Below are 54,688 nucleotides of genomic sequence, written 5' to 3'. Positions count from 1 at the left end.
CCACCTGACCCCATGCCGAACTCAGCAGTGAAACCGCTCAGCGCCGATGGTAGTGTGGGGCCTCCCCATGCGAGAGTAGGTCATCGTCAGGCACTTATTCAGAAACCCAGCTTCGCCAGAGGCTGGGTTTCGTCGTTTGGGGGCCTCCCATGGAGAGTAGCGGAGCGCCGCCCGAGTCATCGTCAGGCACTTACTTCAGACACCCCAGCTTCCAACGAAGCTGGGGTTTTTCGCTTGTGACGGACCCAGATTTCACCATGGGTTGATAATTATCATTCTCATATTCCAGGTGTGATGGATAACGTAGGGAAGTCTTGGACCGCTGACCTGGCACAGGAGAGCGAATTCATCCTGTGGCACAGCCCTGACCAGCTGCGTGCGCTGGTCATGTGCCGGATCAATCACGCCCTGCTGAGCGAGCCCGCGATCTCGATGGCCTTGCACAAGACCCGGTCCTTGCCTGTCTCGCTGGTTGCTCCGGAACTGCATCGCAGCGTCGATCTGCAGCGGCAGTGGGGCGAACCGACGGGTGGTGAGGTGCGCATACCCCAGGTAGGTCTGGCTGTACTGGGAGCAACCCGTGAGGATGCCGAGCTGGTGGCTCGCGTCGAGGCGGCCTATGAGAATTCGGCCTTTTCGTGCTTTGAGCAGCCCGTATCATGCGGGAAGATGGTCGCCCGTCGCATCGACTTGCTCGGCGCCGAGGCTGTCGCCGATTCCCTCCTGGTCTTATCCAGATACCATGCCAGCTCCGCCTGCTCCGCTGGGTCCGGCCGCGTCTGTGTCTGGGCGAGCCCCGGCGGAGCCAGCAGGTACAGGCTCGATATCAGCAGCACCAGTCTCTTTTTTCAGGCGTGTACGGCATTGCTTCCCCCCTTCCCCGAATGACTTCCAGTGCCGTGGGCGGTTCGTCCCGGCATGGGTAATGAGAGAGCGTCCGAGTTGCGGGGAGGTATGACAATTGTCAACGGCAGGAGAAGTTTGCGCCGCGAGGGCGTGTCACCGGGGGCGGGGAGCTGGCGGTGGGCAGGTAGAGGGAGGCGGGCGCCGTGCGGCACCCGCGGCAGAGCGTCAGCGGCAAAGCCCTTCCAGCGCCTCGATGAGGCTGTCCATTTCGTCGTCGGTGCCGATGGAGATGCGCAGGAAATCGCGCAGCGCTTCGGTATTGAAGTGGCGGACGAGGATGCCACGCTCGCGCAGGCCGACGAAGAGCTGCGCGATATCGAAGCCGGGATGCTGAACCAACACGAAGTTGGCCTGGGAGGGCAGCACCTCGAAGCCCAGTTCCTTAAGCCTCTTGGCGGTGCGTTCGCGAGTCGTGATCACCTTGCCTCGGCAGGCATCGAAATGTTCCCGGTCTTCCAGGGCGGCAATGCCGATGGCGCTGGCCAGGCTGTCGACGGGGTAGGAATTGAAGGAGTCTTTCACGCGCTCCAGCCCTTCGATGAGCTCCCGTGAGCCGATGGCGTAGCCCAGGCGCAGGCCGGCCAGGCTGCGCGACTTGGAGAAGGTGCCGGTCACCAGCAGGTTCGGGTGGTGCGCCACTAGCGGCACCGCACTTTCGCCACCGAAGTCGACATAGGCCTCGTCGATCAGCACGACGTGGTCGGTTATGCGCTCCAGCAGAGCAGAGATGGCATCACGTGAATGGCCATGGGCGGTAGGAGCGTTGGGGTTGGCAAAGATGGCGCCGGCACTGTTTCCCGTGAAGGCGTCGAGATCGACACGCCACTGGTCGTCAAGTGGCAGGGCGCGTCGCTCGATGCCATATAGCCGGCAATAGACCGGATAGAAGCTGTAGGTGATGGCCGGCATTTCAAGTGGGCGGTCGTGACAGAAGAAGGCCTGGAAGGCCAGCGCCAGGACTTCGTCCGAGCCATTGCCGACGAATACCTGCGACGCCTCCACGCCATACTCGCGGGCGAGGGCCTGGCGGAGAGCGTTGGATTCCGGATCGGGATAGAGCCTCAGATGATCGGCGGGAAACTCTCGCAGCACCGTCTCGACGCCGGGCGCCGGTGGGTAGGGGTTCTCGTTGGTATTCAGCTTGATCAGGCGCTCACGCGGCTGTTCACCCGGCACATAGGGGGTCAACTCGCGCACCGCCGGGCTCCAGAACTGGCTCATGGTTGCTCGCTTGGCTGCTGGACAGGGGGGAACTTTGGCCATGTTGACCCGAGAGACGTGACCACGCAAGCCGGTGGCGTGCTAGCCTAAGCGCTCTTCAGCGAACCTGCTCCCCGGACTCCTCGATGACCGCACAGATTCTCGCCACGCTGCTACCGGTATTCCTGATTGCCGGATGTGGCACGCTGTATGGGCGTTTCCGTACCCCCGATATCCGTAGCCTGAACACGCTCAACATGGAGATATTTGTTCCCATGCTGGTGTTTTCCGTGCTCGCCGATCGGCAGGCGCCGCTGGCGGACTATGCCGGCCTGGCCCTGGGTGCAACAGTCGTCGTGCTGGGTTCCGGCCTGATCTTGTGGCCGCTGGTGAAGGTATTGAAACTGGAGCCGAAGACATTTCTCCCGCCGATGATGTTCAATAATTCCGGCAACATGGGCATCCCGCTGTTGATACTGGCCTTCGGCGAGGCGGCCCTGCCGGCGGCGGTTGTCGTGTTCATCGTGGAAATGCTGCTGCACTTCTCGGTGGGGCTTTATATGCTCAGCCCGCGTACGCCACTGTGGCGACTGCTGCGTATGCCCATCGTGCTGGCAAGCATCGCCGGCCTGGGCGTGAACCTGGGGGGTGTCCCGCTTCCCGGCTGGCTGCTCGAGGCACTGCATATGCTGGGGGGCGTATGCATTCCCCTGATGCTCTTTGCCTTGGGCGTGCGCATGCTGGATATCGACTTCGGCGACTGGAAGACCGGCCTGCTGGGGGCTGTGCTCTGCCCCCTGTCCGGGCTGATCCTTGCGGCGCCGATGATCCTGTGGCTGGAGCTGGCCGGCTTGCAGGCGGCGGCACTCTGGGTATTTGCCGCATTGCCACCGGCTGTGCTCAACTACCTGGTAGCCGAACAGTATCGGCAGGAGCCGCACAAGGTTGCCTCACTGGTGCTGATTGGCAACCTGGGGAGCCTGGTGGTCATGCCTATCGTTTTGGCTCTGGTCTTTATGCATGTCTATCCTGGCGCCAGTTGAAGGCATCCCCGGGAACCCTATGAGTCGGAGGCTGTCTGCTTGAGCTGTGAGGGTTTATGCTGTGAGACAGGCTGCCGTAGTTCACGGCGACAAGCCCATAGTTAGGAGTAAGAAAATGCAAATCAGGACCCTGCTGGCTGGCACGGCCATGCTGGCCTTTCTGGCCGGTTGTGCAGCCGGCCCGACTGACGATCGTGTCGACCCGGCGATGGATGACGCCGAAGCGACCTATCAGGGCACGTTGCCCTGCCGAAACTGTGCGGGTATCGACCTGGACGTTCGCCTCATGGGCGAAGAGCAGAGCGCTGCCGACGAGCGCACTTTCACGCTGCATGCCAGCTATCGCGAGCATCCCCAGGAGCCACCAGAAGAGAACTATGCCGGTAACTGGGAAGTACTCAGCGGTACGGCTGCCGACCCCGATGCCACGGTGTATGAGCTGACGCCCGATGGCGAGGGACAGATCTACTACTTCCTGCGTGTCGACGACACCACTCTGGAGCTGATCGACCCCCAGAGGCGTCGTTTCCAGAACAATGAGGCCCTGCAGCTGCAACGTCAGTAAGACGACTTCGGTAATACGGAGGCGGCCATCGGGTCGCCTCCGTGCGTTTGGAGCGCTGCCCCCGTTTCGGGCCTGTTAGAATGATGGCGGACTTTCGGGGAGAGGGGCCTGCATGGCCAAAGCGAAGAGTGCCTTCGTCTGCACCGAGTGTGGTGCCGAGTACAGCAAGTGGCAAGGGCAGTGTTCGAGCTGCCAGGAATGGAACACGCTGAGTGAGGTGAGACTGTCCTCGGCCCGCCCGGGTGCTGGCACGTCGGGAGCCTCTGGCCGCAGCGGTTACGCCGGGAACCTCTCGCGTGAGGTGGTGGACCTGGCCAATGTCGACCTCTCCGAAGTCCCGCGGCTCTCCTCCACCTTCGGTGAGTTCGACCGCGTGCTGGGGGGCGGCCTGGTGCCTGGCTCCGCGGTGCTGCTGGGAGGCCACCCCGGTGCGGGCAAGTCGACCCTGCTGCTGCAGACCGCCTGCAAGCTGGCTCAGGCTCGGCGGGTCCTCTATGTGACCGGTGAGGAATCGCTTTCCCAGGTGGCGATGCGGGCCCACCGTCTGCAGCTGCCGACCCAGGGGCTGAAGATGCTCGCCGAGACCAGCGTCGAGACCGTGCTTGCCGTCGCCGAGCGCGAGCGCCCGGAAATTCTGGTGATCGATTCGATCCAGACCATGCACCTGGAAGATATCGCCTCGGCGCCTGGCGGGGTGGCGCAGGTGCGTGAGTCTGCCGCGGCCTTGACCCGTTTTGCCAAGCAGTCGAATACGGTGCTGCTGCTGGTGGGACATGTCACCAAGGATGGGTCTCTGGCGGGTCCAAAGGTGCTGGAGCACATGATCGATGCGTCACTGCTGCTCGAGGGTGGCGCCGATTCACGTTTTCGTACGCTGCGGGGCCAGAAGAACCGCTTCGGGGCGGTCAACGAGCTGGGGGTATTTGCCATGCTCGAGCACGGTCTGAAGGAGGTCAAGAACCCCAGTGCGATCTTTCTTTCCCGCGGTGAAGAGCTGGCTTCGGGCAGTCTGGTGATGGTGGTCTGGGAAGGCACCCGCCCTCTTCTGGTGGAGGTGCAGGCACTGCTTGACGACTCGGCGCTGGGCAATCCGCGGCGTGTCGCGGTGGGGCTCGACCAGAATCGGCTGGCAATGCTGCTGGCCGTGCTGCATCGGCATGGTGGCCTGTTCACCGGTGATCAGGATGTCTTCCTCAACGTGGTGGGTGGGGTCAAGGTGCTGGAAACCAGCGCCGACCTGGCCGTGCTGCTGGCGGTGGTCTCGAGCCTGCAGAATCGCCCTCTCCCCCGCGAACTGGTGGTGTTTGGCGAGGTGGGGCTATCCGGTGAGATTCGCCCGGTACCCAGCGGCCAGGAGCGGATCGTGGAGGCGGCCAAGCACGGCTTCACCCGGGCCATCGTGCCCAGGGGCAACGCGCCGAAGCGCGCCCCGGCCGGCATGGAGATCGTCGCCGTGGACAAGCTGGCCGATGCCCTGGAGGCGCTGTAAGGCAACGGTGTCTCCCTGATATAGAATGCCAACATGAGTTGCCAAGGAGAACGAGATGAGTGCGATCCGCCTGACGCAGTACAGCCATGGAGCGGGGTGCGGCTGCAAGATTGCCCCCGACGTACTTGACGGTATTCTGGCCAAGGCCGGTCCGGGTGCTCCCCATACCCGACTGATCGTGGGCAATCAGGGACGCGAGGATGCGGCCGTCTACGACCTGGGCGATGGCCGTGGCATGATTGCCACCACCGACTTCTTCATGCCGATCGTCGACGATCCCTTCGATTTCGGCCGCATCGCTGCCACCAACGCCATCAGCGACGTCTATGCCATGGGCGGCACGCCGGTTCTGGCCCTGGGCATCCTCGGCTGGCCGCTGGACAAGCTCGGCCCGGAGATTGCCGGGGATGTGGTGGCCGGTGCCCAGGCAGTCTGTCGCGAACTGGGCCTGGCCCTGGCCGGTGGCCATTCCATCGATGCGCCCGAGCCGATCTTCGGCCTGGCGGTGAATGGCCTGGTGGATCTGGATCACCTCAAACTCAACAAGGGCGCCCAGGTGGGTGACCTGCTGTTTCTCACCAAACCGCTGGGCGTGGGCATGCTCACAACGGCGGAAAAGCAGGGGCTGCTGGAAGCCGGACACCAGACCCTGGCCCGGGAGACCATGCTGAAGTCCAACCAGATCGGCATTGAACTGGCGAAGGTCAAGGGCGTGAACGCCATGACCGATGTGACCGGCTTCGGCCTGGCCGGCCACCTTTCCGAGGTTTGCGTTGCCAGTGGCGTGGCAGCCCGGATTGATTTTCGTCGCCTGCCGCGGCTGGCAGAAGCCGAAGCCTACCGTCGCAAGGGGGCCGTGCCGGGCGGAGCCCAGCGCAATCGCGACGCCCTGGGCGCTGCTCTCAAGGAGATGGACGAGCCGCACTGGCAGTGGCTCTGCGACCCACAGACCTCGGGTGGCCTGCTGATTTCGGTCCATCCCTCCTGGGAGGATGACGTGGAGCGCATCGGGCGTGCCCACGGCATCGAGCTGGAGCCCTTCGGTGAGATCATCAAGGCGAATGGTTCGGTATTGATCGAGGTCCGTGGATGACGTTACCGCTGGTCGAGCCCGATCCTGAGCTGCTGCGTGAAGCGCGCGTGCTGATCGATGTACGTGCACCGGTAGAGTTTGCCCAGGGTGCGTTGCCCGGTGCGGTCAACCTGCCGTTGTTGGACGACGAGGAGCGCCGCCTTGTCGGTATCGCGTACAAGGAGCGCGGTCAGCAGGCGGCTATCGAGCTTGGCCAGCGGTTGGTCAGTGGTGGCATCAAGGCCTCAAGAATGGCGGCCTGGCAGCGCCTGGTCGAGCAGCACCCCGATGCGCTTCTCTACTGTTACCGCGGTGGGTTGCGTTCGCAGATCGCGCAGCAGTGGCTAGGGGAGGCCGGTATAGAGCGCCCCCGTATCCGAGGTGGCTGGAAGGCGATGCGCCAGGGCGTCTGTGCACGAATCGATGCCGCCGCCGAGCAGCCATTACTGGTGATAGGCGGGCTCACAGGCTGTGCGAAGACCACACTGATACAGGCGCTTGAGAACGGCCTGGACCTGGAAGGGTGCGCTCGTCACAAGGGTTCTGCCTTCGGACGGCATCCGCTGCCGGCTCCCAGCCAGATCGACTTCGAACACGCCATGGGGCTGCGCCTGCTGTCGCTTGGCGGACCGCTGGTGGTGGAGGACGAGTCTCGCCAGATCGGTACGGCCAGTGTGCCGCTGGCTTTCTGGCGAGCCATGGAACAGGCGCCACGGCTGCGGGTGGAAATGCCACTGGATTGGCGGATCGGGCAAATCCAGAAGGACTACATCGACGATCTCTGGGCTATCTACCAGCAGCAGTTCGGGGAATGGCTTGGCTGGACCTTGATGCGCAAGCAGCTCACCACCGCCCTGCTTCGCTTGAAGAAGCGGCTGGGTAGCGCGCGCCAGGCGCGGATCGCAAGACTGCAGCAACTGGCCTTTCGCGAGCATGAGCGTGGCAACCGCCAGGCGCATGAAGCGTGGCTGGGCCCGCTGCTCACCGAGTACTATGATCCCATGTATCGCTACCAGCTGGAGAAGCGTGACCCTCGGCGCTTCCTGCATGTGGGGGATTGGGATAGCTGCCTGGCCGCGGCTCGGGCCTGGTCGGTCGAAGCGCCACGACTCGGGGCGGCTTCAGCCAGCCTGATTCCCGCTCAGGCAGGTGTGCTCCGCAACCATTGACTGAGCAGACGATCGAGCAGTGGCGCCAGCCGGTCGAAACGGGCCGTATCGGCCAGGATCGCCTCGCGAGCCTGCACGTGAGGGCTCGCGTCGCTGCCTTTCGGCCGCTCCTCGCGGTCCAGCAGCTCGGTCACGCCGGCTCGGGTCACCTCGATATGGCAGAGCAGGCCGAGGGCTCTACCCGCATCCCAGGCGAAGCCCTGGACGGGGCTGACCGGGCTGCCGCCCAGTGGCAGAGCGTCGTCGGGCAGGGCGAAGACATCGCCATGCCACATGAAAGCCGTGAACTGTTCCGGCAGATCGAAGGGGCTCTCGGGGGCCAGGGTCACCTCGTGCCAGCCAACCTCGGCAAAGGTGCCACGGCCCACCGTGGCGCCCAGTTCCGCGGCGATCAGCCTGGCTCCCATGCCGATGCCCAGGAGTGGCTTGTTGCCATCCAGTGCCCGGGCAATGAGTTTGCGCTCGCGCTTGAGCCAAGGGTGGGCCGCGACGTCCTCGATGTTCATGGCGCCATCGAGCGCGATCAGGGCATCGCAGTCGGCCAGGTCGGGGGGCGCCTCGCCGGCGTACAGATGAAACACTGTATGGCTGTGACCCATGCTGTCCAGCCAGTCGGCGATGCGGGCGGGGCCGTGGTGCGGGCTGTGTTGAAGCAGGTGCAGATGCATGGGAACCTCGCCATCGATGGAATACGAAACATGACAGGGGGCGCAAGAGTACATGAAGCCGGCGCTGCGAGAACAGATACTGACGATTATCGCCGAGATACCGGCAGGCCGTGTTACCACCTATGGCCGCATTGCTGCCATGACCGACGGTGGCACGCCACGGCTGGTGGCCAGGGCGCTGCGGGATCTTCCGGAAGGACACGACCTTCCCTGGTTTCGCGTGATCACGGCGTCGCGCCGTCTGGCGGACCACCCTGGCGCCGTCGAACAGCGTGCACGGCTGGTTTCCGAAGGCGTGCTGTTCGATGGCGGTGGGCGTGTCGCCAGCAAGGTCTTGTGGCCATGATCCCCCTGTCGCTCCTTGCGCTCACTCTCAGACCATCATTTTCCGGAGAGAATCCATGAGTCAGCCAACCGGTGGCTTCCACCAGCGCCTTCAGGGCCTGGCACCGCGTCAGCAGCAGGCCTTCATGGCCGCGCTGTGCGAACGGCTGCTGCCCAATTACGGGCTGTATGCGCAGACCACGGGAAACGGCAACCCCGCGGGACTCAGGGCGATCCTCGACCTGGTATGGGAGCAGTTGTCGGTCAGGGAGGCGCGTATCGATTTCGATCGTCAGGCTGAGAAGCTGGCGGAGCTGGAGCCACCGGGCAACGATGACAGCTTCGGTGCACGCCGTGCTCTGGAGGCCGTGGTGGCGCTTTCCGCGGTTCTGGATACGTTGCGCGGCGAGTCGCCGGATGCCGTGCTCGAGGTCAGCCGCACGTCGAAGGGCGGCGTGCGTGCCTTCATCGAGCTGACCGAAGGCGAGGAGGATGCCAGGCGACTGGCCGAGCGGATACGTGAACATCCACTGATGGAAGACGAGAACGATTTCCAGGATGCGGTGCTGGAGGCGGCCGAGGGCAACCTCGACCGCGATGCCCTCAAGGCGCTGCGCCAGCTGGGACGCAACGGGGGCGTGAGTAACCTGGGCCTGTCGCTGGACTGAGCTGACCTAGAAGCGGATGCCGCCAATGATCATGGCGCCAGCGGTGCCGAACACGATCAGGTCGGTCTCGAAGCGACCCCACTGGGCCCCGACGCTGGGCAGCGCCGCCGGTGCGGTGCCAAAATGGTTGAAGGGAATGTTGTCCCGGTACTCTCCGCGGTAGCCGTGCAGCAGGCCAGCGGTCAGCTTGGCACGCACGGTGATGTTCCCGGTCGGTTCCCAGAAGGGAAATTCACGGCCGGCATAGAGGTAGATCGCTTCCTGGTCGAAGGAATTCAGGAAGCGGGCGCCACCAGCCAGCCAGCGCTGCGGGTTGTGCAGCTCCAGACTGATCAGTTCCTGCTGGTTGGTATGATCGGGCTGCGGATCGAAATGGCGGGTATAGAGGCTGGTCTGCAGCAGCACATGGTGAATCTCCAGTTGCGGTGGCCAGGTCGGGCGCTGCTCGGCCATGGTTGTCGTCGACGGCAGCATCAGCCCCATGGCCAGGCTTACGGTGGCGAGCCGGATAGGTGTCGTCCATGGCAATATCACGGTTTGCTCTCCCGAGTGCCTCTGCTAGAGACGCACTTCGATCCCGCGTTCAGCCATGTAGCGCTTGGCCTCGGGAATGGTGTATTCGCCGAAGTGAAAAATACTGGCCGCCAGCACCGCATCGGCGCCACCTTCCAGTACCCCTTCGACCAGATGATCCAGCGTGCCGACGCCACCTGACGCAATGACAGGCACCGTCACGGCGTCGCTGATCGCCCGGGTCATACCCAGGTCGAAGCCAGCCTTGGTACCGTCGCGGTCCATGCTGGTCAGCAGCAGCTCGCCCGCTCCGTATTCGACCATCTTCCTGGCCCACTCCACGGCGTCCAGTCCGGTGGGGCGCCTGCCACCATGGGTGAAGATTTCCCAGCGTGGCGGCTCACCCGCGGCGGAGATCCGCTTGGCATCAATGGCCACCACGATGCACTGGCTGCCGAAGCGCTCGGCGGCCTCACGTACGAAATCGGGGTTCGTCACTGCGGCGGTATTGATCGACACCTTGTCGGCGCCGGCATTGAGCATGGTGCGGATGTCATCACAGGTGCGAATTCCGCCGCCAACGGTCAAGGGAATGAATACCTCTCCCGCAATGCGCTCGACCATCTCCACCGTGGTCTCGCGGTCCTCATGGCTTGCCGTGATGTCCAGGAAGGTGATCTCGTCGGCACCCTGGAGGTTGTAGCGCTGTGCGATCTCGACGGGGTCTCCCGCGTCGCGGATACCAATGAAATTGACGCCCTTGACCACGCGCCCGGCATCGACGTCCAGGCAGGGGATGATGCGCTTGGATAGTCCCATGGGTTCAGCTCCCGGCTCGGTCGAGCCCTGCAGTCAGTTCATCGCATAGCCGCTGGCCTTCGGCCACGTCCAGCGAGCCCTCGTAGATGGCGCGGCCCGTAATGGCGCCCAGGATGCCCGGCTCGCCCGCCGCTACCAAGGCTTTCAAGTCGTCGAGGTTGGTCACGCCGCCGGAGGCGATGACCGGCAGGCCACCTTCGCGGGCAAGCTGGGCAGTGGCTTCGACGTTGACGCCGTTCATCATGCCGTCACGTGCGATATCGGTGTAGACGATACTGGAAACGCCATCGTCGGCGAAGCGCTTGGCCAGGTCGGTTGCCTTGACCGTGGAGACCTCGGCCCAGCCATCGGTGGCCACGAAGCCGTCCCGGGCATCCAGCCCGACGATGACATGGCCGGGAAAGGCACGGCACATCTCGCCAACGAAGTCCGGCTCCTTCACCGCCTTGGTGCCGATGATCACGTAGGAGACCCCGGCCGACAGATAATGCTCGATGGTGTCGGCGGAGCGGATACCGCCGCCGATCTGGATCGGCAGGTCTGGCCACTGGCGAGCAATGGCGGTAACCGCCTCGCCATTGATCGGCTTGCCCTCGAAGGCACCATTGAGGTCGACCAGATGCAGGCGACGGGCACCGGCTTCGACCCAGCGTGCGGCCATGGCCACCGGGTCGTCCCCATAAGTGGTGGCATCGTCCATGCGGCCTTGCTTCAGCCGCACGCACTTGCCGTCCTTGAGATCGATGGCGGGAATTACCAGCATGTCATTATCCTTGGTTGGCATGGCCCCGGGCACCTGATAAAGGTGCGGCGTCGAGCGCCTTGAAAAGAGCGGTGCGGGCCTCAGGGTGCCCAGTTGATGAAGTTTTCCAGCAGCTTGAGCCCTGCCCGCGAGCTTTTCTCCGGATGAAACTGGACGGCGAAGGTGGCGTCGCGCCCAACCGCCACATGCGCGCTGATCCGGCCGTAATCGGTAGTGCCAAACACGCTGGCATCATCCGTTGCTTCGACATAGAAGCTGTGTACGAAATAGAAATGCTCATCCTGGTCGATACCTTTCCACAGGGGGTGGTCGTGGTGCTGGTGCACCAGGTTCCAGCCCATGTGGGGCACCTTGAGACGCTGCCCATGATCGTCGCGCATATCGACAGGGAACTGCATCACCTCACCGGGCAGGAATCCCAGGCAAGGAATGCCGCCGTTCTCTTCGCTGTGATCGAGCAGCATCTGTTGTCCGACGCAGATTCCCAGCAGCGGCTTGCTCTGGCTGGCCAGCAGCTCCTCGACCAGGCCGCGCAGCTCGGTCCTTTCCAGTTCACCCATGCAGTCGCGAATGGCGCCCTGGCCGGGCAAGACCAGGCGAGTGGCACCGCGGATGCAGCGGGGGTCCCGGGTGATGATGACATGTTCGTGAGTCACGTGCTCCAGGGCTTTGGCAACCGAATGCAGATTGCCCATCCCGTAGTCGATGACGGCAATGGTCATGGATGTTCCTCAGGTTTTCGGTCGTCGGTCCTACAGGCAGCCCTTGGTGGATGGCATCTGGCCGGCCATGCGCGGGTCCGGCTCCACGGCCATGCGCAGCGCCCGGCCAAAGGCCTTGAAGATGGTTTCCGCCTGATGGTGGGCATTGAAGCCCTTCAGGTTGTCGATATGCAACGTGACTCGGGCGTGGTTCACGAAGCCTTGGAAAAACTCCCAGAACAGCTGGGTGTCGAGACGGCCGATGGCGGCGCGGGTGAATTCGACATCCATGAACAGCCCCGGACGGCCGGAGAAGTCTACCACGACACGGGATAGCGCCTCGTCCAGCGGTACATAGGCATGGCCATAGCGCCGGATGCCTCGCTTGTCACCGATGGCCTGGTCGAAGGCCTGGCCGAGAGCGATGCCGAGATCCTCGACGGTGTGGTGGTCGTCGATGTGCAGATCCCCCACCGCCTTGATGTTCAGGTCGATCAGGCCATGACGCGCTACCTGATCGAGCATGTGGTCGAGAAAGGGAACGCCGGTCTCACAGGCCAGCCGGCCTTCGCCATCGAGATTAATGGTCACCGTGATCTGGGTTTCCTGGGTGTCACGGGTTACCGTGGCGATTCGCTCGGACATGTCGCACTCTCTCCCGCGCTGTCGCGCGTCGCATGGGGTGGGCCCGGAAGACTTGCGTCATCCTGGCCGGTTACCGGGCGGGCAAGTCGCTGTGCTTGCCGTCATGGGCCGTTCATTATAGAGAATCGACCCCCTCATCCGCTACAATGCGCCCATTACAGTGGCGGCGGCGATGCCGCAGCCCAGGGAGACCCACCATGCCGGTAACGCTTCATCATGTCGATCAGGCCGCCTGGGCGTCGGACATGCAGGTGCGGCACGATCTGCAGCGCATCTATGCCGATGCCCCAGTCGAGCGGCTCTCCGTTCCCGTGGATGAGTTCATTCGCAGCCACCTCGATGCCGGCGACTTCTTCAGCTGTGCTCGCTTCAATGACCGCTTGCTGGGTGCTGTCGCGGTACGGTCCGACGCCCAGGCCTGGTGGTTATTGGAACTTTGTGTGCGAAAGACCACGCGTCGACGCGGTGTTGGCTCCCGGTTGCTGGCACTGGTGAGCAGCTCGGCCCGCTCCCAGGGACTGGAACTGCGAGTGCCGGCTTCTCAACTACCCCTGCCCGACCAACTGCTTTTGTCCCGGCTGGGCTATCGGTTGCACGCAACCGGCGACTATTTCGAGCTTGCTCCACCGCTGCAAGGAGGCGGTAACCCATGAAGCGACTTTTCCAGACGCTGCTGGCGGCCATTGGTGTTCTGGCCGTCGTGGTGGTCGCAGCCGTGGTTTATGTCACCACGTTTCTCGATCCCGAGGACTTCAAGCCGCGCCTTATCGAGGTGGTGCGAGAGCACAGCGGGATGGAGCTGACCCTGGATGGCCCGTTCACCTGGTCCTTCTACCCGCGATTGGGCGTAAGTGTGGAGCGAGTGGAGAGCCGCCTGCCGGAGCAGTCGGAAGAGGCAGCTCCCTTCCTGGCCTTTGACAAGGCCGAGGTAAGCCTGGCCTTTGCGCCACTGCTGCGTGGTGAGATTGCCATCGAGGGATTGACCCTGGATGGCATGCGATTGCGCCTGGAACGTGACGAGGAGGGGCAGGGTAACTGGGAAACCCTGCTTCAGCGGCTGGACGAGCGACGTGAAGGCGCTGAATCGGCACTGGCGCCAGCCAGTGCCGGGCCCAGCCTGGAAGGCAGCAACCTGGGCGTGGCCCTCAATATCGCCAGCGTACAGGTACGCAACGGAGCCGTCCGGTTCCGGGACCTGGGGGCCGAGCGGGAATGGGTGCTCGAGGAAGTGGGCCTGTCGGGCACCAACGTCAACCCCGAGCGCGCCTTCCCCCTCAAGACTTCCTTTCGTCTGTCCACCTATGCGGCACTGGACTGGCGCGAGCTGGAGCGTCCCCCGGGGCTGGCCAGCGAGATCTCCCTGGAGGGGCGAGTACGCCTGGCCCTGGCCGAGCGTCGCTATGTGATGGAGAGCGTGCAACTGGGTACTTCGACTCGGTTGGGTGGCGTCGAGGGTAGACAACAGGTGGACCTGGCAGGCCAGCAACTGGTGCTGGACCTGTCGAGACAACGCTTGCATATGCAGGACGGTCGGCTCGATACGGTCCTGCAGCACCCGGGCCTGGGAGACAATCCCTTGCCCCTGACGCTGGCCTTCGTGCTGGATGCCGACCTGGTCGACTACACGGCACAGCTACGTGAGCTGCAGCTGACGGGGCCTGATAATCTGCGATTGAGCGGTAGCCTCAATCTCGCCAACCTCGACGAGGCGCCAAGCTACAGTGGTCAGGTCAGCCTGGCGCCGCTGTCGCTTCGCCCCTGGCTGACACGGTTGGGGCAGCTGCCGCAAATGGCGGGGCCTGGCGCTCTGTCCGACGTGGCATTGACCAGCCCGGTGCGTGGGGACCTGAGCCGCTTCGAGTTGTCCGGCCTGACCCTGGTGCTGGATGACAGCACCTTTACCGGCCGGTTCGCCTCGAGCTTCGATGGCAGTATGGTGGACGTCGCCCTGCAGGGTGACCGACTGGATCTGGACAATTACCTGCCGCCTCCCGATACCGCGGATCAGAGTGCATCGCGAGGCACCTTTCTCGGGGTCTCCCTTGCCCATGCTGCCGATGAGAGCGACGCAGCCCCGCTGTTGCCGACCGAATGGCTGGCCGATGTGGCACTTGATGGTGTCCTGGAGCTGGAGCGCCTGCGGTTGATGGGGCTCGACTTCTCCGACGTGGAGCTGGCGTTTTCCGGTAGTGAAGGGCAGCAGCGCCTGGAGCGCTTCGCCTCTCGGTTCTATGGCGGTGAGCTGGAGGTGAACGGCGGGCTGGACCTCACGCATGAACCGATCCAGTGGCGGTTGACGCCGAGCCTCTCCCGGGTTCGCCTGGAGCCGCTGCTGCAAGCCCTGAGCCGTGACGATAGCCCGGCACCGCTGCGAGGCCGGCTCACCCTGGGTGGTGAGCTGCAGTCGCGGGACAATACCTGGCCCGCGCTCAAGCGTAACCTGAACGGGCAACTGAGCGGGCATGTGGAAGAGGGGGCCGTCCTCGATGTGAATGTCTCTGAAGAACTGTGCACGGTGGCCGCCATGTTCGAAGGCAAGGAGATGACGAGCGATTGGAGTGACGACACGCGTTTCGAGCGCGCCGAGGCCAGCTTGAGAATCAGTGACGGCGTGAGCCGTAGTGATGACATCCTGATCGTTATTCCCGGCATCGAACTGGCTGGTACGGGGGAGCTGGATCTGGTCACCGAGCGTTTCGACCTGCGTGCCGCCGCCCGCTTCGTGGACGGTGCCGATGCGGCCTGCTCGGTCAACCCGCGACTCGAGCGTGTGCCGCTGCCGATGCGCTGCTCCGGCCACTATACCGGCGACAGCAGTGAGTGGTGTCGCTTTGACCGCGAGGCGTTTCAGGCCACCCTGATCGAGCTGGTGAGGGACGAAGTGTCGGGCCGGGCCGGGAGCGAGCTCGAGCGTCGCCTGGAAAGGCCGCTCGAAAGACTCGATGAACGACTGGGAGAAGAGACCGGCAAGGAACTTCGCGATGCCCTGCGTGGTCTGTTTAATTGAGTAGCAAGCAAGACAGTCATTGCGCCGACTTTCCCAGTCGGCGCTTTTTTTGGCGATGGATATTCAGGTGGTGAATGCTTTGGTGAAGGATGCCCCCGAGACAGCCATGCCGGCGCCGGTTCTCACACCCGAGGAGTTCCAGCGCCGCCTGTTGGCATGGTTCGAGCGCCACGGTCGTCACGATCTGCCCTGGCAGCAGGATCGATCGCCCTACCGGGTCTGGATTTCCGAAATCATGCTGCAGCAGACCCAGGTTGCCACCGTCATTCCCTATTTCGAGCGCTTCATGGCCCGCTTCCCGACCGTGCAGGCACTGGCCGATGCCGGACAGGATGAGGTCCTGCACCTCTGGACGGGGCTTGGCTACTACGCTCGGGGACGTAACCTGCACAAGGCGTCGCGTCAGGTGGTGAACGAGCATGGTGGGGAGCTGCCGGTGCACAGTCTCGACGCGCTGGCTGAACTGCCGGGCATCGGGCGCTCCACGGCCGGTGCCATCATCGCGCAGAGTCGTGGCCGGCGTGCGGTGATCCTCGATGGCAACGTCAAGCGCAGCCTGTCCCGGCTGCATGCCGTGGAAGGCTGGTCAGGGCGTTCGGCCGTGGCTCGTCGGCTGTGGGCGCTGGCCGAGTATTACACCCCCCACGAGTACGTGACCGATTACACTCAGGCGATGATGGATTTCGGAGCGACCCTGTGTCGGCGTGGCCAGCCGGACTGCCCATCCTGCCCCTTCGCCGATGTCTGTGTGGCCCGTGGGCGGGGGGAAGAGCGCCGTTTCCCTGAATCGAAACCCAGGAAAGTGCTGCCGACCCGTACGACCCGCATGCTGTTGCTGCAGGATGCCGAAGGGAGGGTCCTGCTGGAGCGTCGTCCGTCCAGTGGGCTCTGGGGTGGTCTCTGGAGCCTGCCCCAGTTCGATGACGATGAACAGCTTCAGGCCTGGCTGGACGCTCATGTTCCAGACGCGGAACTGGGACGCACCTGGTCGCCCTTTACCCATGTCTTCAGCCACTTTCGCCTGGAGATCACGCCGCAGCCGGCGCGCTGCAATGCTGCCTTGGCCGTAGACGAGGCGCGCCGCTGGTATGACCCCGGCGAACCTGCCAGCATCGGGCTGGCCGCACCGGTCAAGTCATTGCTGACCACAATGGCGCCTTTCACGCTTGAGCCGACCGGGGCCTGACCCAGAGCCTGGCGGTGCCAATTCGACAATGCCAATTCAAGGAGAGCGACCATGAGTCGGACCGTGTTCTGCCGTAAGTATCAGCAGGAGCTGGAAGCACTGCCGTTTCCGCCATTGCCTGGCAAGAAGGGGCAGGATATCCAGGCCCACGTATCGAGAAAGGCCTGGGAGGAGTGGCAATCCCTGCAGACTCGCCTGATCAACGAGAAGCATCTCAACATGCTTGATCCCGAGGCGCGCAGCTATCTGAGCGACCAGATGGAGCGCTTCCTGGACAACCGCGAAACCGATCAGGCGGAGGGCTATGTGCCGCGGGATCAGTGAGCGGATGGGCATTGCCGGGGTTTCGCCATCTTCATGAATCGGAAGGGGTTGACGCTGGGGGTAGTATCTTGTTTAATACGCACCGTTGGCAGCGGCCAGATAGCTCAGTCGGTAGAGCAGGGGATTGAAAATCCCCGTGTCGGCGGTTCGATTCCGTCTCTGGCCACCAATCTGCTGGGGTATAGCCAAGTGGTAAGGCACCGGTTTTTGGTATCGGCATTCCCAGGTTCGAATCCTGGTACCCCAGCCACGCCAACCCTTTTCCGATTCTGCATCTCGCCTGAGTCGGTTCCCGAGCCGGCATAGCTCAGTTGGTAGAGCAACTGACTTGTAATCAGTAGGTCCCGGGTTCGACTCCTGGTGCCGGCACCAATACAAGCCTAGCAGCTCACTGCTACGCGGGAATCTGCGAGAGAAGAAAACCCAAGCCACTAAGGTGGCTCCCCATGCGTTTTGTCGTTTTGCATCTGCTGTTTCAACCAAGCAGGGGGCGACGATATGCGTATCATTTCAGTCATTTGCAGCAAAGGCGGGGTCGGAAAGACCACCACGACCGCGAACCTCGGCGGGCTTCTCGCCGATGCGGGCTACCAGGTCCTTATGGTCGACCTGGATACCCAGCCATCCCTCTCCAGTTATTATCGTCTCAGACAGACGGCGCCAGGCGGCGTCTACGAGCTTATCGCTCAAAACGATACTCGTCCTGAGCGGATCATCTCTCGCACGGAGATCGACGGGCTCGATATCGTCATCTCCAATGATCAACAGGGGCAACTGCCACAGCTTCTGCTCAACGCACCGGATGGACGATTCCGACTCGCCCACTTGCTGAGTGCCGAGTCGCTTGCCAGTTACGACTGCGTCCTGGTCGACACACAGGGCGCGAGGTCTGTCATGTTGGAATCGGCCGTTCTGGCTGCCGATCATACTCTGTCGCCTATCCCTCCTGACATGCTATCCGCCCGTGAGTTCGCGCGCGGCACTGTCGGTCTGCTCGATGATCTCAAGACGATGACGCGTTACACGACGCTGACAGTCCCACGGCTGTCGTTGATGTTCAACCGCGTCGATGAGACGCGAGATGGCAAGGATATCGTCAATCAGCTTCGAGAGCTGTACGTAGGCGATGAACGCATTCACGTGATGGATAGCCAACTTCGCATGCTGGCCGCGTTCCGACAGGCCTCGTCGCTTGGTGAGCCGATACACCGCTTCGAACCGGTCAAACCGTATGCAGGACGGAAGACCCCAGCGGGCGCCGACCTAATTAAAGCGATTGCTATGGAGCTCAATCCAGAATGGGCCTCGGCCATTGATGCGATGCGCAGCAACCGCGGCAACGGAGAGGAGCGCGGCCATGTCTGCCATTGAACATACCTCCGATGTACCGGTCATTGGCCACCTTCCACCGCATCGTCTCGAGGCAGAGCAGTCCGCACTCGGCGCCGTGATGCTCGACAACCAGGCCTGGGACGAAGTCGCTGATCGGGTGTCGCCAAGCAGCTTTTACCAGCCAGCCCATCAACGCATATTTTCAGCTATCCAGCAGTTAGTTACTGCGCAAAACCGGTGCGGAGAAGCGAGAGGTGGAACGCCAGGAGGAGCTCTGATTTAGATAAAATGAACCATAACGAGTTTAAATTTCCTGCTGTAGTGGCACTTGATCTGGGCTCTTCTATGACTTTCGCTTGAGTCGTAGGAGATGCCCCACCATGACCGGCCGTAACATCCGCATCAACTTCCCCATGGCCGTATCCTTGGCCGCTGTACTCACCTTCTCCGCCAGCGGCACCATGGCGCCGTCCGCATCCGACAGTCTCTACTACCAGATCGGTAGTGCATTCCCGTTTCCAGTCAGCGCCGGCCGGCTACAACCCCTTCGCACAAGGGATCGGCATCCGCTGGAATGCCGGCATGACGTGCGGCAATTTCGATCTCGGAGCGACGATGTCCAACCAGCTCAATGGTATGACCCGAGGTTTCCAGAACCTCATGGGGTCCGGTGGATGATTCCATGAGCTTCATAGTGGTGCGAAACGATGCCATGAATGGTGCGTTGAGCATGGGGAAAGGCGCACCATAAGTTGGCGCTCGCGACGACTCTCTGGCTCGATAATTTCGTTAACGATCAAAATAATTCCCTGAATAGAAGACGTTTTCTGGGAGTGTACATTTATGGTGCATAAAACCCTTCCGAGTGGAGTACGAATGCGCACCATTTTATGTATATCCATGCACCTTTATCGAACTTCTGAAAAATTATGTTTTTTACGATTTTTGGGGCTTGAGGTCTCCAGAGGGGTGATGCTAATGTTGAGCTGTACTCAACTTAAGGTGAGTGGGACTCAAGTTTTAAGAAAATGATGAGCGCCATGAAACCGCGCGTTCGCCATAATAATTCCAACGGTGGGGTAGAATCGTCATGGGGTATGAATGGCAATTTTCCGTTCTGTATCAATACTGGCCGATATTCGTGCGGGGTGCGATTACAACGTTGGAGATAACGCTCCTGTCCGCCTTGTTGGCGCTTGTCATCGGGTTGCCGGCGGGAGTGGGAAAAGAAGCCAGGATGTGGCCGATACGCTGCGTATGCTCCGTTTATATCGAAGTCATTCGGGGCACGCCGGCACTGGTGCAGATCGTTTGGATATATTACTGCCTTCCGATTATCCTGGGCGTCCAGCTTTCCGGAAAAACGACGATGATCGTGGCGCTTGGGCTGCATGCTGGCGCCTATGTGGCCGAGATCTTCCGGGCGGGCATCGCCTCGGTGGACAAGGGGCAGTTTGCGGCAGCCAAATCGATAGGGATGGGTTATTGGCAATCGCTACGTCGTATCATCCTTCCGCAAGCCGTCAAAACCATGATTCCCCCTTTTATCAACGAGTTTGCGACACTATTGAAGCTTACGACGCTGGGGTCGGCCATTGCCGTATATGAACTGCTGCATGAGTCCAATAACTTGATCGCATCAATCTACCGTCCTCTTGAGGTGTATACCTTTCTTGCGGTCGTTTTCTTCATGATCACTTATCCGTTCATTTACATGTCGTTACGCCTCGAAAGACGACTCAAGAGAGGTGAGTAAGCCACCATGTCCGCACTCGTTGAAATACAAGACGTGAAGAAATCGTTCGGATCGAACGAGGTACTGAAGGGCGTTTCGATCGCGGTAGAACCCCATGAGGTGCTGGTTGTCATCGGTGCCAGTGGGTCCGGAAAGAGCACTCTTTTGAAGTGCATCAACTTTCTCGAAACGTACGATGAAGGGCGAATTGTATTCGATGGAAAGCTGGTCGGTTACAAGGAGAACGACCAGGGTCGTGACATAGCGCCCGAGAGCGAAACGCGCGAGATAAGAAAGAACATCGGCATGGTGTTCCAGAACTTCAATCTGTTTCCCCACAAGTCCGTTCTGGAGAACGTCATCGAAGGACCGGTGCAAGTCAAGGGCGTTACGAAATCGGAAGCCATCGAGTATGCCGATGAGCTGTTGAAGAAAGTCGGTCTCGCCGACAAACGCGATGCGCGTCCCTCGACGCTCTCGGGAGGTCAGCAGCAGCGAGCCGCGATTGCACGTTCGCTCGCCATGCGGCCGAAACTCATGCTCTTCGACGAGCCGACGTCCGCCCTCGACCCCGAGCTGGTCGGCGAGGTGCTCGCCACGATACGCGGTTTGGCCGAGGAGGGAATGACGATGATCATCGTCACTCATGAAATGGCCTTTGCGCGAGACGTGGCGGACCGCGTCATTTTCATGGATGACGGAATAGTGGCGGAGGAAGCTTCGCCGGAAGAGATTTTCACCAACCCCAAAGCACAGAGAACGCAGGATTTTCTGGCGCGTGTGCTCAACCAAAGAAAGGTCTTGCCATGAAAACAACAAAGCTTACCATCTCCCTCTTACTGGCCTTGGCCATGGGCCTGGGAGCCGTCTCCACGGCAGTGGCGCAATCGCTACAAGACATCGTGAACCGTGGGACCATTCGAATCGGCTATATCCCCTCTCCTCCGGGGACGATCATGGACCCCGTCTCGGGCGAGTTGAGAGGTTTCTACGTCGACGGCATGCGTGAAATCGCCGAGCAGATGGGCGTGGAGCCGGAGTTCGTCGAAACGACATGGGGGAACTTCGTCGCGGGGCTGCAATCCGGCCAGTTCGACGTTTCCATCGCCGGTACCTTCGCCACCGTGCAGCGCTCCATGGTGGTCGATTTTACCACTCCCATTTTCTACCTCGGTTATGGCGCCATCGTACGCACCGACGAGACTCGCTATGAAACACTCGAGGACATGAACGATCCGGATACTCGCATTGCCGTCGTGCAAGGCGGGTCCGCGGAGGACTTCGCGCGCCGCAACATGCCCGAGGCCACGATCATCTCCCTGGATACGGGCAATCTGACGGCGCCCTTCGTCGAGGTCATGTCCAACCGTGCCGACGTGGCCATCGAAGACGGCTACACCATGAGCAGGTTCATCGAGCAGCAGCCATCGGTTATGAACCTATTCGAAGAAAACCCCTACAACTTTACGCCGATCGCCTGGTCGGTCCGCAAGGGTAACACCGATTTGCTGTCGACCCTCAATGCGGGAGTCGACATGCTGATTTCATCCGGCCAGTGGGATGCATTGGCTCGCGAGTACGTGGATGGCGAGGAAGCCACTCGCTATATCAATGCCCCCAACTTCATCGCCTTCCCGCGTCCGGCCAACGCTGGTACGACCTCTGAAGAGTGATGAGGCTCATGCAGGGTGATTATATTGGTATCGCCCTGCCACCTGGTTCCAGGGGAGGGACGATGAAACAGCAGATACTGGATTGGATCGAAGAGGATCGCGGTCTCATCGTGGGTTTTCTTCGAGACTTCGTCAGAGCCAAGTCCCCCAATCCACCCGGCGACACCCGGGCAGCGATGGAACATATACGCGATTTTCTCGATGCACGGGAAGTCGCTTATGACCTCGTCGTTCGTGACGAGACGATGCCGAACCTGATGGCGAGCCGATCTTTCCAGGAGGGTGGCAAGCACTTGGTGCTGAATGGTCATATCGATGTCTTTCCTGCCGAAGAGGATGGAAGCTGGATCCATCCACCCTGGGAGGGGCGCATCGTCGACGATGTCATTCATGGCCGCGGCATTGCCGACATGAAGGTGGGAACCACCGCCTCCATCATGACATTCCTTTACTTGTCGCGATTGTCCAAAATGCTGCATGGCAGGCTCACCCTGACGGTGGTGTCGGACGAGGAGACCTTCGGTCCGAACGGCAGCCGGCACCTGTTCGAGAACTGTCCCGAGCGCGTTACCGGCACCGCCTGCCTGAACGGCGAACCCAGTAGCGCCCAGACGGTGCGCTTCGGCGAGAAGGGTACCGTCTGGCTGCGCTTCGAGATGACGACCGCGGGAGGCCATGGCGCCTATCCGCATCTGGGCGAAAACGCCATCGACCGGGCCTTCGCCTTGATTCAGGAACTGCGGGAGTTCACCCATCGCGACGTGGAGGAGTCCGAGGCGATCGCTGCCCTTCTCGGTAAATCCGGCGAGATGTACGACATCGCCTACGGAGAGGGGGCCGCCGAGGTGGCGCGTTCGATCACCATGAACGTGGGAACCATGCAGGCCGGACCCAAGGTCAACATGGTCGCCTCTCGATGTACCTTCGAAGTGGATTTTCGTCTTCCTGTCGGAATGGCATGCGCCTCGCTCCTCGAATGGATCGACTCACTGTCGGCCATGCATGCCTTCAGCTATGTAACGCTGTTGGTGAACGAGTCCAACTGGATCTCTCCGGACAATGAGCTGACCGCCGCCGTCAAGCGAAACGCAAGAAGCGTCACGGGCATCGAACCCGCCGATGTGATCGGTTTGGGAAACACCGATGCTCGCCTTTGGCGATACCGGCGGGTGCCGGCCGTCGTCTATGGTCCCACGCCTCGTGGCATGGGTGGCAACGACGAACAAGTGCCGATCGAGGAGGCGCTGAATGTCGTGCGGGTGCACGCTCTTTCTGCCTTCGATTACTTGAGCAACAAGGGAGCCTGAACATGTTTGATTACCCGGACTGGAAGACACTGCGGCAGTCGACTTTCATTCAGTCGAAGTTCTTTCCCCACTTGGCCGAGGATACGCCCACCTTCTTCGGCGTTCCACAGGCGCTCTCCAAAGAGGATCTACTTGGTGCCGATGTGGTCATCATCGGTGCGCCATACGTGGCGGGATGGGGAGATCAATATTTCGGTGTCGACAAGAAGGAGTGGCTGCACTCATGCAAACGGGTGCGTCAGCAGTCGATTCGCTATCGCTCCGGATACATCCAGGATTTTGACTTGGATGTTTTTGAAACGATGAAGGTCGTCGACTATGGCGATGCCGACATTCCTCCCGAGGCCAGCTATGCGGGAACGGTCTCGAACATTCTCGAGGCTCAGGCGGCGGTGGAGAGAAAGGTGAAGGATGCGCTTGAGGCGGGGGCTGTGCCGATCGTGATCGGCCAGAACTCGCCCTGCGGTTCCTATGCCATCGCCAAGCCACTTTCCGAGAGTGTCGATGGGCCGGTTGGCATGGTGAGCCTGGACACTCACTGGGATGCCAATACGGCGGATCGTTTCTCCATGGACCCGCGCATCGCCGGCTCGGGAAACTGGAAGGACTCGGTCTACAAGAACTTGGCGAACTTTCATCCGAGGCACCTGGTGGAGATTGGCGAGCGAGGCATGCTGGAGCATCCGGACATCGTGCGTCGATATCTGCGTGACGGTGCCGAATTCATCTCCGGCTGGCGCTTGCGTACGGAGCTGGGCATCGAGGGCACGGTCAAGCTATTACCCAAGGCTTTCGACGGGACGGACGCCGTTTACGCGCATTTCGATCTGGATGTCATGGGCGGCGCGGGGCCCGCACCGGGCGATATTCTCGGCGAACTCGCCGAGCCCATCGGCATGACGGATTACGAGGTCATACGGATAGCGCACGAAAGCGGCAAGCTCGGTTGCAATGCGTTGTCCTTCATCTGCATTCCTCCCGGCTCTCCCGTCATGTACCGGGTCGTGGTATATTGCATCATGTATTTCATAGCTGGATTGGCGATGAGAAAATCATGAAATCATCCATGGGGCATAACATCAGGCAATTGCGTAAGCAGAAAAAAAAACTCAACTCGATATAGCGCAAGAGTGTGGCTGCACCGTCAGTTTTCTGTCCAAACTGGAGCATGGGAATACGGATGCCTCATTGAACATGTTGCATCGCATAGCCGCTTCGCTGGATGTGAACATCGGCACGCTTCTGGCATCCGACTCCTTGGGTAAATCCCGGATCGTTCGGGCGAAGGATAGGAAGTTCTCGACGGATCAGCTCGTGAGAAGGGGAGATGGAGTAAAGCTCGAAATGGTGTCGGAGCGGGCGATGGATACGCTATTGCAGGTAAATCTACACCATATTGCCAAGGGCGGACGCTCCGACGGGCAAATCACCCACATGGGGGAGGAGTTCATTTATGTATTGAAAGGAACAATAGAGCTTTATTTGGGAACGGAGAGTCATACGTTGGCCAAGGGGGACTCCGCATTCTTCAAATCCTCGGAACCGCATGGTTATGCAAACGTAGGGAATACACCTGCCACCATTCTATGGCTCAACACTCCCCCTACTTATTGAGTGCATTTCCCTGATATAGGGCTCGTTCTCAATTATCGTTAGCAGAAGGCAAGGTAATAATGGATATAGGCGCGCTGTTAAATGGGAACTGGCTCTGGGATCGCCTGAACGACCTGGCCGCCATTGGCGCCTTGTCGAATGGAGGCGTGTGTCGCGAGGCCTTGAGCGATGGTGAGCGGTCGGCGCTGGTATTGCTGGCGGAGTGGGCGGGTCAACTCGGTTGCACGATCCACACCGATGCCATCGGCAACCTGTTCATACGCCGCGAGGGTATCGAAGCGCTTCCCCCCGTGTTGATAGGGAGTCACATCGACACCCAGCCCGTGGGTGGCAAGTATGACGGTACCTACGGCGTACTGGCGGGGCTGGCCCTCTTGGAAGCGTTTCACCGGGCGGGAGTCGAGCACCGGCGACCCATAGAAGTGGTGGCGTGGACCAACGAGGAGGGCAGTCGCTTCTCTCCAGCCGCCATGGGTTCCGCATGCTTCACGGGGCATGCCGACCATGAGACATTGCGTGAACTGAGGGACGTAGACGGTACAAGGCTTGGCGACGAGCTCGACCGTACGCTGCTGAAGCTCGAGAGGCTCGGTGCGACACGCCGGGAATTCGGCTTCCCCGTCCACTGCTATCTTGAAGCCCATATAGAGCAAGGTCCCATTCTCGAAGCGGAGGGGGCCGTCGTTGGAATAGTGAATGCGATTCAAGGCGCCAACTGGTACCAATTCGAAGTGCGTGGCTCGGTGGCCCATGCGGGGACAACGCCTCGTGCCCTAAGAAAAGATGCCTTTGCGGGGGCAATGGAGCTGGCGGCGGCGTTGAGGGAGCAAGCCACGGACCCCGATGACGAGGTTCGTTTTACCATCGGCAGGTTCATTCTCCAGCCTGGTTCTCCGAACACCATTCCCGACTCGGCGACCTTCACGGTCGATCTGCGGCATTATGACAATACGCTTCTGGAGCGGCTCGATCTCGCCTTTTCGAAGCTGGCGGAACGCAAATGGGCCAACTGCAGCGTCGAGATGAGGCGTGAGATGTGCCTGGGAACCGTGCGCTTCGACGATGGGTTGCTGAATGTATTGGAGCGTACCGCCAAGCGACAGGGAATCGAATACCGTCGTCTCTCCTCGGGAGCCTTTCATGACGCCGCTCACTTGGCCAGACACTGCCCTTCGGCCATGTTGTTCATACCGTGCGAAGGCGGGATTAGCCATCATCCCCACGAGAGAATCACCAAGGAGGACGCCATCGCTGGCGCCCGGGTATTGGCCGAGGCCGTCATTTCCATTGCCTAATACTACAGACGTAGTTGTCATGGTGATCGAGCCTTCATCCGTATGCACTGGTGGCGACAATGACATTGCCAGGCGCGATACTGAGGCAGCCTATTTCCGTGCGGGGGGCATCTTGCCCTTCGTGCTGGATCAACTGTTGGATCATGCCGCAGGTTCCACGTCCTCAGCCCAGAGAGCGATTGCCCAATGAAAGCCATCACTATCGAGACTTATGGAGGCCCGGAGGTCCTGCAGCTTCGCCAGGACGTGCCAGAGCCGCAAGCAACCCCCGGGCACGTCGTGGTGAAAGTCGCGTATGCGGGGATCAACTTCATGGACGTGCACACGCGCCAAGGCAAATACGCCTCCTCGGTCACGTATCCGGTGCGCGCGCCTTGTACGTTGGGCATGGAAGGGGCGGGTGAAGTGGTCGCGGTAGGCGAGGGCGTCGATCACCTGGTCGCCGGTGATCGCGCCGCGTGGTGTATCGCCTGGGGCAGCTATGCCGAGTATGCCCGAGTCCCTGTCACCAAGGTCGCCAAGATTCCGGATGCCATCCCTTTCGACCTGGCCGCCGCGGCGATCTTCCAAGGCGCTACCGCCCACTATCTGGTCGAAGACATCGCGCAGCTGCACAGCGCCAGCACCTGCCTGATCCACGCGGCCTCCGGCAGCATCGGCCAGTTGCTGGTACAAATGGCCAGGCGCCGGGGGGCAACGGTATTCGCCACCGCCAGTACTGAGCGCAAATGCGCGATCGCGCTGGAGCGCGGGGCGCATTACGCCATGGGCTACGACAAGGGAGGTTTCGCCGACCGCGTTCGCCAGCAGACCCAGGGCCGTGGCGTCGATGTAGTATTCGACTCGGTGGGCAAAAGTACCCTGCGCGACAGCTTCAGAGCGTGCCGAACGCGGGGGTTGATCGTCAACTACGGCAACGTCTCGGGCTCCCTCACCGATCTTGATCCCATCGAACTGGGCGAGGCGGGCTCGCTGTTCCTGACGCGGCCCCGGTTGGCCGATCACATGAGCGACGGGCCGACCGTACAGCGGCGCGCCGATGCGGTATTCGCCGCCATCCTCGAAGGTTCGTTGCGTATCGACATCGAGGGGCATTACTCGATGGACGATGTACAACAGGTCCACGCACGTATCGAAGCGCGCGAGCAAATTGGCAAATCAGTGATGCGTATCGTCAACAATCACTGAAACCTAGATTCATAGAATAACCGCAGCACTTTGGACCACCCGGTAGAAGCGAGAAGGCCAGCGCCGGTACCCTTCTCGGCTCACCGACCAAAGTGAAGCAGAGCATGGGATACCGACAGCTGACCCAGATCCAACGATATCAGATTCACGCCCGTCATGACCTAGGCAGGAGCCAGCGGCAGATCGCTAGAGAGCTTGGCCTCCACAGCAGCACGATCAGCCGTGAGCTGCGCCGCAATGCCACCTGCAGTGGCTATGATCCCGAGCAGGCGCAATCACTCAGCGATCACCGGCGTAGAACCGCCTGGAAGTGGACGAAGCGCTTGTCCAGTATGATCACTGCCGTCGTCGATCGACTGCGTGAGGAGTGGAGTCCTGAACAGATCAGCGATTTCATGGCGCCCCTGGTCAGCGCTGGTGTCAGGCACCTGTGGATCGGGCCTGGTGACATGGGTAGAGCGCCGTAGTGGTTACCTGTTGGCAGCACGGCTGACCAAGGTCTCAGCAGAGCTGACGCAGGCAGCCATGATCCGGTTGCTGAAGCCCCGCCGAGGTGCTGTACACAGCATCACGCTGGATAATGGCTCGGAGTTCGCCGGCCACGAGGGCGTAGCCAAGGCGGTGACCGCAGCGACCTACTTTTGTGATCCCCTATTGTTCCGGGCAACGTGGGAGTAACGAGAATACCAATGGCCTGATACGGCAGTATTTCCCCAAGGGAACGGACTTTCGAAAGGTCAGTGATGCCGAGGTAGGTGAGGTAGCTGAATGACCGCCCCAGAAAGCGTCTCGGATATCGAACACCGGCACTGGTGTTCCTGGGTGAATACTCAGGGGCACTGAACACCGCAGGTGCTGCGCTTATTGCTTGAATTCAGGAAATCCAGGCTAGTTGTCGAAGTGGATTTCGAAGATTACATCGAAGGTGCCGTCCGCTTTCAATTCGGCCATGGCCTCATTGAATGCTTCTGCCAATGCCTCGTCACGTTGCCGGAATGCGGCGCCGATGCCCGGTCCGTAGATGGATTCAGGACCGGTCACCAGTTCGCCTTGCCGTGTAAAACGGTCATCGTTGAACATAGTCCTCTGGGCCAGGGGGAACGCGGTGAACACCAGGTCGAGTCGACCAGCGTGCATGTCGGCAACCACCGAACCAGAGTCAGCGTAGCGACGGATCTCTGCACCAGGGTAGAACTGAGTGACGTACTCGTCCTGGATGGTCCCTTGCTGAACGCCTATCGCCATGCCCTCAAGCGGGCCATTCATATCGTGCTCGGCGTCAGCCTTGCCGACCCAGACAGAAGGCACCTGATAATACGGATCCGAGAACAGAACCTGGTACGAGCGCTCTTCGGTAATGTTCATTGCCGATGCAATGAGATCGAAATTTCGCACTTGTAGTGCCGGAATGATGCCATCCCAAGCTTGCTCAACCCACACGCATTCGCGCTGCATTCGTTCGCAGGCAGCGTTGACGAGTTCTACCTCGAAACCAGTAATAGTGCCGTCCGGTAGCTTGTACTGATAGGGCTCATAGGGCACATCGACGCCGATGCGCAGCGGTCTTTCTTTCGCATTGGCCACTCCTCCGAGCAGGATAGCTGCTAACAGCAGAGTGGAGAGGGTATGAATTCGCATATTGGTTTCCTCGCAGTTTGTTTTGTCGTGTGAGCGTGGGTGATACCGGGTCGGTCTTGTTATGCCGTTATGGGTTGAGGACGAAACGAGAGAACCTCGCTCCGGAGAACTTGGCGTATTCGTGACTTAGGTTGTCTTGCAGGATTGATTCGGCCAGTCGCCCGGCATGGAAGGCTGCCAGGCTGATACCGCTGTGACTGCTTAGGCCATAGGCTCCAGGGTATTGCCGTGACGCTTCATAGAGAGGGTGGCCGTCTGGTGTCATCACGCGCAGCGCTCCCCACGAGCGCACCAGTCGCGCACGGGCGAGAAACGGAAAGATGCGTACCGCGCGATCGGCCAACTGCTGCATGACTGGCAGGGTCACCCCCCTGTCGAAACCGACCTCTTCCTGGGTGTCCCCGATCAAGTACGCGCCACTAGCCGTCTGTCGGACCTGTGGGGTGGGCAGTTGGGCAACCTTCGGTAGGCGTTCAGTCACCAAGACCTGGCCGCGCACCGGACGCACCGCCCCACTGAGCCCCAGCATCGGCGCTAATGCCGCACTGCCCAGGCCAGCAGCGAGGATAAGGCGCTCAGCCTCGTAGGTGCCGCGCGAGGTCACCGCTCGAAAGCCATTCATGAGAGGAGTGAGCAAACGCACCTCGCTGGCAGGACGATAATCGAGCCCGAGCCCAAGATTCGCTGCGAACAGCGCGCGCAGTAGATACAGGGGATTGCAATGGCCGTCATGGGGCGACCAGGTACCACCGTGCACGTCCTCGCCGAGCCCCGGGAGATACGAGGCAAGCGATTTGCGGTCGAGATATTGCCAGCGGAATTGGCGCGCCAGGGCGGGGGATGCCGCTTGGATCGCCGAGTACTCGCGTTGTCGCGCCCCTGCCTCCTCCTGATCGAAGCAGAGATCGACCCCACCCCGGTGTTCGTATTCGAGGTCTAGCCCGGTGCGCCCCTCGAGTTCAGCGGCAAACTCAGGCCAGGCCAGGCTCGCTTCGAAACTGAGTTCGGCATAGGCTGGCATGCCTGCGCCCTTGCCCTGCACCCAAGTGAGACCGGCGTTACCCCGCGAGGCGCGCAGGGTGTCGTCGCTGCCATCGAGCACCGTGACGCGGCGACCTGCACGCAGCAGACCATAGGCCACTGCCATACCGACCACACCACCGCCGATGATTAGGAAATCCTGCTGCATGCCGTCCGCTTCTTGTGAGTGGTATGCCATCGACGATAGCGAGGCGAACGGTATACGATCCAATACCAATAATTGTCATGACGATACACAAATATTATGAAGCTCCCCCATCTTCGCGATAAGCAGGTACTTGCTTTCAAGCAGGTCATGGAATGCGGCACGGTTTCCGGTGCGGCAAGGCGCATGCTCATCGCCCAGCCCGGGGTGACTCGCCTGCTCAAGCAGCTTGAGCATGATCTGGGCTTTCACCTGTTTGAACGGGTGCGTGGCCGCTTGATACCGACACCTGAAGCGCGCCTCTTCCATCGCGAAGTACAGCGGGTATGGACCGGCATCGACCATCTGCGCGATACCGCACGACGGATACGGGAACGAGAAGTGGGGGGGCTCAGAATCAGCGCCATGCCTCTTCTTGGCATGACCTTTTTACCCGATGTCCTGGCCGAATTTGCCCCTGCCCACCCCGATACCCGGATCGAACTCGCCACCTTTCGCTCCGAACAGGTCGTCGAAGATGTCATCACCCAGCGCAGCGACCTTGGCTTCGCCATCGTGGCTGACAACGACGACCGCGTGAACAGCGAACGTTTTCGTCTCGACAGCTTGTGCGTACTGCCAAACAGGCATCCGCTCACCGCACGCGAGCGCATTTACGCAGAGGATCTGCATGACCAGGCGTTAATCTGCTTCGAGCCCCAGGATCCGCTGCGTCGGGCACTCGATGGGTTGCTGGAAGAAACGTGCATACAGCCGCGCCGATGGCTTGAAGTCTCACTGGCCCTTCAGGCCGCGCGTCTGGTCGCCAGGGGGGCCGGTATTGCCATTCTCGATCCCATCAGCGCCAGGGCCTTTGGTGGGGACTCGCTGACGCTGCGTCCCTTCGAACACAATTTGGGGGAAGATTTCGCGTTGTTGACGCCGCGCGACCAGCCGCTGTCGCGGCTTGCCCGGGATTTCGTCGCCGCCTTCCGCCAAGGCCTCGAACAGGCCACATCGATCCCGTTGCAGGCGGCTGAACGGCCTGCGTAAGCACGTTGCCCCTCTCCCTATCGGCTAGCGTCTATAACATTTCTGAATGAGATGGCCAAATTTATGTATTGGTTATTATGCTTCCTGCGATGATAGCTTTCACTCTGGCCTGGCTCGATCTCGGTACGCATTACCGCTGAACGTTTGGGTATTCCAAGAGGGCCCCGCTCACTGCGGAGAGAGGGAAGTGACAGCGGGAGAGATACGTCGAATGGTTGAGCTGTTGCGGACCCAATCGAATCAAGGCCTTTACGGTTAGTGAACTGCTTTCTGACGCCAATGGACAGAGCATCGAGGTGAGCGGCTATTCTCGCTTGCGCCCACCCTTCAAGCTGATTATGCCGGGACAACTGAGTCTAATCCAATAGGCAACAAGATGGTCAACCTCCGTCAGATCGAAGCTTTCCGGGCAGTCATGGTGCATAAGACCGTGACCCGTGCTGCTCAGACGCTGCACGTCTCACAGCCTGCCGTGAGCCGGCTCATCGCCGACCTTGAATATCACGTGGGCTTTTCCTTGTTCAAGCGAGACAAGGGGCGACTGGTCCCGACTCCAGAAGCGCAGGCGCTCTATGAAGATGTCGAGCGAGCCTTCGTGGGGCTTGACAAAATCACTGAAACTGCAAAAGAGATCCGCGAGTTCCGCACCGGCCGACTGTTTATCAGCTGCATGCCAGCATTGGCATTGAGCGTACTTCCGATCATGGTACATGACTTTTCTGCACGGCATCCGGGCATAACCGTCTCGCTTCAGGCACATAGTTCTCAGCGGGTTCTTGAGTGGGTCGGGACTCAGCAGTGCGACCTGGGATTCATGGGTATGCACATCGAGGATCCGGCAGTAACCATCTTACCCCTGGCAACAGGCTGCCTTCGACTGATGATGCAGCCATCCCACCCCTTGGCTAGGAAGCAGGTGGTATATACCCAGGATTTGGAGGATCAGCCATTCGTTTCCTTGGGCCAGCTACAGGATGTCAGGCCGCTCATCGACCAAGCCTTTCATGCGGCGGGTGTCAAGCGGCGCATGCGCATAGAGACACAGCTGTCCAGCGTAGCGTGCGAGCTGGTGAAAGCGGGAGCAGGTGTATCGTTGATCGATCCCGTGACGGCAAGTTTTTACTCCAAGCAAGGGTTGGTATCGAAACCTTTTCTTCCCGCGATCGACTTCCATTACAGCGCAGTCCTTCCCGCCTATCGTCCTCCGGCACGCCTGGCAATGGAATTCCTGGAGGATGCCAAGGTCCAGCTCCAGCGGTTGATCGACGCTGAAGGCGACGCTTCCTATAACATTGGTGAATAGGGTCGGCAAAAAACGGCATTAGTTTGCATGATCTCGCAGTGCTAGCTTCTAAGTCGTGGTGTCGATATGGCAGTGCAGCAATCATGAAGGGCTCTGGCTCTGTCGATATTGACTGACCTTTACAACAACAAACCCAAGGATCCCAAGCATGATGAATAGACGGGTACTACTCACTGCATCCATGACTGGCGTGATTGGACTTGCATCAGCATCAGTACAGGCAGATACCCTGTATATAGGCGCTTATGGTGGCTCATCGGAATATGCGATGAAGGAATCCATCATTCCTGCCTTTCAAGAAAAGCATGATGTCGATATCGTATACGTTGCCGGTAATTCCACTGACACATTGGCGCGACTCCAAGCCCAGGCGGGCCAGCAGGAGCTGAACGTTGTTCTGCTCGATGATGGACCAATGTATCAGGCCGTGAACCTAGGGTTTTGCTCACCAATGAATGGCTTGGAGGCGCTGGACGATGTTTATGACATTGCCCGCTTTCCAAATGACAATGCCGTAGGCGTGGGCGTGGTGGCATCTGGTTTTGCCTACAACGCTGAAATGTTTGAGCGAAACGGATGGGAGTCACCGTCTTCGTGGCGTGACCTGGCCGACGAAAAGTTCCAGGGGAAAATTGTTGTTCCTTCGGTTAGCAATACCTATGGGCTGCATACCTTGGTTATGGCTGCCAGGCTAAATGGTGGGGGAGAGGACGATATCGACCCTGGGTTCGAATACATTCAGGATTCAGTCGTTCCGAATATCCTCAGCTTCGAAACCTCTGCAGGTGGAATGTCACAGCTTTTCCAGAATGAGGAAATTGCACTTTCGGTTTGGGGGAGTGGGCGTGTTCAGGCACTGGCAGATACCGGATTTCCAGTGAAGTTTGCTTATCCTGAAGAGGGAGCAGTTGCCTTGATGGTTGCAGGGTGCATTGTTGATGGCAGTGGTGAAGACGAACTCTCCAGAGCTTTCATGGCGCACCTTCTCTCTCCTGAGATCCAGGCTGTCCTCGCGGACACTCAGGGCTGGGGGCCATCAAATCGATACACCGAGCTCGATGATGAATTGGCGGCGAGCTTGCCCTACGGTGACCGTATCGATCACCTGACCTCAGTGGATTGGGACACTATTAATCCACAGCGCATGGAATGGACAAATCGCTGGAATCGTCGCGTCGAGCGTTGATCAAGCCAATCCAACAATTCCATGCCTGGTGACCCCTGCCTGCCAATAGCCGCCAGGCAGGGGTTTGGGAGAGTCCTACCATGAGCTATCTGAGCCTGACGTCATTAACCAAATGCTATGGGCCCACCACTGCCGCTGAAGATATTACATTGGAGATCGAGAAAGGGGAGTTCGTCTCACTTCTTGGACCCTCCGGCTGCGGCAAGACTACCACCCTCCAGATGATCGCCGGGTTCGTAGAGCCGACCCGGGGGCGTATCCTCATGGACGGTGAAGACATCACTCATCGCAAGCCGAATGAGAGAGGCATTGGGATCGTATTCCAGTCCTATGCCCTTTTCCCGCACATGACGGTGGTCGATAACGTGCGCTTTGGGCTGGAAATGCGGCGTGTCCCCGCAGCCGAAAGCCGGCAGCGTGTGGGGGAGGTACTGGAGCTTGTCCATCTCGACCAGCTTAAGGACCGCTACCCTCGGGAGCTCTCCGGTGGACAGCGTCAACGCGTGGCTCTTGCGCGTGCCCTCGTGATTCAACCACCGCTTTTGCTGCTCGATGAGCCGCTGTCCAACCTCGATGCCAAGCTTCGTGAGGACATGCAGATCGAGCTCCGCAATATTCAACAGCAGGTCGGTACGACCACACTCATGGTCACCCATGACCAATCCGAAGCCCTTTCTCTCAGTGACCGTGTCGTTGTCATGAACCAGGGGCGCGTAGTGCAAGTCGATGAGCCTTTCAATGCCTATGAACGGCCTAGCGATGCCTTCGTCAGCTCATTCGTCGGCAAGACTAACCTGCTTACTGGCCTGATCGGGAAGAGGCAAGGCGACCAGACAGCCATACGCCTGGGTGATGCGACTCTCAAGCTCACGCTAGATGGTCCTCGTACCAGCAATCAGATACAGATCTCCATTCGCCCAGAGAAGCTCGAATTGACGGATTGCGCGAGCGGTAAGCTCAAGGGCCGGGTGAAGACACGGTTGTTCCTTGGTAACCACTGGCTCTATCAGGTCGACAGCAGTGCCGGTGAGTTATTCATCACCCAGCCCAACCTGGGGAAACGAGGCGTCGCGGTAGGTGATGACGTAGGTATCAGTTGGTCTCCCGGTGCCATTCGGCTACTTGAGGAGAAGGTCCATGGCTGAACTTGCATCGACTCTTCCGGCGACGACACCACGGTTCTTTCCAAAGTCGCTGATTCCATGGCTATTGAGCGCTCCTGGGGCGATATTCTTCCTGCTGCTGCTGGGCATGCCGTTGTTGATGACCCTAGTGCTCAGTTTCAATGGTTTTGATTATGCCGAAGGAATCATTGCTACCTTCAGTTTTGCGAATTATATGGAGGTCATTAAGGACGGCTACTTTCACGAGATATTCTTTCGAACCTATGCCATTAGCATGGCTGTCGTGGTGCTGTGCATAGCCATTGGTGTGCCAGAAGCTTATATCCTCTCAAGAATGCGTAGCCCATGGCGGTCACTGTTCCTTGTTGTAACCTTGACTCCACTGCTTATCTCAGTGGTAGTGCGTACCTTGGGCTGGGTACTGCTCATCGGTGGTAATGGTTTGCTGGGAAAAACACTGGAAGCCCTGGGCATTGCCGACGCCAGTGCGGGTAACCTTATGTATACCCATAGCGGCATCATTCTGGCGCTGGTTCATGTGCTAGTGCCCTTTATGGTGATCTCGGTATGGGCTGCCCTGCAGAAGCTCGATCCTTCCGTGGAGCATGCGGCGTTGTCGCTCGGCGCCAGTCACACAACGGTCTTTCGTCGAGTCGTAGTGCCGCAGATCATGCCCGGCATACTCTCCGGAAGTTTGATTGTATTCGCTCTGGCCGCCAGCGCATTTGCCACTCCGGCGATACTTGGCGGGCGACGGCTAAAAGTCGCAGCTACCGCAGCTTATGACGAATATCTCAACACCATGAATTGGCCCCTTGGTGCGTCCATTGCAGTGATTCTACTGATTGCAAATGTGGTCGTGGTGATGAGTTACAACCGCATGATGGAACGGCGCTTCCGCCGGACATTGGGCTAGAAGGAGACACTCATATGCAAAACAATGGGAAACTGGCCCTGTGTTTTCACACCTTGTTCGTGATCTTCCTGATGGCACCGCTTGTTGTCGTTATGCTGGTCGCTTTCACCCCGAACGGTTATATCTCGTATCCCACGGACGGCTTCTCGCTCAGGTGGTTCCGAGCCATTCTCGAGAACCGCAGCTTTATACAGGCATTCTGGAATAGCCTCTATCTTGGCATCGGCGCCGCCAGTGTTTCTGCTGTACTCGCTGTGCCTGCTGCCCTGGCCATCGCTCGCTACCAATTTCGGGGGCGGGAGGCGCTAGTAAGCCTATTCCTTTCACCGCTGATGATTCCACATGTGGTGCTGGGTGTCGCCTTTCTCAGCTTTTTCTCGCGAATCGGTGTCTATGGCAGTTTCTACGCCTTGGTGGCGGCCCACGTGATCATCATCATGCCGTATACCATGCGCCTGGTGATGGCTTCGGTATTCGGCATGGATCGCCGGGTCGAACAGGCTGCGCTGTCACTGGGAGCCAGCCAATGGACGGTCTTTAGGCGTGTCACCATGCCGATTATCTTGCCTGGTGTTGCTGGCGGCTGGATTCTCGCTTTCACCACCAGCTTCGATGAGCTGTCGATGACGATTTTCGTTGCGTCTCCCAGCACGACGACGCTGCCTGTCCAGATGTACAACCACATCGCTCACACCATCGACCCGCTGATTACCTCTGTCTCGACCGTGCTGATCGTGTTGACGGCCCTGTTGGTTCTAATACTGGACCGCATCTATGGACTCGACAAAGTCCTGATCGGCAAGGGATGAAGAGATCATATGAAAACCTATGATTTTGCTATCGTCGGGGGCGGACTAGTAGGCAGTGCTATTGCCTATGGCCTGGCTAAGGCCGGCCACCGAGTCGCTGTGCTCGATGAAGGCGATGTTGCCTATCGGGCCTCTCGAGGCAACTTTGGGCTGGTCTGGGTCCAGGGGAAGGGGCTCGAAATCCCAAGCTATTCACAGTGGAGCATGAGCTCTGCATCTCTGTGGCCCAGTCTTTCGGAAGAACTCCGGGAACTCACTGAGGTGACAACTCAGCATCAAGCGCCGGGAGGCGTGCATCTCTGCTATAGCCAGAAGGAAATGGAGCTGCGGCAGGCTGATCTGACCTCGCTGGTCAAGGCGACCGGGGGGCAGTTCGATTTCGCCATGCTCGATCATGAACAGCTACGCGAGATGATTCCAGAAATCGGGGAGAGTATCACGGGGGCCTCATGGTCGCGCTGGGACGGACATGCCAACCCGCTTTATCTGCTACGCGGATTGCATGCCGGTTTTCTTCGCTGCGGCGGAACTTTCCTTCCCGGCAGCAAGGTTCACCGAGTGCATCGGAACGGGGACAGCTTCGTGATCGAGCGTGAGGGTGAACGAGTACAGGCAGAACGCGTGGTGCTCGCCGCCGGTCTCGGGAATCGACTCCTGGCCCCTCAGGTTGGGCTGCACGCCCCACTGATACCCAATCGAGGCGAAATCCTGGTCACTGAGCGCATGCGTCCCCTGCTGAATCTGCCGACCACGTATCTCCGCCAGACGGGGGAAGGCTCGATCTTGATGGGGGACTCCCACGAAGATGTCGGTTTCGACGAAGGCACCGAGACCCCAGTGCTGTCGAATATCGCCCAGCGAGCCGTGCGTGCCCTGCCAGCGCTGGCCAACACGCGGGTAGTACGTACCTGGGGTGCGTTGCGCGTGATGACGCCGGATGGCTATCCACTCTATCAGGCCTCGCTCTCCCACCCCGGCGCATTCGTGGCCTGCTGCCATAGCGGTGTGACCTTGGCTGCAGCCCATGCCAAACGTCTTGCCCCCTGGATCGCTGGTGATTCCTTGCCCAGCGAAATAGCCCCTTTCACCGCGGAGAGATTCGATGTTCAAACGGTTATCCCTGCCTGATGCCTCTGCACAGAAAACAGTGATCGTGTACTTCGATGGCCGGCAGGTCACTGCCCATGATGGCGATACCATTGCAGCGGCACTGCTCTCGGCCGGTGTCGAGGCATGCCGTACCACGCCGGTGAGCGGATCCCCGAGGGGCCCCTATTGCATGATGGGGGTCTGCTTCGAGTGTCTGGTCGAGGTGGACGACATTCCTAATGTCCAGGGTTGCCAAGTCCTTGTGAAGGACGGCATGCAGATCCGTTCGCAACACGGCGCAAGGAGACTCGGCTGATGACGATTCATGACCTGGTGATACTAGGCAGCGGGCCTGCCGGCCTGGCCGCTGCCGCCACTGCCGTGGCCCACGGCATCACCGCAGTGGTGGTCGATGAGCAGCCGGCAGCTGGCGGGCAGATCTATCGTTCAATTCAGTCGACACCTCTCAAGGAACGGCGAATTCTTGGTGATGACTACTGGCATGGTAAGGAGCTGGTAGATGGACTGGATGATCCGCGCATCGACTATCGTCCCGGCACTACCCTGTGGCAGCTCACCCGGCGGCTCGAGGTCGGGCTCCTCCAGGGTGAGAAAGCTTCGATGGTGCGAGCCCGACATGTCATTCTCGCCCATGGTGCGATGGAGCGGCCCTTCCCGATTCCGGGCTGGACCCTGCCCGGGGTCATGACCGCCGGAAGCGGCCAGATCCTGCTCAAGAGTGCTGGCTTGGCGCCTTCGGCACCGGTTGTGCTCGCTGGCTGCGGGCCACTTCTGTTACTGCTGGCCGTGCAATATCTGCGCGCCGGGATTCCCATTGCTGCTTTGCTCGATACCACGCCGGCGGGGCAATACCGGGATGCACTCCCGCTACTGCCCGGTGCGCTACGAAATGCGCGGACCCTGCTCAAGGGCGTGGGGCTATTGGCCGAACTGCGACGTGCAGGCGTCAGGCATGTCCGGCACGTGACGGCTCTGGAAGCCGAAGGCGAAGACCGACTGGAGCGAATCCGCTGGCAATGCGGCGACGATTCTGAGTGGCACTGCCTGACAACTCCGCTGCTTCTGCTTCATCAGGGGGTAGTTCCTAACACCCAGGTCACGCGGGCCCTCGACTGTACTCATGACTGGGACGAGCGGCAACTGGCCTGGCAGCCGCGAAGAGACGCCTGGTTGGCGACAGATGTTGAGGGTATTACGGTCGCTGGAGATGCCGGCGGCATTGTGGGTGCCAAGGCCTCGGCTATGCAGGGACGACTGGCAGGGCTGGGAGCCGCCATTACACTCGGTCGCGTGAGTGAAGATAAGACCCGGGAGGAAGTGAAACGGCTGCGTCGTGACTTGGCGCGAGAAACGGCCATTCGTCCCTTCCTCGACGCTCTCTACCGGCCGGCAGCGCATTGGCGGCTGCCTGAGGATGATACGCTGGTGTGTCGTTGCGAGGAGGTTACCGCCGGTGAGGTTCGCCGCATGGCCGAGCAGGGGTGTCGTGGCCCCAACCAGACCAAGTCATTCACCCGGTGTGGCATGGGGCCCTGTCAGGGACGCTTGTGTGGACTGACGGTCAGCGAGCTGTTGGCCGATGCCAACGGGCAGAGCGTTGCCGAGACTGGCTACTACCGCCTTCGCCCCCCCTTCAAGCCCATTACCTTGGGGCAGTTGGCAACAGCCGCAGAAGACGCTTCCGGATGAGTGCCCGGATCGTGATCGTCGGGGCAGGTCTCCATGGTTGTAGTGCCGCTGTCCATCTCAGCGCCCAGGGCCATCGGGTCACGGTGATCGACAAGGACTACGCCGGTCGGCACGCCTCGGGTGTAAACGCCGGTGGTGTGCGACGGTTGGGCAGGCATCCTGCGGAGATCCCCTTGGCCATGGCTGCTTGGGAACGCTGGCAACGCATGGCCGAGGTGGTCGGAGACGACTGTGATTTTCGCCCGGTGGGGCAGATCAAGGTCGCCGAGAATGGCGCCGATCTGGAGACGCTAGCCGATCGTGAGCGGCAGGTCCGTTCTTTGGGATTCGACCACGAGTATCTCATCACCCGCGACGAGCTACATAAGCGCGTTCCGGCACTGTCTCCCCACTGCCCTGGCGGACTTGCCTGCGACGGTGATGGTTATGCCAACCCCTATCGCACGGTGACAGCGTGGCGACGCCAGGCTCAACGGCAGGGTGTGAGCTTCTTCGAAGGCGTGGTTGTCACCGGCCTGGAGGCCCATGGCAGCGGGTGGAAGGTTCAGGCGGGACTCCACCGTTTCTCTGCCGACATCCTCATCAACTGCGCTGGTGCTTGGGCCGGGACGCTTTGTCAATGGCTGGGCGAGCCGGTACCGCTAGCCGCCGAGGCGCCGATGCTGATGATTACCGAGCGACTGAAGCCATTTCTCGGCCCGGTCATCGGGGCAACGTCCAGGCCACTCTCCTTCAAGCAGTTTGAAAACGGCACAGTGCTGATCGGCGGAGGCGTTCGGGGAGAAGTCGATTCGCGACGCCAGGTCGCCGAGACCTGTCTGGGAGGATTGGCGGACAATGCCGACACCGTATTGAGCCTGTTCCCCTTCATGCATGAGGCACGCATTGTCCGCACTTGGGCAGGGATGGAAGCTGTCATGCCGGACCAGATCCCGGTGTTGGGTCCGGGCAGTACATCGGAGAGCGTAATTCATGCCTTCGGCTTCTCGGCTCACGGCTTTCAACTGAGCCCCATCTCTGGGGAAATCGTCGCCGACCTGGCTATGGGACGGGAGCCGGCCTACCCGATCAAGCCGTTTTCCATCACGCGCTTTCAGGGCTATCGCTCGTCAGGCTGAGGCACTGATTTGCGACATGCCCATCTTGCTCTCCTTTCGGCATGCCGAAAAGAGCGACACCACGCCTGTAGACAGGCAATCACAGGAGTTAATCACATGATCGAACGCAGTATTCGTACCCCCATCATGCACCGTGCCGTTGCAGCCAATGGCTTTGTGTTCTTCGGTGGCATCATCGCTGATGATCTTGGCTTGGACATGGCAGGCCAGACTCAGCAGGTATTGGACAAGCTGGAAAGCTATCTCGCTGAAGCCGGAACTAACAAGGATCGCATCGTTTCGGCTACGGCTTACGTGGCTGATTTATCTCTAAAAAAAGGGATGAATGACGTCTGGACTCAATGGTTTGATCCAGAACACCTGCCTGCCAGGGCGACTTTAGGAGTCGCGGACCTAGGCGATAACGTGTTGCTGGAGTTGGTGGTCACCGCCGTCAAGTAGCTTTCCGCGGACCACGGGCTTCCTTTATGCTTTCCACCACCTCACACAGAATGACTGTTTGAGGTGGTGGCCTGAATTGCCCCGGATATTCTAGACACCCATCAGGCTCTTGCTTTCGGCAACGGCATTATCGTGGCAGTTACTGCGACGGCTCATGCTGCCCGCAAGATGATTGGTTCAGAAAGTTCTGCCAATCCGCGCTGCAGTGTTGGCTGTAGCAGAGAGAGCAGTGCGACAGTGCCTTGTAAGGAGTCGTCTATCGTGGCCACAATCCTCGGTGGCAGCATGCACCAGAGTCCGGGGAGGGTGCCGCTCGGAACGGGGGGCGCTGGAACCCAGTTGGACTCCCGGCTCTTTACACTAGTGAGCGTTTCGAGACCGCCTGGCTTGAGGCTCAACAAGGCTTCCCGTTTAAGACCCAGCCGCTGACGCTCTGTACCTACGAAGTCGACTGCGGTCCACTCCTGAACCTGTGTGACTCAGCAACCCGGGAGCACGTGCGTCCCTCCTCAGAGACCTGGATGCACGAAGCCTGGTTGGACAAGAAAATACGGCGCGAGCCCGTCGTCGCCTGGGAGATAGTCGCGCAGCTGATCGAGGAGGGTTTCGCAGGCATTCGAGTACCGTCTCAAGCGAAGGGCGCAACCGATCGAGACATCAACATCGTGTTCTGGAAGTGGTCACGCTCGGCGCCTACCAAGGTTCACGTAAGTAATAGATGATGAAGGCCGGCTGCCTGGCGATCCACCGGGCACCGCTTGAAGAGTCTGAATCAGGTTGACAGGTTCCGCTTGAGGATCCAGGGCGCTTGCAGGCCCAGGCCCCCGGCTTTCCTGGCGCGCGATCCGGATGAAGAGCGGTTTCCCGGCGCTGGGACGATCTGTTCGACGGCGGGGGATTGTGGAACAGGGTGTCTGGTGCGGTAGACTGTCTGGCTGTTGTTGAGAGCGGCACGCATAACGAGAAGGAGAAGACCCGCCATGCGCTTTGTTCCCCGTTTTACCGATGGTCAGGAATTTCCCCACCCGCTCGGCAAGGTCGTCTGCATCGGTCGCAATTACGCCGACCATGCCAAGGAGCTGGACAATCCGATACCTGACGAGCCGCTGTTGTTCATCAAGCCGGCCACCAGTGTCGTGGGCCTTGATGAGCCGCTCGATGCGCCTTTCTCCCGTGGAGAGGTTCATTACGAGGTCGAGCTGGCGCTGCTGATCGGTGAGGAGCTGAACCATGCCACGGCCGACGAGGCAGAGCGTGCCATTGTCGGTATCGGTCTGGGCCTCGACCTGACTCTGCGAGATGTACAGACACGACTCAAGGAAAAGGGCCATCCCTGGGAAGTGGCCAAATGCTTCGACGGCGCCTGTCCGCTGTCCGATTTCCTCCCGCTCAGCCGGGCACCCAACTGGAATGCGCTGATGTTCGAGCTGGAGATCGACGGGGAGCTTCGCCAGCATGGGGAAGGCGCCGACATGCTGTTCCCGGTACCTTCGCTGGTCGCCGAGATGAGCCGGCATTTTTCGTTGCTGCCAGGCGACGTGGTGCTCACCGGTACTCCGTCCGGGGTGGGTGAGCTGCCTCGTGGCGCCAAGCTGCGACTGACATTGACCGGTGGCCTGGACGTCGCCGCTCAGGTCATGGAGTAGGACTGGTCGCGACTGGCATGCCGGCAGCAAGCACGGTACGCCGGCCCAAACGCAACGACACCCCGCAGCCCGGCTGCGGGGTGTCGTGCCGTGAGTCGGCTTGCTCAAGGACTATTCCAGGTACGTGTAGCCCTGTAGGCCTGCTGAAAGGTCGTCCATGAAATATGCCTGTTCCTCCGCGGACAGCCCGCTTTCCGCCAGCTGTCCGGCCAGATGCTCCCGCAGTACCTCCGCATCGAAATTCACGTAAGCCAGAACATCGGCCACCCTGTCGCCCTGCTGGGCATGGGACAGCACCCAGTTCTGCTCGTCGTCCAGGGCGGCATCCACTGAGTCGGTATCGCCGAAGAGGTTGTGCAGGTCGCCCAGAATTTCCTGATATGCCCCGACGAGAAAGAAGCCCAGCAGGCGCTCCTCATCCTCGCTCCATTCCGGCAGCGGCAGGGTGGTTTCCACCCCCTGGCCATCGACGTAACCATCGATGCGCCCGTCGCTGTCACAGGTGATATCCTGGATCACGCCGCGGCGTGTCGGCTCGCGGTCGAGTCCTGTCAACGGCAGGACGGGGAATATCTGGTCGATGCCCCAGACATCGGGTACCGACTGGAAGAGCGAGAAATTGACGAACAGCTTGTCGGCGAGTTTCTCGGCCAGCTCATCGATGATCTCCCGATGGGCCCGGTTGCGGCTATCCAGCCGTGAGCGAAGGCGGGCACAGGCGGCGAAATAGACGCCTTCTCCCTCGGCCCGCACGGTGATGTCGGCAAGCCCCATGATGAAGCGATCGTGCAGCTCGCTCATGGCTTGCAGCAGGTCGTGCCAGGCCTCTACCAGCCCGCGTGGCTCCACGTGATCGTAGAGCAGGTCGTGGACCCGCCACAGCTCCTCGAGCTGGGGGTCGTCCTCGGCCTGTCGTTCGGGAGCCTGGTCGTTGACCCGCTCCTCGCCAATCACGTTGGTGATCAGCACGGCGTGATGAGCGGTGAGGGCTCGTCCAGACTCACTGATGAGATGGGGCTGAGGGATATCCGCCTCGTTGCAGGCCTGGGCGAAGGCGCTGACGACATTGCGGGCATACTCGCGCATCGAATAGTTGATCGAGCAGAAGCTGCGCGAGCGGGTGCCTTCATAGTCGATGCCGAGTCCGCCACCCACGTCCACGGTATCGATGGGAACGCCCAGCGCCAGCAGGCTCTGGTAGAAACGCGCGCACTCCCGCAGTCCGAACTGGATATCGCGGATATTGGCGATCTGCGAGCCCAGATGAAAATGAACCAGCTGCAGGCAGCCGAGTGAATCGGTCTCGCGCAGGCTTTCCACCACGGCCAGCATCTGGCCCGCGGTGAGCCCGAACTTCGATTTCTCGCCCCCCGTGTCCTGCCATTTCCCCATGCCGACCGACGCCAGGCGTGCACGCAACCCGATGCGCGGGGTCACGCCCAACTGCTCGGCTTCTTCCATGATCAGCGGCAGTTCGGAGAACTTCTCCACCACCAGGTAGACCCGATGGCCGAGCTTTTCGCCCATCAGCGCCAGGCGGATGTACTCGCGGTCCTTGTAGCCATTGCAGACGATCAACGAAGGGCCGTCACCGGATAGCGCCAGCACCGCCAGCAGCTCCGGCTTGCTGCCGGCCTCGAGGCCGACTCGTCCATGCCCCCGCTCGCGGGTGGCGAGTATCTCCTCGACCACACGACGCTGCTGGTTGACCTTGATGGGGTAGACCGCGGTATAGCCGCCATCGTATTCCTCTTCCGTCATGGCCAGGTCGAAGGCATCACACAGCTGTTCGACCCGGTCATGCAGGATATCGCTGAAACGGACCAGCACCGGCAGGCGCAGGCCGGCATTGCGCAGTTCATCGACCAGCGGGGCGAGCGGCAGGGCTGGCCCAACGGCTTCACTGCCCAGCGGTCGAACCAGGGCGTTGCCGGCATCGTCCACATCGAAATAACCGCTGCCCCACTGATCGATATTCCAGGTGCGCCGTGCGCGCTGGGCGGGACTGGAGGCCGCTCCCATCGATAGACTCATGCTGTTGTGCTCGCTTCGGGCAGGGGCAGGGCGCCATGGTTCAGGCGTGCCGTGAGGATCGTATGGAACCGCCCCGGATCGTGGGGCGTGAGGTCATGGGCCGGCGGGTCCACATAGACCACCAGCAGGCGTGAGAGCCAGTAGCGCAGCGCCGTCATGCGCAGCATCGTCGGCCATACCTCGCGTTCGGTGTCGTCGAGCGGACGGCGGGCCTGGTAGGCGCTCAGGATGATGTCGTGGCGCTCGGCATCGAGGCGGCCGTCCGGGCCTGTGGCCCAGTCATTGATGACGATGGCCAGGTCGAACAGCAGGTCGCCGGTGCAGCCATTGTAGAAATCGATGATGCCGCCCAGACGGTCCCCCTCGAAGAGGGTATTGTCGCGGAACAGATCGCCATGCAGTGCACCCTGCGGCAGTGGCGGTGCATCGCCGAACACTCCCTGGTAGATCTCCACTTCGTCCTTCATCAGGGCCTGGTCCTCCGGTGAGAGATACACCAACGTCCTGTGGTGCATGGCCATGAGCCAGTTCAGGTCGCGGGGATTGGGGCGGTGCCCGGGGAAGTGCTGCGAGACCACATGCATGTGTCCCAGGGTATCGCCAAGCACCCGGCACTGCTCCAGGTTGGGCGCCATGGGGTGGCGCCCCGGCAGGCGCGGAAACAGCAGCGAGGGCTTGCCGGCCAGGCTGTGCAGGGCAATGCCGTCGCGGTCGTGCACCGGGCCCGGGACGGGAAGGCGGTGCTCGTCCAGGTAATCGAGCAACTCGACAAAGAAGGGCAGCTCTTCGTGTTCGCCCTGTTCGAAGAGGGTCAGCACGAGTTCCCGTTGGTCGGTGGTGACGAAGAAGGTGGAATTCTCCGTGCCGCCGGCCACCCCTTCCAGGGACACCAGCGAGCCAGCGTCGAAGCTGCCGAGAAAATCCGCGACCTGTGCGTCGCTTAACGGTGTGAATACGGCCATGTGTTTCTCGCCCAGGTTGCCAAGCCGCCTATTGTAGCGACTTGGCACTTCGATGCACGTCCGGGGAGGATGATAGGTTGCCCGATATCATCAAGGCCAGGAACAGGACTACCAGCTCAGCAGGATCCACTGAGGAATGGCAATACGGTCGCCTTCCTGGCGTTCGAAGTTGCCATCGCCATCATGGTCCACCAGGAAGTAGCTGGGGCCACGGGATGGGCGGATCTCGATGGCATAGAGCTGGCCATTTACCCGGTATTCGCGGATGGTGCGGTCTTCCTCCTGGCGGATGGTGATGTCCGGCTCGATATCGGCGGAGGATTGGGCCAGCGCGGAGGTGGCGACAGCCAGGCCGAGCCCGAGAGAGAGCAGAGCAATAGTGACGATATGGCGCTGAGTGTTCATGTTGACCTCCGAAGCCGGCTTGCGACAGTCGCTATCACCACGTGGGATATGCTCAGTGTATGACGTTGGACAGTATGAACCCAATGTCGGCGGCAAAACAGTTGCGCAATGCGTATCATGGCTGACCAGGATCACGTTTTCTTGCACAGACTCAACGGATACCGATACATGGCCGACACGCCCATCGTTCTCGTCGACGGTTCCTCCTATCTCTACCGAGCCTTCCATGCCCTGCCGCCCTTGACCACCTCCAGGGGGCAGCCTACCGGAGCCGTGAAGGGGGTGCTCAACATGCTCAAGAGGCTTATCAAAGACTATCCGGACAGCCCGATGGCGGTGGTCTTCGATGCCAAGGGGAAGACCTTCCGCGATGAGCTGTTCGAGCAGTACAAGGCACACCGGCCGCCGATGCCCGACGACCTGCGCTCCCAGGTGGAGCCCCTGCATGCCTGCGTCCGGGCGTTGGGCCTACCCCTGCTGTGTGTCGAGGGCGTGGAGGCCGACGATGTCATCGGCACCCTGGCCCGCCATGCAACGGAGGCGGGGCGCGATGCGGTGATCTCCACCGGCGACAAGGATATGGCCCAGCTGGTCAATGACCACATCACGCTGGTCAACACCATGAAGGATGAAACGCTGGACGTGGAGGGGGTCAAGCAGAAGTTCGGCTTGCCACCCGAGCTGATCATCGATTACCTGGCGCTGATGGGCGACAAGGTCGATAACATTCCCGGCGTGCCCGGGGTCGGCGGCAAGACGGCGCTGGGCCTGCTGCAGGGCATCGGTGGTGGTCTGGATGCTATCTATGCCGGCCTGGAAACGGTCAAGACCCTCGACTTTCGCGGCGCCAAGACCCTGCCCAAAAAGCTCGAGGAACACCGCGACCAGGCCTATCTCTCTTACCAGCTTGCGACGATCAAGACAGACTGCGAGCTGCCGGTGGGCCTCGATGACCTGGATATCGCCCACCCGGACCGTGAAGCGCTCAAGCACTGGTACACCGAACTGGAGTTCAAGGCCTGGTTGTCCGAGCTGCTGGCCGGCAAGGACGAAGGAGTCGATGACGTGGTACGTGGCGCGAGTGTGGCGTCCGCGGCGACGAACCTCGATCATGCCGCCCCGGCCGCAAGCGTCTCCGCCTGCAAGAACCACCTGATTCTGACCCAGGAGGAGCTGGATGACTGGCTCTCGCGGCTGGGGACGGCCGAGGCGTTCTGCTTCGACCTGGAAACCAACAGCCTGAACTACATGGTCGCCGAGATCGTCGGCATAGGATTGGCGCTGGAGCCGGGAGAGGCGGCCTACATTCCGGTGGCGCATGACTACATCGACGTGCCCGACCAGCTTGATCGCGATCGGGTGCTGGCGATGCTCAAGCCGCTGTGGGAGGACCCCGCGCGGGGCAAGATCGGCCAGAACCTCAAATACGACATCTCGGTGCTGGCCAACTATGGCATCAGCGTGCGCGGGCCGCTGACCGATACCATGCTTGAGTCCTACGTGCTCAATTCCACCGCGACCCGCCACGACATGGATTCGCTGGCGCTCAAGTATCTCGGTCAGAAGACCGTCAGCTTCGAGGAGATTGCCGGCAAGGGAGCCAAGCAGCTTACCTTCAACCAGATCGACTTCGAGCAGGCCGTGCCCTACGCCTGCGAGGATGCCGACGTGACGCTGCGCCTGCACTGCGCGCTTCGTCCGCGGGTCGAGGCCGAAGGGCGTCTGGCCGAGGTGCTCGACAACCTGGAGAGACCACTGATCCCGGTATTGTCGCGAATGGAGCGCACCGGGGTGGCACTGGACGCCGAACGGCTACACCGCCAGAGCCAGGAGCTCGCCGAGCGCATCCGTGAACTGGAGATTCGCGCTTTCGAACTGGCCGGGCGAGAGTTCAACCTCGGCTCGCCCAAGCAGCTCGGGCAGATCCTGTTCGAAGAGCAGAAGATTCCGGTAATCAAGAAGACCCCCAAGGGCGCGCCCTCCACCGCGGAAGCCGTACTCGAAGAGCTGGCCCTGGATTATCCGCTGCCCAAGGTGATCATGGAACACCGGGGGCTCTCCAAGCTCAAGTCCACCTACACCGACAAGCTGCCCCGGCTGGTCAACAAGACGACGGGGCGGCTGCATACCAGCTATCACCAGGCGGTCACCGCCACCGGACGGCTCTCCTCCAGCGATCCCAATCTGCAGAATATTCCAATCCGCACCGAGGAGGGGCGGCGCATCCGTCAGGCCTTCATCGCCCGGCCAGGCTACTGCATCGTGGCCGCCGACTACTCCCAGATCGAGCTGCGCATCATGGCCCACCTTTCCGGGGACGAGGGCCTGCGCACCGCCTTTGCCGAGAATCGCGATATCCATACCGCCACCGCGGCGGAGGTGTTCGGTGTACCGCTCGACAAGGTCTCGGGTGACCAGCGCCGCAGTGCCAAGGCGATCAACTTCGGACTGATCTACGGTATGAGCGCATGGGGGCTGGGCAAGCAGCTGCATATCGAACGCAGCCAGGCCCAGACCTACATCGATCGCTACTTCGACCGCTATCCCGGCGTGGCGCGCTACATGGATCGCGTTCGCGCCCAGGCGGCAGAGGACGGCTATGTGGAAACGGTATTTGGCCGGCGGCTCTATCTGCCGGAAATCAAGGCCCAGAACCATGCCCGCCGCCAGGCCGCCGAGCGGACCGCCATCAACGCACCCATGCAGGGCACCGCAGCGGATATCATCAAGCGCGCCATGATCGACGTCGACACCTGGCTGCACGAGCAGAATGGCAAGGCGGCCGAATTCGACGCGGTGATGGTGATGCAGGTCCACGACGAGCTGGTCTGCGAGGTCAAGGAAGAGCAGGTGGCGGACTTCATCGCGTCGGTGAAGGCAAGGATGCAGGCGGCCGCCGAGCTCAGCGTGCCGCTGGTCGTCGAAGCCGAGAGTGGCAAGAACTGGGACGAGGCGCACTAGCGGAAGTCCCGAACCAGCAGACTAGCGGATGCCACTTACACAGCGGCCCCGGGAAGGCCGCGGCGTTAGGCTCTCCGCCTCCCCATCCCTGAGCGGCTGACATTTGGCCCGGTCAGTCTCTCAGCACCGTGGCGGTGCGCTGCGGTTCCAGGCAAACCTGCTCGCCGATCTTCCACAGGATGTGGCTGGGGGTAATGGCGCAGAAGCGCTGGCCGTGGTGTTCGAGCAGGTAGTAGCAGTCGTGGCCGCGAAACTCGCGCTCGACGATGGTCGCGCCATGATCGTCCGGGGCGGCCGACAGGGAGAGGTGCTCGGGGCGAAGCGATAGCCGCACCGGCCCCTGCTGGCGGTGATCGATGGCGACAGGTCCCAGTGCGGTCTGGGCGATTTCGCCATCGGCCATACCCTCGAGGAGGTTGGTATGGCCAAGGAATTCGGCGACGAAGGCGGTGGCCGGCGTCTGGTAGATGCGCTCGGGGCGGTCCATCTGCAACAGTTGTCCGGAGTGCATCACTCCCACCTGGTCGGCAAAGGAGAGCGCCTCGGCCTGGTCGTGGGTAACGAGTATCACCGAGGTACCGGCGGCCTTGAACAGGCGGCGTACTTCCTTGCGCGTCGATTCCCGCAGGGCGGCGTCGAGGTTGGAGAAGGGTTCGTCCAGCAGCACCAGTTCGGGTTCCGCGGCGAGTGTTCTGGCCAGGGCGACGCGCTGCTGCTGGCCGCCTGAGAGCTCATCCGGCATACGGGTGGAGAGATCGGCCAGGCCCACCAGGTCAAGCCATTCACGCGCCTTGGCCGGACGCTTCGCCTTGGCGATGTGGCGCATGGCGAAGGCGACGTTCTCACCCAGGCTCATATGGGGAAAAAGGGCATAGTCCTGAAAGACGATGCCGATACGGCGCTGCTGGGGTGGCAGATGCGTCACCCGCTTGCCATGGAGGAGGATCTCGCCACCATCCGGCGTCTCGAAACCCGCGATCATGCGCAGAGTGGTGGTCTTGCCGCAGCCGCTCGGGCCAAGCAGGGCAAGGATCTCACCGTTGCCCAGCGAGAAGCTGACGTCTTCCACAGCCAGGGGATCGCCGTGACGATAGCGCTTGGTCAGGCCGTTGACCGACAGTAGCGGGGCGGCCAGCCGGATCGGGCTTCCCTTGGGGTCGGCGCTGATGTTGAGGTTCGTCATCATTTGCCCTCCTTGGTGAGCAGAAGGCCCACGGACAGGCTTGAAAACACCACGATGGCGGCGGCGAAGGGCGCCGCTTCAGCCAGCATGCCTTCCGAGGTACGGGTGAATACGGTGACCGCCAGGGTGGTATAGCCGGTCGGGGCCAGGAGGAAGGTGATCGGCAGTTCCTTCATGCATAACACGAAGACCAGCACGATACCCGCCAGGATGCCGCGTCGAAGACGCGGAAAGATCACATGGACAAATGTGCTGGCGGGGCCATGGCCCAGCGAATGGGCGGCCTGTTCCATGCTGGGGCGGGTCTGCAGCAGCGAATTGCGAATCGGGCCCAGTGCCAGCGCCAGCGATGCCATGGCCCAGGTGATGATCAACAGCGCCAGGGTCTGGTAGAGGAATGGCGCGGTACGCAGAGAGAAGAACACCATGGCCAGCCCCAGGGCCAGTGGTGGCAGGGCGTAGCCGATATAGGCCGAACGCTCGATCAGCGTCGAAAAGGGCGAGCGGTAGCGTACCGTCAGGAAGGCCAGTGGCAGGGCGAAGGCGGCGGCCAGCAGCGCAGCGGGCAACGCGGCGCCGGCCGAACGCAGGAACGTGCCCGGCACGCGAGCGAAGAAGCTCATGTCGGGCGGCGACAGCAGCAGCCAGTAGCCGAGGATCATGACCGGCAGGCCGATGGAAACACCGAAGAGCACGATCAGATAGGGCCATGCCAGCCAGCGGGCCCGGCCCAGCGGCGCTGGCTTGAGGGGGCGAGCCACACCGGTGCCGACCCGTGCCAGCTTGCGCTTGAGCACCAGGCTATCGAGCATCACGAAGCTGGCGGCAAGGGCCAGCAGCATGATGGCCAACCAGGCGGCATAGATACGATCGAACGCGCCGGAGTATTGGGTATAGATGGCGTAGCTGAAGGCCTCGTAGCGCATCAGGGCCACGGCGCCGAAGTCGCCCAGTACATAGAGCGTAATGACCAGCCAGCCGGCCATCAACGATGGCATCAGGTGTGGCAGGGTCACCTTGCGCAGGATTTCGCCCTGGGTATAGCCCAGGCTGCGTGCACTCTCTTCCAGGTTGCCATCCAGGCCGGACAGGGCGGTACGCAGGTTGAGAAAGAGATAGGGAAAGGTGTAGAGCGACAGCGCCAGGGTCGCGCCGACATACCCCTGGATGCGGGGCAGCTGAATACCGGTGAGCTGGGCCAGTACGCCATAGTTGCCGCCCAGGCCGATCAGGGCATAGGCCATCACGTAGCCAGGCACCGCCAGGGGGATGAGCCCCATGATGGTCAGTGTGCGCTTGAAACGTATATCGGTGCGGGTTACCAGCCAGGCCAGTGGAAAGGCCATCAGAGTGGTCAGAAACACCACGCCGGCCGCCAAGGCCAGGGTGTTGATCAGCAGTTGAAGATTACGGGGCCGGAAGACCAGGTTGGCCAGGGTGGCGCTATCGGCCTCGAAAGCGCGCAGACCCAGATAGATCAACGGCACCAGCATGACTGCGGCGACCACCAGGGAGGGTAGCAGGATGTGCAGCGGTACACGCCTGGGCAGCAGCCGAGGAAGGCGCGAAAGCGGCAGGCCGCTGGCGGTGGTCTCGGTCATCGTGCCTCGCGCAGTGAGTGTTGCCGCCTGCGGGGCAGGCGGCGCTCGATGGGTGCTCGGATCGGCTTACAGTAGCCCGACATCGCGCAGCAGGTTCAGGGTACCTTCCAGGTCGTCCAGGTCGTCCAGATCGATCTGCGGCGACACTTCCAGCAGGCGGTCGAAGTCCTCGAGATTCGGGTTCTGGATCACGCCACGGGTGACCGGGTATTCGTAGACGTTGCCGGTAAAGTATTGCTGGGCGGCCGGGGAGAGCAGGAAGCGTACGAACTCGATGGCGTCGTCCTTGTTCGCGCTGCTTTCCAGCACGGCGATGCCGGCGACGTTGACCAGATTGCCGATGTCGCCGTCGCTGAACACCGTCTGCTCGACGGGGAAGTCGCCGTCGGCGGCCAGGAAGCGCGGCAGGTAGTAATTGTTGACGAGACCGAAATCGACTTCTCCGTCGGCCACGCCTTGTACCTGGGTACCGTTGTTGCGGAACGCGACGGTGCCGTTGTCCTTCATGCCTTCGAGCCACTCTCGAGTGCGTTCGTCGCCGTGTTCCACGCGCATGGCGGTGATCAGCGACTGGAAGGAGCCGTTGGTTGGTGCCCAGCCGATGCGGCCTTCATAGCGCTCGTCGGTGAGGTCGAAGATGCTCGCTGGCAGCTCGTCCTCGCTGACGCGCTCGGAGGAGTAGACGAGGGTACGACCGCGGCCGCTGGCGGCGACCCAGTTGCCGGTCTCGCTGGTGTAGATGGTCGGCAGCCCTTCATAGATGTCGGCCGGCAGCTCGGCCAGCAGGTCTGCCCTGCTGATGGCTCCCATGGCTCCGGCATCCTGACCCCAGTAGAGATCGGCCGGTGAGCGGTCGCCCTCTTCCTGAAGCAAAACGGCCAGCTGTGCGGTGTCGCCATAGCGAACCTGGACATCGATGCCCGTGTCTTTCTCGAACTGGGCGATGATCGGCTCGACCATCGACTCGCCGCGGCCGGAATAGAGCGTCAGGCTACCGGCTGACGCCAGCGGTGCGGCAAGCAGAAAGGAAGCGGCGGCGGTAGCGGCAAACAACGTCTTGCGCATGGTGTCATTCCTTGAAGCGTGTAAGGCGGGGGTAAGTGATGCACCACTCTCCGGTGGTCAGGTCCCTCGGTCAGTCTCGGTCTATCGCCACGATAGCAAAAAAGTATCTGACTGCAAATGGTAATGATACGCAAAAAGATTTTTATGACTCAGGTCAACCTTTCAGCGACCCCAAAACCAGGGCGCCCGCCATCCGGAGGATGGCGGGCGTTTCGGAGTTGATACCTGGGTACCGTTCAGTAGCCGAGCATGATCGATGGCAGTCCGGTGATGAGCCAGGGGAAGAAGGCCATCAGCACACAGGCCAGCAGGATCAGGGCGACGAACGGCACCACCGCCTTGTAGAGATCGACGATCTCGACCCCCTTGGGTGACACCCCTTTCATGTAAAAAAGCGCGTAACCGAACGGTGGCGTGAGGAAGGAGGTCTGCAGCACGACCGCCACCATCACCACGAACCACAGCACGTCGATACCCATCTGGTTGATGATCGGCAGCATGATCGGGAAGCTCAGCAGCACGATACCGGTCCAGTCGAGGAACATTCCCAGCACGAACACCAGCGCGAACATGAAAATCAGGGCGCCAATCGTGCCGCCCGGCATGGCCATGACCAGATCGTTGATCACGGTCATGCCGCCGCCACGGGAGAAGACCCCGGTGAAGGCGGTGGCGCCGACCAGTACCAGCATCACCATGGTGGTGGTCTTGCTGGCGTCGATCATCGTGCGAAAGCAGGTGCCGATCCTGCGATCACCGAAGATCATGAACAGGAGGAAGGCGATCAGCACGCCGATGGCCGAGGCCTCGGTGGCGGTGGCGATGCCGGTGAACAGTGCGCCGAGCACGCCGAGAATCAGCGACATGGGCGGCAGCACGTACTTCACCAGCATCATCATCAGTTGGCCGGTAGAGTACTCGGCGCGCTCTTCGACCGCCACCGGCGGTCCGTAGGAGGGCTTGAGGTGGCAGATCACCAGGACGTAGAGCGCATACATGGCCCCCAGCAGCAGGCCCGGCACCAACGCGCCGGCAAACAGCGCGCCCACCGACACCGGCGAGTAGCTGGCCATCAGGATCAGCATGATACTTGGCGGAATCAGGATACCCAGGCAGCCGCTGGCCATGATCACCCCGGTGCTGAGCTCCTTGTTGTAGCCATACTTGAGCATCGGCACCAGCGCGATCATGCCCATCACGGCAATGGAGGCGCCGACGATGCCGGTGGTGGCGGCCAGCAGCACCGAGACGATGACCACGGTCAGTGCCAGGCCGCCGCGCAGTTGCGCCAGCAGCAGGCGCATCACCTCGAACATCTTCTCGGTGACCCCGGAATCATTGAGGAATCTCGCCATCAACACGAAGAGCGGAATGGCCACCAGCACATAGTTGTCCATGGCGTTGCCATAGATATTGTTGATGATGGTGCCGAGCACCCGCGGGCCGGGGCCGAGGTAGGCACCCATCACCGCGACGCCGCCGAGCACGAAGGCCAGCGGATGGCCCATGAACAGGCCGACCAGCAGGCCGCCGAACATGAACAGGGTAAGCAGTTCCGGACTCAGGCTCATGCTGGTTTCTCCTCACGCAGCACCTGGATGGCGCGGATGACGATGGCGATGGCCTGTAGCAGGAGGGTCACGGCAGCGACGACGATCACGCCCTTGATGGGTGCGACCGGGATCGACACCATCCCGTAGGTGGTCTCGCCGCGGGTGAAGGCGCGCATGAAGAAGCTCCAGCCGAAGGTCAGCAGCATCCAGATGAACGGCACGAAGAAGATCAGATAGGCGAGGATTTCGATGACGGCCTGCTTCTTGCGCGACAGCAGGCGCTTGAGCACGTCGACCTCGACGTGGGCGTGGTGGCGTAGCCCGTAGGCGGCCATCAGCATGAAATGGGCACCGAAGAGCATCTTGGTGATATCGAAGGCCCAATCGCTGGGACGGCCGACGAAGAAACGCAGTGCAATATCGTACAACACCACGAGGGTGATCACGGCAATCAGGGGGGCAATGAGACGGCCGAATCCCTCGTTGAGGGCATCAATTGCCTTGGCAATGGCATTCATGG

General features: G+C 60.9%; 53 protein-coding genes, 3 tRNA genes, 1 rRNA gene and 3 pseudogenes. 42 read left to right on the top strand and 18 right to left on the bottom strand.

Going from position 1 to position 54,688, the window contains the following annotated elements; translation table 11 throughout:
* Together rrf and C1H69_RS03525 are read left to right on the top strand one after the other, a co-directional pair.
* A 5S ribosomal RNA gene (gene rrf / locus C1H69_RS03530) occupies positions 1 to 92 on the top strand; the annotation flags it as partial.
* Between the two features lie 202 nt (positions 93 to 294).
* The gene (locus C1H69_RS03525; protein ID WP_102652034.1) at positions 295 to 888 is read left to right on the top strand and encodes a hypothetical protein; all 594 of its coding nucleotides are present in this window, start codon (positions 295 to 297) and stop codon (positions 886 to 888) included.
* Between the two features lie 183 nt (positions 889 to 1,071).
* Here C1H69_RS03525 and hisC read toward each other — a convergent pair whose 3' ends face one another.
* Positions 1,072 to 2,127: a histidinol-phosphate transaminase gene (hisC, locus tag C1H69_RS03520; RefSeq protein ID WP_102652033.1), complete on the bottom strand. Its 1,056-nt coding sequence runs from the start codon at positions 2,125 to 2,127 to the stop codon at positions 1,072 to 1,074.
* A gap of 125 nt (positions 2,128 to 2,252) precedes the next feature.
* On the opposite strand from hisC, the gene C1H69_RS03515 reads away from it, so the two are divergent.
* The 5 genes from C1H69_RS03515 to mnmH all read left to right on the top strand — a co-directional run bounded on the left by C1H69_RS03515 (position 2,253) and on the right by mnmH (position 7,444).
* Entirely contained in the window at positions 2,253 to 3,149 is an 897-nt protein-coding gene (locus tag C1H69_RS03515) for an AEC family transporter (protein WP_102652032.1), read from the top strand.
* A gap of 115 nt (positions 3,150 to 3,264) precedes the next feature.
* Positions 3,265 to 3,714 (top strand): copper resistance protein NlpE N-terminal domain-containing protein, encoded by a 450-nt coding sequence (locus C1H69_RS03510; protein WP_102652031.1) that lies wholly within the window; start codon positions 3,265 to 3,267, stop codon positions 3,712 to 3,714.
* A gap of 112 nt (positions 3,715 to 3,826) precedes the next feature.
* The gene (gene radA / locus C1H69_RS03505; protein ID WP_102652030.1) at positions 3,827 to 5,203 is read left to right on the top strand and encodes a DNA repair protein RadA; all 1,377 of its coding nucleotides are present in this window, start codon (positions 3,827 to 3,829) and stop codon (positions 5,201 to 5,203) included.
* Between the two features lie 55 nt (positions 5,204 to 5,258).
* Entirely contained in the window at positions 5,259 to 6,296 is a 1,038-nt protein-coding gene (selD, locus tag C1H69_RS03500; RefSeq protein ID WP_102652029.1) for a selenide, water dikinase SelD, read from the top strand.
* On the top strand, positions 6,293 to 7,444 hold the full coding sequence (gene mnmH / locus C1H69_RS03495) for a tRNA 2-selenouridine(34) synthase MnmH (protein ID WP_102652028.1): 1,152 nt from the start codon (positions 6,293 to 6,295) through the stop codon (positions 7,442 to 7,444). Before selD ends, mnmH begins: the two co-directional genes overlap by 4 nt.
* Here mnmH and C1H69_RS03490 read toward each other — a convergent pair.
* Positions 7,417 to 8,112: a type 1 glutamine amidotransferase gene (locus tag C1H69_RS03490; RefSeq protein ID WP_102652027.1), complete on the bottom strand. Its 696-nt coding sequence runs from the start codon at positions 8,110 to 8,112 to the stop codon at positions 7,417 to 7,419. The genes mnmH and C1H69_RS03490 overlap by 28 nt on opposite strands.
* Positions 8,113 to 8,164: 52 nt before the next feature.
* Between C1H69_RS03490 and C1H69_RS03485 the strand changes: the two genes are divergently transcribed.
* Together C1H69_RS03485 and C1H69_RS03480 are read left to right on the top strand one after the other, a co-directional pair.
* Entirely contained in the window at positions 8,165 to 8,458 is a 294-nt protein-coding gene (locus C1H69_RS03485; RefSeq protein WP_102652026.1) for an MGMT family protein, read from the top strand.
* A 55-nt stretch (positions 8,459 to 8,513) separates the two neighbouring features.
* Positions 8,514 to 9,104 (top strand): YjaG family protein, encoded by a 591-nt coding sequence (locus tag C1H69_RS03480; protein ID WP_102652025.1) that lies wholly within the window; start codon positions 8,514 to 8,516, stop codon positions 9,102 to 9,104.
* A 6-nt stretch (positions 9,105 to 9,110) separates the two neighbouring features.
* Here C1H69_RS03480 and C1H69_RS03475 read toward each other — a convergent pair whose 3' ends face one another.
* From C1H69_RS03475 to hisB, 5 genes are all read right to left on the bottom strand, one after another.
* Entirely contained in the window at positions 9,111 to 9,587 is a 477-nt protein-coding gene (locus C1H69_RS03475) for a hypothetical protein (protein WP_240609798.1), read from the bottom strand.
* 75 nt (positions 9,588 to 9,662) lie between these two features.
* Positions 9,663 to 10,436: an imidazole glycerol phosphate synthase subunit HisF gene (gene hisF, locus C1H69_RS03470; protein WP_102652024.1), complete on the bottom strand. Its 774-nt coding sequence runs from the start codon at positions 10,434 to 10,436 to the stop codon at positions 9,663 to 9,665.
* A gap of 4 nt (positions 10,437 to 10,440) precedes the next feature.
* Positions 10,441 to 11,199 carry a 1-(5-phosphoribosyl)-5-[(5-phosphoribosylamino)methylideneamino]imidazole-4-carboxamide isomerase gene (hisA, locus tag C1H69_RS03465; protein ID WP_102652023.1) on the bottom strand — a complete coding sequence of 253 codons (759 nt, stop codon included), beginning with the start codon at positions 11,197 to 11,199 and terminating at the stop codon, positions 10,441 to 10,443.
* Between the two features lie 80 nt (positions 11,200 to 11,279).
* A complete protein-coding gene (gene hisH / locus C1H69_RS03460) occupies positions 11,280 to 11,921 on the bottom strand; it encodes an imidazole glycerol phosphate synthase subunit HisH (RefSeq protein WP_102652022.1) in 642 nt (213 codons plus the stop codon).
* Between the two features lie 30 nt (positions 11,922 to 11,951).
* Entirely contained in the window at positions 11,952 to 12,545 is a 594-nt protein-coding gene (gene hisB / locus C1H69_RS03455) for an imidazoleglycerol-phosphate dehydratase HisB (protein WP_102652021.1), read from the bottom strand.
* 197 nt (positions 12,546 to 12,742) lie between these two features.
* Between hisB and C1H69_RS03450 the strand changes: the two genes are divergently transcribed.
* From C1H69_RS03450 to C1H69_RS03410, 9 genes are all read left to right on the top strand, one after another.
* Complete coding sequence (locus tag C1H69_RS03450; protein WP_102652020.1) at positions 12,743 to 13,198, top strand: acetyl-CoA sensor PanZ family protein; 456 nt, start codon at positions 12,743 to 12,745, stop codon at positions 13,196 to 13,198.
* The gene (locus C1H69_RS03445) at positions 13,195 to 15,552 is read left to right on the top strand and encodes an AsmA family protein (RefSeq protein ID WP_102652019.1); all 2,358 of its coding nucleotides are present in this window, start codon (positions 13,195 to 13,197) and stop codon (positions 15,550 to 15,552) included. The genes C1H69_RS03450 and C1H69_RS03445 overlap by 4 nt, the downstream gene beginning before the upstream one ends.
* 106 nt (positions 15,553 to 15,658) lie before the next feature.
* Positions 15,659 to 16,738 carry an A/G-specific adenine glycosylase gene (mutY, locus tag C1H69_RS03440; RefSeq protein WP_102652038.1) on the top strand — a complete coding sequence of 360 codons (1,080 nt, stop codon included), beginning with the start codon at positions 15,659 to 15,661 and terminating at the stop codon, positions 16,736 to 16,738.
* A 51-nt stretch (positions 16,739 to 16,789) separates the two neighbouring features.
* Positions 16,790 to 17,062 (top strand): oxidative damage protection protein, encoded by a 273-nt coding sequence (locus tag C1H69_RS03435; RefSeq protein WP_102652018.1) that lies wholly within the window; start codon positions 16,790 to 16,792, stop codon positions 17,060 to 17,062.
* A gap of 93 nt (positions 17,063 to 17,155) precedes the next feature.
* Positions 17,156 to 17,231, top strand: a tRNA-Phe gene (locus C1H69_RS03430).
* A 6-nt stretch (positions 17,232 to 17,237) separates the two neighbouring features.
* Positions 17,238 to 17,312: transfer RNA gene (locus C1H69_RS03425), tRNA-Gln, on the top strand.
* A 46-nt stretch (positions 17,313 to 17,358) separates the two neighbouring features.
* Positions 17,359 to 17,434: transfer RNA gene (locus tag C1H69_RS03420), tRNA-Thr, on the top strand.
* Positions 17,435 to 17,560: 126 nt separating this feature from the next.
* On the top strand, positions 17,561 to 18,433 hold the full coding sequence (locus C1H69_RS03415; RefSeq protein ID WP_102652017.1) for a ParA family protein: 873 nt from the start codon (positions 17,561 to 17,563) through the stop codon (positions 18,431 to 18,433).
* On the top strand, positions 18,420 to 18,677 hold the full coding sequence (locus C1H69_RS03410; protein WP_102652016.1) for a DnaB-like helicase N-terminal domain-containing protein: 258 nt from the start codon (positions 18,420 to 18,422) through the stop codon (positions 18,675 to 18,677). The genes C1H69_RS03415 and C1H69_RS03410 overlap by 14 nt, the downstream gene beginning before the upstream one ends.
* A gap of 239 nt (positions 18,678 to 18,916) precedes the next feature.
* Here C1H69_RS03410 and C1H69_RS23515 read toward each other — a convergent pair whose 3' ends face one another.
* Positions 18,917 to 19,078: a hypothetical protein gene (locus tag C1H69_RS23515; RefSeq protein ID WP_165789408.1), complete on the bottom strand. Its 162-nt coding sequence runs from the start codon at positions 19,076 to 19,078 to the stop codon at positions 18,917 to 18,919.
* 406 nt (positions 19,079 to 19,484) lie between these two features.
* Here C1H69_RS23515 and C1H69_RS03400 point away from each other — a divergent pair, with 406 nt between their 5' ends.
* The 10 genes and pseudogenes from C1H69_RS03400 to C1H69_RS03360 all read left to right on the top strand — a co-directional run bounded on the left by C1H69_RS03400 (position 19,485) and on the right by C1H69_RS03360 (position 28,078).
* Entirely contained in the window at positions 19,485 to 20,150 is a 666-nt protein-coding gene (locus tag C1H69_RS03400; RefSeq protein WP_102652014.1) for an amino acid ABC transporter permease, read from the top strand.
* A 6-nt stretch (positions 20,151 to 20,156) separates the two neighbouring features.
* Positions 20,157 to 20,939, top strand: coding sequence for an amino acid ABC transporter ATP-binding protein (locus C1H69_RS03395; RefSeq protein ID WP_102652013.1), 783 nt, complete (start codon positions 20,157 to 20,159; stop codon positions 20,937 to 20,939).
* A complete protein-coding gene (locus tag C1H69_RS03390; RefSeq protein ID WP_102652012.1) occupies positions 20,936 to 21,802 on the top strand; it encodes a substrate-binding periplasmic protein in 867 nt (288 codons plus the stop codon). Before C1H69_RS03395 ends, C1H69_RS03390 begins: the two co-directional genes overlap by 4 nt.
* A 62-nt stretch (positions 21,803 to 21,864) precedes the next feature.
* Positions 21,865 to 23,109 carry a M20/M25/M40 family metallo-hydrolase gene (locus C1H69_RS03385; protein ID WP_102652011.1) on the top strand — a complete coding sequence of 415 codons (1,245 nt, stop codon included), beginning with the start codon at positions 21,865 to 21,867 and terminating at the stop codon, positions 23,107 to 23,109.
* Positions 23,110 to 23,180: 71 nt separating this feature from the next.
* Positions 23,181 to 24,167: an arginase family protein gene (locus tag C1H69_RS03380; protein WP_205738402.1), complete on the top strand. Its 987-nt coding sequence runs from the start codon at positions 23,181 to 23,183 to the stop codon at positions 24,165 to 24,167.
* A 55-nt stretch (positions 24,168 to 24,222) separates the two neighbouring features.
* Positions 24,223 to 24,342, top strand: a pseudogene (locus C1H69_RS24360) (helix-turn-helix domain-containing protein); the annotation flags it as partial.
* Positions 24,343 to 24,453: 111 nt separating this feature from the next.
* Positions 24,454 to 24,723, top strand: coding sequence for a cupin domain-containing protein (locus C1H69_RS24355; RefSeq protein ID WP_338066159.1), 270 nt, complete (start codon positions 24,454 to 24,456; stop codon positions 24,721 to 24,723).
* Positions 24,724 to 24,782: 59 nt separating this feature from the next.
* The gene (locus tag C1H69_RS03370) at positions 24,783 to 26,018 is read left to right on the top strand and encodes a M20 family metallo-hydrolase (protein ID WP_102652008.1); all 1,236 of its coding nucleotides are present in this window, start codon (positions 24,783 to 24,785) and stop codon (positions 26,016 to 26,018) included.
* Positions 26,019 to 26,204: 186 nt separating this feature from the next.
* Positions 26,205 to 27,206 carry a quinone oxidoreductase family protein gene (locus C1H69_RS03365; protein WP_102652007.1) on the top strand — a complete coding sequence of 334 codons (1,002 nt, stop codon included), beginning with the start codon at positions 26,205 to 26,207 and terminating at the stop codon, positions 27,204 to 27,206.
* 104 nt (positions 27,207 to 27,310) lie between these two features.
* A pseudogene (locus tag C1H69_RS03360) lies at positions 27,311 to 28,078 on the top strand (IS30 family transposase).
* 16 nt (positions 28,079 to 28,094) lie between these two features.
* Here C1H69_RS03360 and C1H69_RS03355 read toward each other — a convergent pair.
* Both C1H69_RS03355 and C1H69_RS03350 read right to left on the bottom strand, forming a co-directional pair.
* Positions 28,095 to 28,844: a transporter substrate-binding domain-containing protein gene (locus tag C1H69_RS03355; RefSeq protein WP_102652006.1), complete on the bottom strand. Its 750-nt coding sequence runs from the start codon at positions 28,842 to 28,844 to the stop codon at positions 28,095 to 28,097.
* A gap of 67 nt (positions 28,845 to 28,911) precedes the next feature.
* On the bottom strand, positions 28,912 to 30,033 hold the full coding sequence (locus C1H69_RS03350; protein WP_165789407.1) for an NAD(P)/FAD-dependent oxidoreductase: 1,122 nt from the start codon (positions 30,031 to 30,033) through the stop codon (positions 28,912 to 28,914).
* 96 nt (positions 30,034 to 30,129) lie between these two features.
* On the opposite strand from C1H69_RS03350, the gene C1H69_RS03345 reads away from it, so the two are divergent.
* The 13 genes and pseudogenes from C1H69_RS03345 to C1H69_RS03285 all read left to right on the top strand — a co-directional run bounded on the left by C1H69_RS03345 (position 30,130) and on the right by C1H69_RS03285 (position 42,404).
* Complete coding sequence (locus C1H69_RS03345; protein WP_102652004.1) at positions 30,130 to 31,062, top strand: LysR substrate-binding domain-containing protein; 933 nt, start codon at positions 30,130 to 30,132, stop codon at positions 31,060 to 31,062.
* A 376-nt stretch (positions 31,063 to 31,438) separates the two neighbouring features.
* Positions 31,439 to 32,365: a LysR substrate-binding domain-containing protein gene (locus tag C1H69_RS03340; RefSeq protein WP_102652003.1), complete on the top strand. Its 927-nt coding sequence runs from the start codon at positions 31,439 to 31,441 to the stop codon at positions 32,363 to 32,365.
* 148 nt (positions 32,366 to 32,513) lie between these two features.
* Positions 32,514 to 33,551: an ABC transporter substrate-binding protein gene (locus C1H69_RS03335; protein ID WP_240609797.1), complete on the top strand. Its 1,038-nt coding sequence runs from the start codon at positions 32,514 to 32,516 to the stop codon at positions 33,549 to 33,551.
* An 80-nt stretch (positions 33,552 to 33,631) separates the two neighbouring features.
* Positions 33,632 to 34,696 (top strand): ABC transporter ATP-binding protein, encoded by a 1,065-nt coding sequence (locus C1H69_RS03330; protein ID WP_102652002.1) that lies wholly within the window; start codon positions 33,632 to 33,634, stop codon positions 34,694 to 34,696.
* Positions 34,689 to 35,591: an ABC transporter permease gene (locus tag C1H69_RS03325; RefSeq protein WP_102652001.1), complete on the top strand. Its 903-nt coding sequence runs from the start codon at positions 34,689 to 34,691 to the stop codon at positions 35,589 to 35,591. Before C1H69_RS03330 ends, C1H69_RS03325 begins: the two co-directional genes overlap by 8 nt.
* 14 nt (positions 35,592 to 35,605) lie before the next feature.
* Positions 35,606 to 36,400 (top strand): ABC transporter permease, encoded by a 795-nt coding sequence (locus tag C1H69_RS03320; protein ID WP_102652000.1) that lies wholly within the window; start codon positions 35,606 to 35,608, stop codon positions 36,398 to 36,400.
* A gap of 9 nt (positions 36,401 to 36,409) precedes the next feature.
* Complete coding sequence (locus C1H69_RS03315; protein WP_102651999.1) at positions 36,410 to 37,528, top strand: NAD(P)/FAD-dependent oxidoreductase; 1,119 nt, start codon at positions 36,410 to 36,412, stop codon at positions 37,526 to 37,528.
* On the top strand, positions 37,503 to 37,805 hold the full coding sequence (locus tag C1H69_RS03310; RefSeq protein ID WP_102651998.1) for a (2Fe-2S)-binding protein: 303 nt from the start codon (positions 37,503 to 37,505) through the stop codon (positions 37,803 to 37,805). Before C1H69_RS03315 ends, C1H69_RS03310 begins: the two co-directional genes overlap by 26 nt.
* Positions 37,805 to 39,199: an FAD/NAD(P)-dependent oxidoreductase gene (locus C1H69_RS03305; protein ID WP_102651997.1), complete on the top strand. Its 1,395-nt coding sequence runs from the start codon at positions 37,805 to 37,807 to the stop codon at positions 39,197 to 39,199. Before C1H69_RS03310 ends, C1H69_RS03305 begins: the two co-directional genes overlap by 1 nt.
* On the top strand, positions 39,196 to 40,317 hold the full coding sequence (locus C1H69_RS03300; protein ID WP_102651996.1) for an NAD(P)/FAD-dependent oxidoreductase: 1,122 nt from the start codon (positions 39,196 to 39,198) through the stop codon (positions 40,315 to 40,317). The genes C1H69_RS03305 and C1H69_RS03300 overlap by 4 nt, the downstream gene beginning before the upstream one ends.
* A gap of 96 nt (positions 40,318 to 40,413) precedes the next feature.
* Positions 40,414 to 40,758, top strand: a complete 345-nt coding sequence (locus C1H69_RS03295; protein ID WP_102651995.1) for a RidA family protein — start codon at positions 40,414 to 40,416, stop codon at positions 40,756 to 40,758.
* A gap of 266 nt (positions 40,759 to 41,024) precedes the next feature.
* Positions 41,025 to 41,480, top strand: a pseudogene (locus C1H69_RS24570) (RES family NAD+ phosphorylase); the annotation flags it as partial.
* Positions 41,481 to 41,738: 258 nt separating this feature from the next.
* Positions 41,739 to 42,404 (top strand): fumarylacetoacetate hydrolase family protein, encoded by a 666-nt coding sequence (locus C1H69_RS03285; protein ID WP_102651994.1) that lies wholly within the window; start codon positions 41,739 to 41,741, stop codon positions 42,402 to 42,404.
* Positions 42,405 to 42,515: 111 nt separating this feature from the next.
* Here the strand turns inward: C1H69_RS03285 and speA are convergent, their stop codons facing one another.
* The 3 genes from speA to C1H69_RS03270 all read right to left on the bottom strand — a co-directional run bounded on the left by speA (position 42,516) and on the right by C1H69_RS03270 (position 45,805).
* Positions 42,516 to 44,426 carry a biosynthetic arginine decarboxylase gene (gene speA, locus C1H69_RS03280; protein WP_422666877.1) on the bottom strand — a complete coding sequence of 637 codons (1,911 nt, stop codon included), beginning with the start codon at positions 44,424 to 44,426 and terminating at the stop codon, positions 42,516 to 42,518.
* Between the two features lie 8 nt (positions 44,427 to 44,434).
* Entirely contained in the window at positions 44,435 to 45,400 is a 966-nt protein-coding gene (locus C1H69_RS03275) for a homoserine kinase (protein WP_102651992.1), read from the bottom strand.
* 108 nt (positions 45,401 to 45,508) lie between these two features.
* Entirely contained in the window at positions 45,509 to 45,805 is a 297-nt protein-coding gene (locus C1H69_RS03270) for a DUF2782 domain-containing protein (RefSeq protein ID WP_102651991.1), read from the bottom strand.
* A 168-nt stretch (positions 45,806 to 45,973) separates the two neighbouring features.
* On the opposite strand from C1H69_RS03270, the gene polA reads away from it, so the two are divergent.
* Positions 45,974 to 48,766, top strand: a complete 2,793-nt coding sequence (gene polA, locus C1H69_RS03265) for a DNA polymerase I (protein ID WP_102651990.1) — start codon at positions 45,974 to 45,976, stop codon at positions 48,764 to 48,766.
* Positions 48,767 to 48,878: 112 nt separating this feature from the next.
* On the opposite strand, the gene C1H69_RS03260 is transcribed toward polA, so the two are convergent.
* From C1H69_RS03260 to C1H69_RS03240, 5 genes are all read right to left on the bottom strand, one after another.
* The gene (locus C1H69_RS03260) at positions 48,879 to 49,952 is read right to left on the bottom strand and encodes an ABC transporter ATP-binding protein (RefSeq protein WP_205738401.1); all 1,074 of its coding nucleotides are present in this window, start codon (positions 49,950 to 49,952) and stop codon (positions 48,879 to 48,881) included.
* The gene (locus tag C1H69_RS03255; RefSeq protein WP_205738400.1) at positions 49,949 to 51,550 is read right to left on the bottom strand and encodes an ABC transporter permease; all 1,602 of its coding nucleotides are present in this window, start codon (positions 51,548 to 51,550) and stop codon (positions 49,949 to 49,951) included. Before C1H69_RS03255 ends, C1H69_RS03260 begins: the two co-directional genes overlap by 4 nt.
* A gap of 66 nt (positions 51,551 to 51,616) precedes the next feature.
* Complete coding sequence (locus C1H69_RS03250) at positions 51,617 to 52,615, bottom strand: iron ABC transporter substrate-binding protein (RefSeq protein WP_102651989.1); 999 nt, start codon at positions 52,613 to 52,615, stop codon at positions 51,617 to 51,619.
* Positions 52,616 to 52,851: 236 nt separating this feature from the next.
* A complete protein-coding gene (locus C1H69_RS03245; RefSeq protein WP_102651509.1) occupies positions 52,852 to 54,186 on the bottom strand; it encodes a TRAP transporter large permease in 1,335 nt (444 codons plus the stop codon).
* Positions 54,183 to 54,686, bottom strand: a complete 504-nt coding sequence (locus C1H69_RS03240) for a TRAP transporter small permease subunit (RefSeq protein WP_102651510.1) — start codon at positions 54,684 to 54,686, stop codon at positions 54,183 to 54,185. The genes C1H69_RS03245 and C1H69_RS03240 overlap by 4 nt, the downstream gene beginning before the upstream one ends.
* Positions 54,687 to 54,688 lie beyond the last annotated feature (2 nt).

The sequence above is a fragment of the Billgrantia endophytica genome (assembly GCF_002879615.1).
Taxonomy (GTDB): Bacteria; Pseudomonadota; Gammaproteobacteria; order Pseudomonadales; family Halomonadaceae; genus Halomonas; species Halomonas endophytica.
Note: the sequence above shows the minus strand (reverse complement) of the source record. Positions and strands in the feature narration are given on the sequence as shown.

Bases quoted from the DNA above. Each gene is read 5' to 3' on its own strand.
- C1H69_RS03525 (WP_102652034.1), top strand. From the start codon at position 295: ATGGATAACGTAGGGAAGTCTTGGACCGCTGACCTGGCACAGGAGAGC.
- hisC (WP_102652033.1), bottom strand. From the start codon at position 2,127: ATGAGCCAGTTCTGGAGCCCGGCGGTGCGCGAGTTGACCCCCTATGTG.
- C1H69_RS03515 (WP_102652032.1), top strand. From the start codon at position 2,253: ATGACCGCACAGATTCTCGCCACGCTGCTACCGGTATTCCTGATTGCC.
- C1H69_RS03510 (WP_102652031.1), top strand. From the start codon at position 3,265: ATGCAAATCAGGACCCTGCTGGCTGGCACGGCCATGCTGGCCTTTCTG.
- radA (WP_102652030.1), top strand. From the start codon at position 3,827: ATGGCCAAAGCGAAGAGTGCCTTCGTCTGCACCGAGTGTGGTGCCGAG.
- selD (WP_102652029.1), top strand. From the start codon at position 5,259: ATGAGTGCGATCCGCCTGACGCAGTACAGCCATGGAGCGGGGTGCGGC.
- mnmH (WP_102652028.1), top strand. From the start codon at position 6,293: ATGACGTTACCGCTGGTCGAGCCCGATCCTGAGCTGCTGCGTGAAGCG.
- C1H69_RS03490 (WP_102652027.1), bottom strand. From the start codon at position 8,112: ATGCATCTGCACCTGCTTCAACACAGCCCGCACCACGGCCCCGCCCGC.
- C1H69_RS03485 (WP_102652026.1), top strand. From the start codon at position 8,165: ATGAAGCCGGCGCTGCGAGAACAGATACTGACGATTATCGCCGAGATA.
- C1H69_RS03480 (WP_102652025.1), top strand. From the start codon at position 8,514: ATGAGTCAGCCAACCGGTGGCTTCCACCAGCGCCTTCAGGGCCTGGCA.
- C1H69_RS03475 (WP_240609798.1), bottom strand. From the start codon at position 9,587: ATGGGGCTGATGCTGCCGTCGACGACAACCATGGCCGAGCAGCGCCCG.
- hisF (WP_102652024.1), bottom strand. From the start codon at position 10,436: ATGGGACTATCCAAGCGCATCATCCCCTGCCTGGACGTCGATGCCGGG.
- hisA (WP_102652023.1), bottom strand. From the start codon at position 11,199: ATGCTGGTAATTCCCGCCATCGATCTCAAGGACGGCAAGTGCGTGCGG.
- hisH (WP_102652022.1), bottom strand. From the start codon at position 11,921: ATGACCATTGCCGTCATCGACTACGGGATGGGCAATCTGCATTCGGTT.
- hisB (WP_102652021.1), bottom strand. From the start codon at position 12,545: ATGTCCGAGCGAATCGCCACGGTAACCCGTGACACCCAGGAAACCCAG.
- C1H69_RS03450 (WP_102652020.1), top strand. From the start codon at position 12,743: ATGCCGGTAACGCTTCATCATGTCGATCAGGCCGCCTGGGCGTCGGAC.
- C1H69_RS03445 (WP_102652019.1), top strand. From the start codon at position 13,195: ATGAAGCGACTTTTCCAGACGCTGCTGGCGGCCATTGGTGTTCTGGCC.
- mutY (WP_102652038.1), top strand. From the start codon at position 15,659: ATGCCGGCGCCGGTTCTCACACCCGAGGAGTTCCAGCGCCGCCTGTTG.
- C1H69_RS03435 (WP_102652018.1), top strand. From the start codon at position 16,790: ATGAGTCGGACCGTGTTCTGCCGTAAGTATCAGCAGGAGCTGGAAGCA.
- C1H69_RS03415 (WP_102652017.1), top strand. From the start codon at position 17,561: ATGCGTATCATTTCAGTCATTTGCAGCAAAGGCGGGGTCGGAAAGACC.
- C1H69_RS03410 (WP_102652016.1), top strand. From the start codon at position 18,420: ATGTCTGCCATTGAACATACCTCCGATGTACCGGTCATTGGCCACCTT.
- C1H69_RS23515 (WP_165789408.1), bottom strand. From the start codon at position 19,078: ATGGAATCATCCACCGGACCCCATGAGGTTCTGGAAACCTCGGGTCAT.
- C1H69_RS03400 (WP_102652014.1), top strand. From the start codon at position 19,485: ATGGGGTATGAATGGCAATTTTCCGTTCTGTATCAATACTGGCCGATA.
- C1H69_RS03395 (WP_102652013.1), top strand. From the start codon at position 20,157: ATGTCCGCACTCGTTGAAATACAAGACGTGAAGAAATCGTTCGGATCG.
- C1H69_RS03390 (WP_102652012.1), top strand. From the start codon at position 20,936: ATGAAAACAACAAAGCTTACCATCTCCCTCTTACTGGCCTTGGCCATG.
- C1H69_RS03385 (WP_102652011.1), top strand. From the start codon at position 21,865: ATGAAACAGCAGATACTGGATTGGATCGAAGAGGATCGCGGTCTCATC.
- C1H69_RS24355 (WP_338066159.1), top strand. From the start codon at position 24,454: ATGGTGTCGGAGCGGGCGATGGATACGCTATTGCAGGTAAATCTACAC.
- C1H69_RS03370 (WP_102652008.1), top strand. From the start codon at position 24,783: ATGGATATAGGCGCGCTGTTAAATGGGAACTGGCTCTGGGATCGCCTG.
- C1H69_RS03365 (WP_102652007.1), top strand. From the start codon at position 26,205: ATGAAAGCCATCACTATCGAGACTTATGGAGGCCCGGAGGTCCTGCAG.
- C1H69_RS03355 (WP_102652006.1), bottom strand. From the start codon at position 28,844: ATGCGAATTCATACCCTCTCCACTCTGCTGTTAGCAGCTATCCTGCTC.
- C1H69_RS03350 (WP_165789407.1), bottom strand. From the start codon at position 30,033: ATGCAGCAGGATTTCCTAATCATCGGCGGTGGTGTGGTCGGTATGGCA.
- C1H69_RS03345 (WP_102652004.1), top strand. From the start codon at position 30,130: ATGAAGCTCCCCCATCTTCGCGATAAGCAGGTACTTGCTTTCAAGCAG.
- C1H69_RS03340 (WP_102652003.1), top strand. From the start codon at position 31,439: ATGGTCAACCTCCGTCAGATCGAAGCTTTCCGGGCAGTCATGGTGCAT.
- C1H69_RS03335 (WP_240609797.1), top strand. From the start codon at position 32,514: ATGATGAATAGACGGGTACTACTCACTGCATCCATGACTGGCGTGATT.
- C1H69_RS03330 (WP_102652002.1), top strand. From the start codon at position 33,632: ATGAGCTATCTGAGCCTGACGTCATTAACCAAATGCTATGGGCCCACC.
- C1H69_RS03325 (WP_102652001.1), top strand. From the start codon at position 34,689: ATGGCTGAACTTGCATCGACTCTTCCGGCGACGACACCACGGTTCTTT.
- C1H69_RS03320 (WP_102652000.1), top strand. From the start codon at position 35,606: ATGCAAAACAATGGGAAACTGGCCCTGTGTTTTCACACCTTGTTCGTG.
- C1H69_RS03315 (WP_102651999.1), top strand. From the start codon at position 36,410: ATGAAAACCTATGATTTTGCTATCGTCGGGGGCGGACTAGTAGGCAGT.
- C1H69_RS03310 (WP_102651998.1), top strand. From the start codon at position 37,503: ATGTTCAAACGGTTATCCCTGCCTGATGCCTCTGCACAGAAAACAGTG.
- C1H69_RS03305 (WP_102651997.1), top strand. From the start codon at position 37,805: ATGACGATTCATGACCTGGTGATACTAGGCAGCGGGCCTGCCGGCCTG.
- C1H69_RS03300 (WP_102651996.1), top strand. From the start codon at position 39,196: ATGAGTGCCCGGATCGTGATCGTCGGGGCAGGTCTCCATGGTTGTAGT.
- C1H69_RS03295 (WP_102651995.1), top strand. From the start codon at position 40,414: ATGATCGAACGCAGTATTCGTACCCCCATCATGCACCGTGCCGTTGCA.
- C1H69_RS03285 (WP_102651994.1), top strand. From the start codon at position 41,739: ATGCGCTTTGTTCCCCGTTTTACCGATGGTCAGGAATTTCCCCACCCG.
- speA (WP_422666877.1), bottom strand. From the start codon at position 44,426: ATGGGAGCGGCCTCCAGTCCCGCCCAGCGCGCACGGCGCACCTGGAAT.
- C1H69_RS03275 (WP_102651992.1), bottom strand. From the start codon at position 45,400: ATGGCCGTATTCACACCGTTAAGCGACGCACAGGTCGCGGATTTTCTC.
- C1H69_RS03270 (WP_102651991.1), bottom strand. From the start codon at position 45,805: ATGAACACTCAGCGCCATATCGTCACTATTGCTCTGCTCTCTCTCGGG.
- polA (WP_102651990.1), top strand. From the start codon at position 45,974: ATGGCCGACACGCCCATCGTTCTCGTCGACGGTTCCTCCTATCTCTAC.
- C1H69_RS03260 (WP_205738401.1), bottom strand. From the start codon at position 49,952: ATGATGACGAACCTCAACATCAGCGCCGACCCCAAGGGAAGCCCGATC.
- C1H69_RS03255 (WP_205738400.1), bottom strand. From the start codon at position 51,550: ATGACCGAGACCACCGCCAGCGGCCTGCCGCTTTCGCGCCTTCCTCGG.
- C1H69_RS03250 (WP_102651989.1), bottom strand. From the start codon at position 52,615: ATGCGCAAGACGTTGTTTGCCGCTACCGCCGCCGCTTCCTTTCTGCTT.
- C1H69_RS03245 (WP_102651509.1), bottom strand. From the start codon at position 54,186: ATGAGCCTGAGTCCGGAACTGCTTACCCTGTTCATGTTCGGCGGCCTG.
- C1H69_RS03240 (WP_102651510.1), bottom strand. From the start codon at position 54,686: ATGAATGCCATTGCCAAGGCAATTGATGCCCTCAACGAGGGATTCGGC.